General features: G+C 45.0%; 40 protein-coding genes and 1 riboswitch (1 of these 41 running past the window's edge). Of the genes, 19 read left to right on the top strand and 21 right to left on the bottom strand.

Going from position 1 to position 53827, the window contains the following annotated elements; all coding sequences use genetic code 11:
* From G496_RS0116635 to G496_RS0116625, 3 genes are all read left to right on the top strand, one after another.
* A partial coding sequence (locus tag G496_RS0116635; RefSeq protein WP_027180262.1) for a hypothetical protein occupies positions 1 to 2022 on the top strand: 2022 nt, incomplete at its 5' end.
* Between the two features lie 353 nt (positions 2023 to 2375).
* Positions 2376 to 2555, top strand: a complete 180-nt coding sequence (locus G496_RS0116630) for a hypothetical protein (RefSeq protein ID WP_027180261.1) — start codon at positions 2376 to 2378, stop codon at positions 2553 to 2555.
* Positions 2556 to 3287: a ubiquinone/menaquinone biosynthesis methyltransferase gene (locus G496_RS0116625; protein WP_027180260.1), complete on the top strand. Its 732-nt coding sequence runs from the start codon at positions 2556 to 2558 to the stop codon at positions 3285 to 3287.
* A gap of 5 nt (positions 3288 to 3292) precedes the next feature.
* Here the strand turns inward: G496_RS0116625 and G496_RS0116620 are convergent, their stop codons facing one another.
* Complete coding sequence (locus tag G496_RS0116620) at positions 3293 to 3502, bottom strand: DUF2065 domain-containing protein (protein ID WP_027180259.1); 210 nt, start codon at positions 3500 to 3502, stop codon at positions 3293 to 3295.
* A gap of 83 nt (positions 3503 to 3585) precedes the next feature.
* Between G496_RS0116620 and G496_RS0116615 the strand changes: the two genes are divergently transcribed.
* The 6 genes from G496_RS0116615 to G496_RS0116590 all read left to right on the top strand — a co-directional run bounded on the left by G496_RS0116615 (position 3586) and on the right by G496_RS0116590 (position 14958).
* The gene (locus tag G496_RS0116615; RefSeq protein WP_027180258.1) at positions 3586 to 4896 is read left to right on the top strand and encodes a nucleotide sugar dehydrogenase; all 1311 of its coding nucleotides are present in this window, start codon (positions 3586 to 3588) and stop codon (positions 4894 to 4896) included.
* 8 nt (positions 4897 to 4904) lie between these two features.
* A complete protein-coding gene (gene mqnB, locus G496_RS0116610) occupies positions 4905 to 5594 on the top strand; it encodes a futalosine hydrolase (RefSeq protein ID WP_027180257.1) in 690 nt (229 codons plus the stop codon).
* Positions 5595 to 5649: 55 nt separating this feature from the next.
* A complete protein-coding gene (locus G496_RS0116605) occupies positions 5650 to 6618 on the top strand; it encodes a polyprenyl synthetase family protein (protein ID WP_027180256.1) in 969 nt (322 codons plus the stop codon).
* Between the two features lie 28 nt (positions 6619 to 6646).
* Positions 6647 to 9133, top strand: coding sequence for a sensor domain-containing diguanylate cyclase (locus tag G496_RS0116600; RefSeq protein WP_027180255.1), 2487 nt, complete (start codon positions 6647 to 6649; stop codon positions 9131 to 9133).
* 208 nt (positions 9134 to 9341) lie between these two features.
* Positions 9342 to 12326 carry an AIR synthase-related protein gene (locus tag G496_RS0116595; RefSeq protein WP_027180254.1) on the top strand — a complete coding sequence of 995 codons (2985 nt, stop codon included), beginning with the start codon at positions 9342 to 9344 and terminating at the stop codon, positions 12324 to 12326.
* Between the two features lie 211 nt (positions 12327 to 12537).
* The gene (locus G496_RS0116590) at positions 12538 to 14958 is read left to right on the top strand and encodes a glycosyltransferase (protein ID WP_027180253.1); all 2421 of its coding nucleotides are present in this window, start codon (positions 12538 to 12540) and stop codon (positions 14956 to 14958) included.
* 137 nt (positions 14959 to 15095) lie between these two features.
* On the opposite strand, the gene groL is transcribed toward G496_RS0116590, so the two are convergent.
* The 10 genes from groL to G496_RS20165 all read right to left on the bottom strand — a co-directional run bounded on the left by groL (position 15096) and on the right by G496_RS20165 (position 27410).
* A complete protein-coding gene (gene groL / locus G496_RS0116585; RefSeq protein WP_027180252.1) occupies positions 15096 to 16682 on the bottom strand; it encodes a chaperonin GroEL in 1587 nt (528 codons plus the stop codon).
* Between the two features lie 52 nt (positions 16683 to 16734).
* Positions 16735 to 17010, bottom strand: a complete 276-nt coding sequence (locus tag G496_RS0116580; RefSeq protein ID WP_027180251.1) for a co-chaperone GroES — start codon at positions 17008 to 17010, stop codon at positions 16735 to 16737.
* Positions 17011 to 17193: 183 nt separating this feature from the next.
* On the bottom strand, positions 17194 to 18639 hold the full coding sequence (locus G496_RS0116575; RefSeq protein ID WP_027180250.1) for a sigma-54-dependent transcriptional regulator: 1446 nt from the start codon (positions 18637 to 18639) through the stop codon (positions 17194 to 17196).
* A gap of 11 nt (positions 18640 to 18650) precedes the next feature.
* Complete coding sequence (locus G496_RS0116570; protein ID WP_051295132.1) at positions 18651 to 20099, bottom strand: sensor histidine kinase; 1449 nt, start codon at positions 20097 to 20099, stop codon at positions 18651 to 18653.
* A 34-nt stretch (positions 20100 to 20133) separates the two neighbouring features.
* Positions 20134 to 22719, bottom strand: a complete 2586-nt coding sequence (locus G496_RS20170) for a PEP/pyruvate-binding domain-containing protein (RefSeq protein WP_051295118.1) — start codon at positions 22717 to 22719, stop codon at positions 20134 to 20136.
* Positions 22720 to 22816: 97 nt separating this feature from the next.
* Positions 22817 to 23521, bottom strand: coding sequence for a hypothetical protein (locus tag G496_RS0116560; RefSeq protein ID WP_027180248.1), 705 nt, complete (start codon positions 23519 to 23521; stop codon positions 22817 to 22819).
* A gap of 2 nt (positions 23522 to 23523) precedes the next feature.
* A complete protein-coding gene (locus G496_RS0116555; RefSeq protein ID WP_027180247.1) occupies positions 23524 to 24792 on the bottom strand; it encodes a sulfite exporter TauE/SafE family protein in 1269 nt (422 codons plus the stop codon).
* Between the two features lie 45 nt (positions 24793 to 24837).
* Complete coding sequence (locus tag G496_RS0116550) at positions 24838 to 25233, bottom strand: response regulator (protein ID WP_034633705.1); 396 nt, start codon at positions 25231 to 25233, stop codon at positions 24838 to 24840.
* A gap of 19 nt (positions 25234 to 25252) precedes the next feature.
* Positions 25253 to 25693: a response regulator gene (locus tag G496_RS0116545; RefSeq protein WP_027180245.1), complete on the bottom strand. Its 441-nt coding sequence runs from the start codon at positions 25691 to 25693 to the stop codon at positions 25253 to 25255.
* 25 nt (positions 25694 to 25718) lie between these two features.
* A complete protein-coding gene (locus G496_RS20165; protein ID WP_034633702.1) occupies positions 25719 to 27410 on the bottom strand; it encodes a sensor histidine kinase in 1692 nt (563 codons plus the stop codon).
* Between the two features lie 317 nt (positions 27411 to 27727).
* Between G496_RS20165 and G496_RS0116535 the strand changes: the two genes are divergently transcribed.
* Both G496_RS0116535 and G496_RS0116530 read left to right on the top strand, forming a co-directional pair.
* Positions 27728 to 28000 carry an HU family DNA-binding protein gene (locus tag G496_RS0116535; RefSeq protein WP_027180244.1) on the top strand — a complete coding sequence of 91 codons (273 nt, stop codon included), beginning with the start codon at positions 27728 to 27730 and terminating at the stop codon, positions 27998 to 28000.
* 121 nt (positions 28001 to 28121) lie between these two features.
* On the top strand, positions 28122 to 29492 hold the full coding sequence (locus G496_RS0116530; RefSeq protein WP_027180243.1) for an MATE family efflux transporter: 1371 nt from the start codon (positions 28122 to 28124) through the stop codon (positions 29490 to 29492).
* A 45-nt stretch (positions 29493 to 29537) separates the two neighbouring features.
* On the opposite strand, the gene cbiM is transcribed toward G496_RS0116530, so the two are convergent.
* The gene (cbiM, locus tag G496_RS0116525) at positions 29538 to 30146 is read right to left on the bottom strand and encodes a cobalt transporter CbiM (RefSeq protein ID WP_027180242.1); all 609 of its coding nucleotides are present in this window, start codon (positions 30144 to 30146) and stop codon (positions 29538 to 29540) included.
* A 694-nt stretch (positions 30147 to 30840) separates the two neighbouring features.
* Between cbiM and G496_RS20995 the strand changes: the two genes are divergently transcribed.
* The 5 genes from G496_RS20995 to G496_RS0116495 all read left to right on the top strand — a co-directional run bounded on the left by G496_RS20995 (position 30841) and on the right by G496_RS0116495 (position 37284).
* The gene (locus G496_RS20995) at positions 30841 to 31017 is read left to right on the top strand and encodes a FeoB-associated Cys-rich membrane protein (protein WP_084407601.1); all 177 of its coding nucleotides are present in this window, start codon (positions 30841 to 30843) and stop codon (positions 31015 to 31017) included.
* Positions 31018 to 31658: 641 nt separating this feature from the next.
* A complete protein-coding gene (locus G496_RS0116510) occupies positions 31659 to 33512 on the top strand; it encodes a biotin/lipoyl-containing protein (RefSeq protein WP_084407600.1) in 1854 nt (617 codons plus the stop codon).
* Between the two features lie 34 nt (positions 33513 to 33546).
* A complete protein-coding gene (locus G496_RS0116505) occupies positions 33547 to 33819 on the top strand; it encodes an OadG family protein (RefSeq protein WP_027180240.1) in 273 nt (90 codons plus the stop codon).
* Between the two features lie 89 nt (positions 33820 to 33908).
* A complete protein-coding gene (locus G496_RS0116500; RefSeq protein ID WP_245577947.1) occupies positions 33909 to 34988 on the top strand; it encodes a sodium ion-translocating decarboxylase subunit beta in 1080 nt (359 codons plus the stop codon).
* Positions 34989 to 35547: 559 nt separating this feature from the next.
* Positions 35548 to 37284, top strand: coding sequence for a phosphoenolpyruvate carboxykinase (ATP) (locus G496_RS0116495; protein ID WP_027180238.1), 1737 nt, complete (start codon positions 35548 to 35550; stop codon positions 37282 to 37284).
* A 148-nt stretch (positions 37285 to 37432) separates the two neighbouring features.
* Here G496_RS0116495 and G496_RS20160 read toward each other — a convergent pair whose 3' ends face one another.
* The gene (locus tag G496_RS20160; RefSeq protein ID WP_051295117.1) at positions 37433 to 39322 is read right to left on the bottom strand and encodes a methyl-accepting chemotaxis protein; all 1890 of its coding nucleotides are present in this window, start codon (positions 39320 to 39322) and stop codon (positions 37433 to 37435) included.
* A 497-nt stretch (positions 39323 to 39819) separates the two neighbouring features.
* Positions 39820 to 40194: a PilZ domain-containing protein gene (locus G496_RS20155; RefSeq protein ID WP_034633698.1), complete on the bottom strand. Its 375-nt coding sequence runs from the start codon at positions 40192 to 40194 to the stop codon at positions 39820 to 39822.
* Between the two features lie 807 nt (positions 40195 to 41001).
* Between G496_RS20155 and G496_RS0116470 the strand changes: the two genes are divergently transcribed.
* From G496_RS0116470 to G496_RS0116460, 3 genes are all read left to right on the top strand, one after another.
* Positions 41002 to 41577, top strand: a complete 576-nt coding sequence (locus G496_RS0116470) for a DUF4136 domain-containing protein (protein WP_027180237.1) — start codon at positions 41002 to 41004, stop codon at positions 41575 to 41577.
* 236 nt (positions 41578 to 41813) lie between these two features.
* A riboswitch (cobalamin riboswitch) is annotated at positions 41814 to 42031 on the top strand.
* A 76-nt stretch (positions 42032 to 42107) separates the two neighbouring features.
* On the top strand, positions 42108 to 44384 hold the full coding sequence (gene metE / locus G496_RS0116465; RefSeq protein ID WP_027180236.1) for a 5-methyltetrahydropteroyltriglutamate--homocysteine S-methyltransferase: 2277 nt from the start codon (positions 42108 to 42110) through the stop codon (positions 44382 to 44384).
* Between the two features lie 67 nt (positions 44385 to 44451).
* Positions 44452 to 45327, top strand: a complete 876-nt coding sequence (locus tag G496_RS0116460) for a methylenetetrahydrofolate reductase (RefSeq protein WP_027180235.1) — start codon at positions 44452 to 44454, stop codon at positions 45325 to 45327.
* Positions 45328 to 45423: 96 nt separating this feature from the next.
* Here the strand turns inward: G496_RS0116460 and G496_RS0116455 are convergent, their stop codons facing one another.
* From G496_RS0116455 to G496_RS0116420, 7 genes are all read right to left on the bottom strand, one after another.
* The gene (locus G496_RS0116455) at positions 45424 to 46098 is read right to left on the bottom strand and encodes a hypothetical protein (RefSeq protein ID WP_051295116.1); all 675 of its coding nucleotides are present in this window, start codon (positions 46096 to 46098) and stop codon (positions 45424 to 45426) included.
* Positions 46099 to 46340: 242 nt separating this feature from the next.
* On the bottom strand, positions 46341 to 47261 hold the full coding sequence (locus G496_RS0116450; RefSeq protein WP_051295115.1) for a formate dehydrogenase accessory protein FdhE: 921 nt from the start codon (positions 47259 to 47261) through the stop codon (positions 46341 to 46343).
* A 69-nt stretch (positions 47262 to 47330) separates the two neighbouring features.
* Positions 47331 to 48065, bottom strand: a complete 735-nt coding sequence (locus G496_RS0116445) for a 4Fe-4S dicluster domain-containing protein (protein ID WP_027180232.1) — start codon at positions 48063 to 48065, stop codon at positions 47331 to 47333.
* Between the two features lie 28 nt (positions 48066 to 48093).
* Positions 48094 to 51132 (bottom strand): formate dehydrogenase-N subunit alpha, encoded by a 3039-nt coding sequence (fdnG, locus tag G496_RS0116440; RefSeq protein WP_156900684.1) that lies wholly within the window; start codon positions 51130 to 51132, stop codon positions 48094 to 48096.
* A gap of 239 nt (positions 51133 to 51371) precedes the next feature.
* On the bottom strand, positions 51372 to 51788 hold the full coding sequence (locus tag G496_RS0116430) for a winged helix-turn-helix domain-containing protein (protein ID WP_027180229.1): 417 nt from the start codon (positions 51786 to 51788) through the stop codon (positions 51372 to 51374).
* A gap of 10 nt (positions 51789 to 51798) precedes the next feature.
* Positions 51799 to 53481, bottom strand: a complete 1683-nt coding sequence (locus tag G496_RS0116425) for an FmdE family protein (RefSeq protein WP_245577946.1) — start codon at positions 53479 to 53481, stop codon at positions 51799 to 51801.
* A gap of 290 nt (positions 53482 to 53771) precedes the next feature.
* A protein-coding gene (locus G496_RS0116420) for a glycine betaine ABC transporter substrate-binding protein (RefSeq protein WP_027180227.1) crosses the window boundary here: on the bottom strand, positions 53772 to 53827 show its final stretch. It continues 796 nt past the right edge of the window; the window shows 56 of its 852 coding nt (coding positions 797–852); the start codon falls outside the window, past its right edge; it ends in the stop codon at positions 53772 to 53774.

Raw genomic sequence — 53827 nt, 5'->3', positions numbered from 1 at the left:
GTAGCCGAAGCTGGTGACGATGTAGACCTCGTTCTCGATGACGTAGCCGAAGCCGGTGACGATGTTGATCTGGTTCTTGATGACGTAGCTGAAGCTGCTGACGATGCAGATTCCGATTCTGTCATTGAAGAGACCAAAGATGATGCTGTAAATACTGACCCTGTTGTCAACAATGCTACTGAATCTGCTCCCGGAGATTTGGAACTTGCTGATACAGCCGAAGAGTCAGGCGATTTATCTCAAGACAGCGAAGATGATTTTTCTATACCGGGACTTGATGACCTTGATCTGGATGAGCTTGAAGAAAGCGGATCATCCGCAGATGAGGTTGATCTTGATGGTCTTATAGATGGACTTGGCGGTAACTCTTCTGTTGATGAGGATTCTGACCTTGATTCCGTTTTTGAAGACAGTGAAGAAGTTATGGACCTTGATGAACTGCTTACTGATTCAGATGACGAATTTTCTGAATTGGATGATCTACTCGGTGATGCCGGAGAAGAACTTGATCTGGGCGAGGTGCAGGAAGAAGTCTTGTCAGAAGAGGACCTTGAAGGTCTTATTTCTGATGTTAGTGAGGGAGGTCTCGATCTCTCAGAAGATATTTCGCTTGATGAAATTGAAGAAGATTTCCCTGAAGAAAAAGCCATTCCTGAAGATGTCGATCCAGTAAAAGATTCTGAGATGGTAGAAGATTTTGAGCCGGATGTTGAGATTGATTCCGATGATGTTGATCCTGATGAAATTGCAGACGCCCAGCCGGAAACAATTGATGTTGCCGCAATGGATGCGGAATCCGAAATTGCCGAACCGGAAGAGGACGTAACCGATTCTGAGGAAGAAACTGCTGCTGAGGCTGCTCCTGAAATAGATCTGGCTGACATTGAAGATCTTGATCTTGCCCGAACTGATTCTGAATTAGAACTTCGTGACAAAGAAGTAGCTGCCATTGAAGTTGAGCCGGAAGATGATCATAGTGGCCTCGATCTTGATGATGGCGATCTCGCCCTTGATGATCAGGATATCGATCTGGGAGCACTGCTGGAAGATGCTGAAATAGACCTTTCAGACCTTGATCTTGATGAAGTTGACGAGGAAGAGGCTCTGGCCGATGTTGTCAGCGTTGTTGACGATTCCGCAGCGGTAGAGGAACTTTCATCACGTCTTGATGAATTTGAATCAAGATTTGAGGAAGTTTCAGCTTTGAACGAGGCTAATCAGGCTTTGAGTGAACGAATCGTAGAGCTTGAAGAACGTCTGGGATACTACGAAAGTCTCTCTGCCAAGCTTGAGGAACGTTTGAACGGCTATGATGATCTTGCTGCCCGACTTGAAGCTCTTGAAGCGAAAACTTCAGAAGAGCCTGACTTCAGCAGTCAGGTTGAGACCTGTGTAAATACCGCCCTTGATAGCAGTGGTGAAATATTACAGAATCTCAGTTCTTCATTGCTGGAAGCTGCGGAAAGCAGAATCAAGGAAGGCTTTGAGTCCGAAGATGCAAAAATTTCAAAAGCTCTTGAAGAGAATGATTCCAGAATTTCTGAGTCTCTGGAGTCCGGCCTGACAGAACTTAAATCGGGTCTGACAGAACTGAAATCAGGCCTTGGAGCTGAAATCTCAAGTCTTGTCGAGTCTGGAATATCCGAACTGGGAGCTTCGCTGGAAAGCAGGCTTTCTGAAAAACTGGAATCTTCCAAAACTGAGTTAAGCGAAGAAATTGAATCCAGAATCAGCAGTCTTCCTGATCCGGAAGAAAAAATAGCTTCTGTTCTGGAGCGTGAACTTGACCCGGATGCACCTGCTTTTTACAGAATAAAGAGTCGTTTGACTGAAGATATTGAAGAATTCCTTGTTCCCAGATTTGTTGAAAAAATTGATGAAATCAAGGAAGAACTGGAGAATGAATTCAAGCTTCTGCTTGACGAGACTCTTGAAGAAAGGCTTGAAAAGGCCGTTCCTGCCGAAGCAGCCAGAATTATTCGTGAGGAGATTGCTGTTCTTGCAAGTGAGCTTGAAGAGTAATTTCAGAATAAAATTTAAAAAAGAATTAAAGGGACCGTGTTTATCGCGGTCTCTTTTTTTATTTAATTATTTTGTTGTTTCCTTTTGAAATGTTTTGTTAATTTGTTACAGATTATTTTTTATTTATATTTTTTATTTCGAACAATGCGATTGGAGAGGTATATTTTTTATTTTCAGGCGGGATAGGGGCTATAAGCGGGTCGACTAACCAGTTGCTCTCGTGATAAAGACCTCTCAAAATAGAGAAGGGCTTAAAAGGTTTTTTTCTTTTTTACCCGCCCGGAGCCCACCTGCGGAGGTCGTGGCCATTTCCCGCCGGGCGGGTTTTTTAGATTCTAAAATGGGAGTTAAAAATGGAAAAATTACAGAAGCAGGCACTTCAAGTTGCCAAAGAAATAATTGTAAAATTTATTGAAGTCGGTCGTATTTCCCCATCCAATTTTTCTGAAAATTTTGATACTATATATAATGATGTCTTAAAGACCATTTCAAGCGGGGAAGAAAATTCATGCGAGAAAGGAGCTTCCAAATAGATGTCGGAAGTCAGACAAACCGAACACGGCAGAAAAGTTGCTGCAATGTTCGGCCGCATTGCTGGATGGTATGATTTTCTGAACCATTTTTTAAGTCTCGGACAGGACTGCTACTGGAGATATCGTCTGGCAAGACTGGTCAAACCATTAAAGAACGGTTTGATTCTTGACCTTGCTGCCGGAACTCTTGATGTTTCGGTAGAACTTTTACGTCAGTATCCGGACTGCCGTGTGCTGGCTATGGATTTTACTTATCAGATGCTTCATTGCGGAAAGCGTAAAAAGCTTGACGGCAAACATGAACCAGTTAGAGGAAAACATATTGCCGCTGTTCAGGCGGATGGTAAAATTATCCCGCTGCCTGACAATTGTCTTGATGGAGCCACAATTTCTTTTGGTATAAGAAATATTCTTCCCCGTGCGGAAGTGTATAAGGAAATATTGCGCACCCTCAAGCCTGGAGCACGTTTCTGCATCCTTGAATTCGGCTCCGGCAAAAAGAGAATCTGGAAAGGTGTATACAATTTTTACCTGAACAAAGTTCTTCCTTTTATCGGGAGAATTATTTCCGGAGACAGCGGGGCATATACATATCTTGCTGATACCATTAAGGCTTTTCCTGACGAAAGGTCACTTGGAGAGGAACTTCGCAAAGCCGGTTTCAGCAGAGTGATGTTTATTCCTTTATTATCCGGTATAGTTTATATTCACGTAGCTGAAAAAGCCGAATAAAAGCTTTAAAGTTCAGCAATAGATTTTCCAAGCGAGATCAGGAGCAGCCCTAGAATCATCGCAATTAGGCCTAGTATGCGAAGCTGTTTTGGCCCTTTCTGCACAAGATTGAGCAGGATCATGGGCATGCGTTCTGAAAAAATAAAATAAGGTATGCCTTCAATCATGAAGGCAAGTCCGAGAGCCGATATAAGGTAGGACCAGTTAATACTCATAAGCAATATTTATCTGTGAGCGACGGCGTTGTCCACCCCGCCTGCTTTGAGATTTTGAAAAAATACAAACCAGGAAGAATTAAATGATTACGTATGAAAGTATAGAAAATAAAGAAACTCCAATAGCCATAGTAGGTCTTGGCTATGTTGGACTGCCACTTGCTGTGGCATTTGGACGTAAGTTTAAGGTTATCGGTTTTGATATCTCTGAAAAGAGAGTCAAGGAACTTGAAGAAGGTTACGACCGTACTGCTGAAGTTCTTGATGCTGATTTCAACCAGTATCTTGAATTCACCAGCGACCCTGCAAGGCTTAAAGAGGCCGGGGTAATCATTGTTGCGGTTCCTACTCCCATTGATAAAAGCCGTAATCCCGATCTTACCCCTGTTGTGGGCGCATCAAAGACTGTTGGACAGAATATGTCCAAGGGAACTGTGGTTGCATACGAATCAACAGTTTATCCCGGACTTACCGAAGATTTGTGCGTTCCCATTCTTGAAAAGGAATCAGGTTTGAAATTCGGATCTGAATTCAGCGTGGGATATTCTCCGGAACGCATCAATCCCGGTGACAGGGAACATACCCTCCAGACAATCGTAAAGGTTGTTTCCGGTAATGATGAAGCCTGCGCCGACCTTCTTGAAAAACTGTACGGCAGCGTTATTACTGCCGGAACACACCGCGCATCTTCAATAAAAGTGGCTGAAGCCGCTAAAGTTATTGAAAATACCCAGCGTGACCTGAATATAGCTCTTATGAATGAGCTTGCCCTTATATTTGACAGACTGGGAATTGATACTCTTGACGTTCTTGAAGCTTCCGGAACCAAATGGAACTTTCTGCCTTTCAGGCCGGGTCTGGTCGGTGGACACTGCATTGGTGTTGATCCCTATTACCTGACTACCAAAGCTGAAGAGATCGGTTACCACCCTCAGGTCATTCTTGCCGGTAGAAAAATCAATGATTCTATGGGTAAATTTATCGCTGATACTACTGTAAAACAGATGATAAACGGTGAAAGTGTGGTCAAGAATTCCCGTGTGGCTATTCTCGGTCTTACATTTAAAGAGAATGTTCCTGATCTCAGAAACACCAAAGTTGTTGACGTTGTTGAAGAATTGCGTTCCTTTGGAGTGAATGTTCTTGTGCATGATCCTTTAGCTGATCCTGAAGAAGCAAAGGAAGAATACGGACTCGAATTAGTTTCGATGGAAGAGTTGCATGATCTTGAAGCAGTAATCCTTGCTGTTTCCCATGATCAGTACAAATCTTTCGGACCGGAAGAAATCAAGGCTCTTTTCAAGAATCCGGATAAAGCAGTTGTTATTGATGTCAAAGGTTTCTTTGACCCCAAAGAACTCACTGATGCCGGTATTTCTTACTGGAGACTGTAAAAGTATATATGAAGCCTGTCCTGTTCATCACCGCCACGGTAAAAGAAATGAAGGCCGCTATCGGCGGACTTGGTGCTTTACCGCGGCTTGAGCAGGGCAGGGTTGCAGCGCATCATGTCAAAGGGCGTGAGTGTCTGTTGTTGGTTACAGGAATCGGTGTTGTGAATGCTGCACTGGCCCTTGGTTCGGCTCTGGCGGGAGCTGAATTTTGCGGGGCAGTTGTTGCCGGCGTTGCCGGAACATTCCTTCCCGATGTGTATCCGGTGGGTTCGGCCTGTTTTGTTAAGACTGAAATATGGCCCGAATACGGGCTGAAAAGAGCTGGCGGCATCGATCCTGGAGGGATCGGCTTTTGTTTAGGAAGAGCGGCTGGTGAAGATATTTGGGATAGGGTCGGGCTTGAAACAGATTTTACAAAGCTGGGCCTGAAAAATCCTGAAAATATTGACACTGCGGTGAGCCTGACAGTCAGCGGAGTTACCGGGAGTGCCGAAGGCGCAGACGTTTTACTGAAAAAGTATGACGCCGGTATTGAAAATATGGAGGGGTTTGCAGTCGCCTATGGATGTGCTTTGAAAGGCCTTCCCGTGTGTGAGGTGCGGACGATCTCGAACCTTGTGGGGTCACGCAGAGCCGAAGACTGGAATCTTGGTGCTGCTTTTGGCAAGCTTGGAAGTGTCTGCTCAAGTCTTTTTTGAGATGCGGGCTTATCGAAGCGTTTATCAACTACCGTAAATTGGAATCCTGGATTCAATGACAGAGCTATTACAATATTTTCAGCAGGAATTACCGAATATCAACTGTTTTCTTAAAAGCGAAACAGACAGGATGGAAGGTCTTGTCAGGGATGTTGCGCAACACGTCCTTCTCGCTCCGGGCAAGCGTATCCGCCCTGTGCTGACGCTGCTCAGTGCAAGGTCACTCGGTTATGCTTCAGAGGATATTTATCCTTTGGCCTGTTCACTCGAACTGCTGCACGCTGCCACGCTGATACATGACGATATTCTTGACGATGCAGATTTGAGAAGAGGCAGAAAAGCCGCACACCTTGTTTTCGGAGTTACTGAGACGGTCCTTGCCGGGGACGTTCTGCTGGCTCTGGCGAATCTTATCGGTTCCAGATATGGAAAATCACGTATCAGTATGATTCTTGCCGATGGCATTATGGCTACAGCTCAGGGAGAAATTCGTGAAATAGCACATATTTCAGAGCCTGTGGCAAGCCGTGATACCTACATGGAAATAATAATAGGCAAGACTGCCCGCCTTATTGAAACTTCCTGCCGTCTTGGTGCTGCTATTGCCTGTGATGATTCGGAAATTGAAGATGCCCTTGGAAATTTCGGCCTCAATATGGGCATAGCTTTTCAGCTTGTTGACGATGCTCTTGATTATGAATCTCCTTCTGACGATACCGGAAAACCGGAAGGCGGAGACCTTAAAGAAGGTAAAATTACTTTACCTTTGATTCTTTTGCTTGAAATGTTAGAAAGGGAAGAAGCGGAGGAGCTTCTTGCCGGATTAAAGGCCATGACCCTTAGTGAAGACCGCCGAAGTGAAATTGTCGGTCGAATCAGGGAAAAAGGTCTTGGACAACAGACAAGGCAGTTTGCCGCCGACTATGTTGAAAAAGCGAAACAGAGCCTCGCGCCGTTGCCCGACTCTCCTGAAAAACTCATTCTCGGGCATGCCGCGGATTATGTATTAACCCGTAGCAAATAGACTGTGAGTCATAAAGGAGCTGAAAGCCATGAGCCTTGAAGATATTCTTGAATCTCCTCATAAGATCATGAAGCTCAGTTTTCCTCCTGTAATGTTGAATCTTATGGAGGAGGCAGCAAAACCTGAACCGGATTTTGCGGTGCTCGGCAAAATTATCAGCATGGACCCGGCTCTTTCTACAACCATACTGAATCTGGTTAATTCTCCATTTTATGGCCTTTCTCAGGAAATTTCGGATTTGAAGAGGGCTGCCATTGTTCTTGGAACAAGGGAGCTCCTCAATCTTGCTGTTACCGTAACTTTTCAGAAACATATCTGTTCTAACCTTACTATTGATGGATATGATATCTATGAAGACTGGCTCATCACCGTATGGGGAGCCATCGCTGCAAATCTTATAGCTTCCAGAATATGCCCCGACCATGCCGACAGAGTCTATCTGTGCTGCCTGCTCAAGGATATCGGACTGTTCTTTTTAGGTTGCAATGCGCCCGAAGAGCTGCCCGGTCTTGATCGAATGAAAAATCTTACTTTTCTTTATTCCGGACAGATCGAGGAGGAAGAAAAAGTCTGGGGCATGAATCATGGCGATTTGAGCCAGACCCTTCTTAATCACTGGAAAGTGAAAGCTCTGGATTGTCCTGCCATTAAAAAACATCATGATATCTTAAATCTCGATTCCCACGATCCTCAGACCAAAGCTGTAATACTTGCCACCAGATGGGCTGAAATGGAAATTGGAGGGGCCGCGGCTCCTTTCAACGTGCTTCAATTTGAAAGCCTGCTCCAAAATTCCCTCAACATGTGCGAAGAAGATCTGGAGGGATTCAGGGATGTCTGCAGGACTAAATTCAAGTCCATGCTTGCTACTCTCGGGATGAGTGAGAACAAAAGCGAAACTCCTTACTATGAGCACAGCATAAAAAATTTACAGGCTAGTTATTTTCTAAGTCTGGAACTCCTCACAGCTGAAGGCGGACTGGATACAATCTCCAGAATAATTTCACGGCACTTAAAGCTTAACTGGGATATTTCAAACTGGGAACTGGCTTTAAAATCACCACACAGTAAAGAGTTCAGCCTTTATAGATCAGAAGGGGATGCCGGGGTAAGCCGTTTAGGTTCCGGCCTCAGGGAAGAGGAAATCAAATGGCAGTCCGATACTTTTCGCAGAGAAATATTCAGCCACCGCATCAAGCTTGGTGAGCTTCGCCTTGAAAGAAGTGAAATTTCGGAAAATGACATTGAAGATTTAAATCTTTATCTGCGTTTTGTCGGTCAGAGCTACGAACATTATAGCGCAAAGCAGTTTTTACTGGAAGATAGAGCACAGACTCTGGAAAGCCTGCCACTGGCAATAGCTACCCTTGATAATAAGGGCCGCTTGAAGGATATGAACGATCAGATGTCCAGAATGCTCGGCGGGGCAGGAGCCAGCGGGGAAAGTGATTTTAAAAAACTGGTTGAAATGGGTATAAATTCCAGCCTTGGCAGCAGGTGGGATGTCTTTCTCAATTCTGAAAATAAAAAAGCATTCAGCAAAATTCAATGTGGAAGACTCCGCACCGGCGGAGCTCCTAAAGACTCATGCCTGTATCTTTCGGCCCATAAAAATATGAAGAACAGTGATTCCGGAGTGACCGTCATAATGGAGGACATCCGGGAAGTATCTGAAGCTCAGGTCCAGTCGCTCAAGGAACGGGATTTTCTTGAGGGGCTTCTGGATTCCATGAAGGATATAGTTTTCACTGTCGACAAACGCGGTAACATCGGCTACGCCTCATCTCGTTTTTCAAAGATTTTTCTTGGCCGTAATCTTTTTGATATCGCCAGCCCATCTGAGACTTTTACCGGGAGATGGGGCCCTGAAGTCCTTTCGCACGGTAAAAATATTATTGAAGTCACCCTGAGCAGAACTGAATCTTCAGGGCTTCCATTTGAGCTTGTTATAAGCAGTCTTGGTGAAGAAGGCGGTGACAGATTTCTTATTGTAGCTCGTGACCTTACACCTATAAGAAGGCTGGAGGACAAGCTTAAAAAACAGGCTGTCTTTGACGGGCTTACAGAACTCTTCAATCACAGTCAGTTCAATTCACTTCTGCACCGTGAAATTGCGCGCAGTGATAGAACCGGAAGAGCCTTCGGACTCATGTTCTTTGATCTTGACGGATTTAAAAATGTCAATGACACTGAGGGCCACCTTGCAGGGGATAAAATACTTCGTTCAGTAGGAAGAATCCTCAAAGAGGAATTGCGGGCCGGAATGGATTTTCCCTGCCGATACGGCGGTGATGAGTTTGCGGCTATAGTTACTGAAGTGAGGGCTGAAGGCCTTCAGAAAATAGCGGAACGTATCCGCCTGAGGGCTGAGAAAGAGTTTTCCGGCAGGGTTACCGTCAGTGGTGGACTTGCTGTGCTAAGGCCCGGAGAAAAAGCTTCTGATGTTCTCAAAAGAGCTGATACCGCGGCTTATAAGGCCAAGGGAAAAGGCGGAAATAAATTTGAATGGTCCTGAGGCGTTTTATTTTATGAAAACCGGTACAGTATATTTTGTATTTCTGTCCGGTAGAAAAAATTAAATATAAAGATTCTGTCAAAGCCTTCCTGATTGTTCGGGACGGCTTTGTCTTTTAGTTTTGTTTATGGCAGTTCCGGTCTTCGGGCTGTTCCAATGTGAGAAACTCTGGCGCGTTGTCTGTGCCGTATTGAAAAAGGAGAGAGCCATGCTCTGGCGGATCGAGGTCGGTCTTAAATCCCATGTAAAAGATGTACACGGAAAAAGGGTGTCCCGCAAAATCCGTGAAGAACTAGGTCTGGAGGCGGGCGAAGTCCGCACCATAAAAGTCTACACGGTTGAAGGTCTGGAACAGAATGATGTTGATAAGGTTCTGGAACTCGGAGCACTGCATGATCCGGTTTTACATGATCCTTCACTTAAACCGCTGGCTTCCGGTGGAAAGTGGTATCTTGAGGTCGGTTTCAGACCCGGTGTAACAGATAACGAAGGCCGTACCGCTCAGGAAACTCTGGCTACAGTTCTCGGCCTTTCCGGTAAAGAAAGAGAAAAAATCAAAGTCTATACTTCCACACAGTTTATTTTTGATGAAGATCTGGAATTATCTCAGGTTGAATTCATTGCCGGTGGACTCCTGGCTAATAAACTGATTCAGCGCTACGAAATCAAATCAGCTGAAGACTGGAACGCCGCTCCCGGTTTTGAGGCTAAAGCCGCAAGAGTTACCGGACAGGCCAGTGATGAAGTCGCTATAATTCCTCTTTCCACCATGAGTGATGCCGAGCTGGTTGATTTCAGCAGGTCGAATACTCTAGCTCTAAATCTTGAAGAAATGCAGCGTATTCGTGATTATTTCGCCGCCCCGGAGAGAATGGAGCATCGTAAAAGCCTCGGTCTTGGAATTGATCCGACCGATGCCGAACTTGAAGCTCTGGCACAGACCTGGTCTGAACACTGCAAGCACAAAATTTTCAGTTCCAAAATTGATTACGAAAACAAGGAAACCGGAGTTCGTACAACTCTGGACAGCCTTTATAAAACCTGTATTCAAAAAACTACACAGCAGCTTCGGGATGAGAAAGGCGATGACGATTACTGCCTTTCCGTATTTAAAGATAATGCCGGAGTCATTAAGTTCAGCGACAAGATTAATGTCTGTGTAAAAATGGAAACACATAACAGCCCCTCGGCCCTTGACCCTTACGGTGGAGCCCTGACCGGTATCGTCGGTGTTAACCGTGACCCGATGGGAACCGGTATGGGTGCAAATCTGCTCTGCAATACTGATGTTTTCTGTTTTGCTTCTCCTTTTCATGAGGGTGAGCTTCCTCCACGTCTTCTGCACCCCCGCAGGGTTTTTGAAGGTGTCCGTGAGGGCGTTGAGCACGGCGGTAACAAATCCGGCATACCCACTGTAAACGGTTCAATGGTTTTCGATGAAAGATATCTCGGAAAACCACTGGTATACTGCGGAACAGTCGGTACCATGCCTGTTACTGTTGCCGGCAAGCCTAGTCATGAGAAAAAAGCTCTCCCTGGTGATATCATTGTCATGGCCGGTGGACGTATCGGCAAAGACGGTATTCATGGAGCAACATTCTCTTCTGAAGAACTGCACGAAGGTTCACCTGCTACAGCAGTTCAGATTGGTGACCCGATCACCCAGCGCAAAATGTATGACTGCCTGATGCGCGCCCGTGATCTCGGCCTTTATAACGCTATCACTGATAACGGTGCCGGCGGCCTTTCTTCTTCTGTCGGTGAAATGGCTGAAGACTGCAACGGCTGTGACCTTGACCTTGCCAAAGCTCCTCTTAAATATGACGGTCTGCGTCCGTGGGAAATTCTTGTTTCAGAAGCACAGGAGCGCATGACTCTTGCTGTTCCTCCTGAAAAGCTGGACCAGTTCATGGCCCTTGCTGAAGAGATGGATGTTGAAGCAACTGCTCTCGGTACTTATGTGGACAGCGGCTATTACAATATACGTTATGGTGATAAGCCGGTTGCCTCTATCGGCATGGATTTCCTGCATGACGGTGTTCCCCAGATGGAACTCAAGGCTGTCTGGGAACGTCCGGTAATCGAATTCAGCGGCGAGCCTGAAGTTGAAGATCACTCAGCTCTGCTTCTCGATATGCTTGGCAGACTGAATATATGCAGCAAGGAATATCTGGTTCGTCAGTACGATCATGAAGTGCAGGGCAAAAGCGTTGTAAAACCAATGGTCGGAGAACGTCAGGACGGTCCTTCGGATGCAGGTGTTTTAAGGCCTGATCTTGAATCAGAAAAAGGACTGGTTGTTTCTCACGGTATCTGCCCCAAATTCAGTGATCTTGATACTTACTGGATGATGGCTAACGCCATTGACGAAGCTGTAAGAAATGCTGTCGCTGTCGGTGCTGATATTGACTACATGGCCGGTGTTGATAACTTCTGCTGGTGTGATCCGGTTCAATCGGAAAGCACTCCTGACGGTCATTACAAACTGGCCCAGCTGGTTCGTGCCAATCTGGCTCTTTCACATTTCTGCCGCAGCTACGGGGTTCCCTGTATCTCAGGTAAAGACTCCATGAAGAACGACTACAAGGGTGGAGGAGTAAAAATCTCTATTCCCCCGACCGTTCTTTTCTCTGTGATAGGTGTTATTCCTGATGTTTCCATCTGCGTGACTTCCGACTTCAAGAAACCCGGAGATCTGGTTTATCTTCTTGGAAGAACCCGCAACGAACTTGGTGGAACCGAGATTGCCTCACAGCTTGGATTTTCGCATAATCTTGTACCCAGAGTTGAAGCTCTTGAAGCTGTTACCCGTTATCGCACTCTGCATCAGGCTATGCGCAAGGGTTACATCAGTGCCTGCCATGACCTTTCTGACGGTGGTCTCGCGGTTGCTCTTGCGGAAATGTCCATCGGTGGTCGTGTCGGTGCGGAGATAGATATCTGCTCCGTTCCCCGTGAATACGGTCTGAGTACTCTCTCAACCCTTTACAGTGAGACTCCTAGCCGTATGCTGGTAACTGTCGACCCGGCTAATGCCATTGCTTTTGAAGAAATGTTTGCAGGTCAGACTTTTGCTAGAATCGGAATGACAACCGGCCTTGATTCCTTTGGTATTACTGAAGGAATGGATGCTGTTGTCCGCAATAAAATTGCGGTCATGGCAAAAGCTTTTAAAGATACTCTTGACTGGTAGGCAGAAGTTTTTTTCCGTCTGACATTCAATCATAAATAAAAAATTGCCGGAGTTTTCGTCGTTGTGACGAAGACTCCGGCTTTTTTTTGTATTTCTCTAAAAAAACTTTAAACCGTAACCCTATTGTAGACCTGTTACATTGGACTGACCATATACAGAGGGCATCCAAACTACACTGAGCGCACCCCGGAGGTGCGAGGAGGAAGTCCGCATGAATGGTTCAGATGTAAGGGTGGACCTGCATGTCCATTCTAAATATTCGACACGACCGTCACAATGGGTTTTGCAGAAGCTCGGCTGCCCTGAGAGCTTCACCGAACCTTTAAGCATCTACAGACGGGCTCTTGCCAGAAAAATGGATGTAGTTACCATTACAGACCATAACACCATAGACGGCAGTCTTGAAATCGCTCATCTGGGCAATACGTTCGTGAGCGAGGAAGTCACCACCTATTTCCCTGAAGATGGATGCAAGCTGCACGTTCTTACCTATAACATCACCGAGGCTCAGCACCGGGAATTTCAAAAATTAAGAGAAAATGTATTTGATCTGGTTCCATATCTCAGAGAACAGAAGATCACCCATGTTCTTGCGCATCCTCTCTTTGCTGTGAATGAACGTCTGACCCCTGAGCATTTTGAGCAGTGCCTTCTGCTGTTCAACATACTTGAACTCAACGGAACAAGAGACGAGTCTCAGAACAATGCTTTGCGCTCTATTGTAGAAAGCCTCAATCCTGAAGTAATGGACAGGCTTGCTGATAAACACTCCATTAAGCCGTATGGCAGCACGCCGTGGGTGAAGTCTCTTACCGGCGGTTCGGATGATCATTCCGGTATCAACATCGCTCGGGTTTTTACCTGGATTTCCAAAGTGCATGACGTGGACGATCTGCTGGCAGCTCTGGAGCAGGATAGAACAATGGTGCAGGGCAGGCCCGCAACTCCGAGAACAATGGCCCATAATTTATATGGCATCGCCTATCAGTTTTATAAAAGCCATTTCAATCTTAAAACATTTCGAAGAAGCGCGGAATGCTTCGACTTTATAGATAATGCTCTTGATCCCGGAGATAAAAAAGAGCCCGGAATAATTGAAAGGCTTCAAAGCTATCTTTACCGCCATAGAAGCAGAAAATATTTCCAGAAGTCAGACAGCGTTCAGGCCGCGCTGCTATGTGAGGCCAATAAAATAGTTCAACAGGATGCCCGGTTTGATAAAGTCAGCAAGGGGGCTGTAAGAAGCCCTGAAGTGCTTGAAGATGAATGGTTCAGGTTTGTGGGAATGGCTACGGATAAAGTCCTTTCCGGACTTGGTGACAGGATTCTGCATAGTGCTGTCGGGGCCAATATATTTGATGTTTTTCATACCATAGGAGCTGCCGGTTCTCTTTATGCGTTGCTTGCTCCATATTTCCTTTCATACGGTCTTTTTGCCCGGGAAAGAGAACTGGCTGCTGATTGCCTGAAAGCTTTCGGACAAAAGGTGGAAGGTGAAAATGAAGTTCGCATTGCTCATTTTACCGATACTTTTGAAGAAGTTAACGGTGTTGCTCTGACTTTGCAGAGACAACTGGAGGTTGCCGGCAAGTATGATAAAAAGCTGACGGTAATTACCTGCGGTGCCGCCGGAATTTCAGATCAGATTGCCAGTTTCAAACCAGCGGGTGTTTTTGATTTTCCTGAATATCCGGAACTCAATATGACCTATCCGCCTTTTTTAAAAATTTTATCACATTGCATTGAAAAGGATTACAGCCTGTATCACCTTGCTACCCCCGGACCTGTCGGTCTTGCCGGGCTGGCCATAGCAAAACTGCTTAAAAAGCCTGTACATGGAACCTATCATACGGCTTTTCCCCAGTATGTGAGGGCTTTTACCGATGATACCGGACTTGAAGATTTAGCCTGGAAATTCATGATCTGGTTTTATAATCAGATGGAAATTGTTTTTGTTCCATCAGAAGCGACCGGCGATGAGCTTGTTGTCCGGGGTGTAGAGTCGAGTAAGATAACCACTTATCCCCGTGGTGTTGATACCAGCCGTTTTACTCCTGAAAAGAGAAATGGTTTTTATAAAGGAAAATTCAAGGTTAGAGAATCAGTAAAACTTATTTATGTGGGCAGGGTTTCGAGAGAAAAAAATCTTGATGTCCTAACCGAAGCTTTTTCGACCCTCGCTCCCATCAGGCCGGAAGTTCATCTGATTGTAGTCGGCGATGGCCCTTATCGGGAAGTCATGGAACAAAAGCTTTCAGGGATGGCAGTAACTTTTACCGGATATCTTGATGGGGATGATCTGGCTCAGGCTTATGCCAGTGCCGATATCTTTGTTTTTCCTTCGTCCACCGATACATTCGGAAATGTTGTTCTGGAGGCTCAGGCTTCGGGACTGCCGGTTATTGTCACTGACATTGGCGGGCCTAAAGAGAATCTTATACCGGACAAAACAGGGCTTATTGTAGAGGCCTGCAATTCTGATGCGCTGGCAAGAGCCATACTCAGGCTTACAGATCATCCTGAACTGCTTGGATATATGAGAGCTAGTGCCAGAGATTACACCGAAAAAAGATCTTTTGATGCGGAGTTTTTAAAAACATGGGATCTTTATGAGGAAAGCGTCCGGGTTTAACCGGGAGTTTAAAAAAAGGATATTGAGCGGTTGCATGATTATGCGGCCGCTTTTTGATTTGCCGCTTGAATTATAAAAAAAGGCCCGCAGACATGAAGTCCGCGGGCCGAAAGGTATATATAAACAAGAAGAAAGAATTAATCTTCTTCTTTGACTGCTTCGCTGATAGCGCATTCGGTTGTCAGCAGGAGGCCTGCTACGGATGCTGCATTCTGGAGAGCAATACGGGTAACCTTTTTAGGATCGATTACACCGGCTTTGATCAGGTCTTCGTATACGCCTTTGCCAGCGTTGAAGCCGAAACCGTCTTTACCTTCAAGAACTTTCTCAACTACAACAGATCCTTCGAATCCGGAGTTGGCTGCGATCATACGCAGAGGTTCCTGAGCGGCACGACGAATGATGTTGATACCTGCGAGTTCATCATCGTTACCTGCTTTGAGGTCGTCCAGAACTTTTACGCAACGAACAAGAGCGGTTCCGCCTCCGGGGACGATACCTTCTTCAACAGCTGCGCGGGTAGCATTAAGAGCATCTTCAACGCGAGCTTTCTTTTCTTTCATTTCAACTTCGGTTGCGGCACCGACTTTTACAACAGCAACTCCGCCAACGAGTTTGGCAAGACGTTCCTGAAGTTTTTCGCGGTCGTAATCGGAAGTGCTTTCAGCAGCCTGTGCTTCAATCATTTTTACACGGGCCATGATGTCTTCGGAAGCACCTGCGCCGTCAACGATAACAGTATTTTCTTTGTCAACGGTAATGCGTTTTGCGGTACCGAGGGCATCTACTGTTGCGTTGTCCAGTGTCAGGCCGACTTCTTCAGAAATAACCTGTCCACCGGTAAGAACTGCGATATCTTTGAGCATTTCTTTGCGGCGGTCACCAAAACCGGGAGCCTTGATTGCGCAAACCTGAAGGCTGCCGCGCAGTCTGTTGACTACCAGAGTTGCAAGAGCTTCGCCTTCAACATCTTCTGCTATAATGAGCAGAGGACGAGACATTTTAACTACCTGCTCAAGAATGGGCAGGAGCTCTTTCATGTTGGAAACTTTCTTTTCGCAGAGCAGGATCATGGGGTCTTCGAATTCGCAGACCATCCTGTCATTATCAGTGGCAAAATAGGGGGAGAGGTAGCCGCGATCAAACTGCATACCTTCAACTACATCAAGCTCGGTCATCATGCTTTTGGCTTCTTCAACAGTGATGACGCCTTCTTTACCTACTTTATCCATGGCTTCGGCAAGAATTTCACCGATGGTTTCATCACTGTTGGCGGAGATAGTTCCTACCTGAGCGATTTCAGCCTTGTCACGGGTGGGTTTGGCAATTTTGCCGAGTTCTTCGGTAATAGCAGCTACTGCTGAATCAATACCGCGCTTGATGGACATGGGATTGCGGCCTGCTGCGACGAGCTTTACACCTTCGCTGAAAACGGACTGTGCAAGAACGGTTGCGGTAGTAGTACCGTCACCGGCGATGTCGTTGGTTTTGGAAGCAACTTCCTTAACCATCTGTGCGCCCATGTTCTCGAATTTATCTTCAAGGTCGATTTCCTTGGCAACGGTTACACCGTCTTTAGTGATGGTGGGAGCTCCCCATGATTTTTCTATAACAACGTTACGACCGCGGGGTCCGAGGGTAACCTTAACTGCTTCAGCAAGAGTATCAACACCCTTTTTGATTTTTTCACGGGCATCTACATCAAACTCGATAGCTTTTGCCATGTTGTGAATTCCTCCTATTTAAGGAAATATTTTAAATTAGATTAAATTTGTATTAGGCTTCGATAACAGCCAGAATTTCTTCTTCGCGCATGATGATGAAGTCTTCACCGTCGACGCTCAGTTCGTTTCCTGCGTATTTGGCGAAAAGAACAGCGTCACCTTCTTTAACGGTCATGGGATTGTTGTCTTTTCCGGGACCGGTAGCGATAACCTGTCCTTTCATGGGTTTTTCCTGAGCTGCATCGGGAATGATGATGCCGCTTGCGGTTTTCTGTTCGCTTTCCATACGCTTAATGAGTACGCGATCCTGCAAAGGTTTGAGAGTCATGTTTCCTCCTCAACGGTATTTTTGAACTTCTTTTTTTTACAAACTGAGATCCGGAATACGGATAATCCGAACGAAAAAAAGGTCTCTTTAGCAGTAAAAAGACCAATTCAGCTACCTTTTCTCAAAGGTGGCCTAAAAGTAAGACAGAGCAGCAGCTTGTCAACACCGCGACTGCAATTTTTTTCAATTTTTTTCAGATGAATTATCTGAGCTGACTTTAGCACTGACTCTAAGCCCGAGCCGTTCCATTCTGGACAGCAGTGTGGGGCGTGACATCCCAAGCAGTCTGGATGCCTTGCTGCGGTTTCCATCACACATTGAAAGAGCTTCGGTTATCACCATGGATGAAAAACGGTCCATGAGATTGGCATAAGCATTTTCATCACCGCTTGAGAGCGTTCTGCGTATTATTTCAACCCCGTGGTTTTCATGGCTGTCAGCAGCTTCTGTATTACAGCTGCGGTCGCCCTTTATTGCCGATTGAATATCCTCGGCTGAAATAGGGGCTCCACGGTTGAAGATAAGGGCTTTCTGGATGCAGTTGGCCAGTTCGCGCACATTGCCGGGCCAGCTGTGTTCCTGAAGAGCCAGAAGACCGGAGCGGCTGATACCGGGATTACTCATACCCGGTACAGTTGAAAGTCGGCGTAGAAAATATTCAGTCAGCTGCGGAAGATCAGTAAGTCTTTCCCTGAGCGGCGGCAGTGGCAGTGTCACCACTTTCAACCTGTAATAGAGGTCTTCACGGAACAGTCCATCGTTTATGGCCTGTTCCAGATTTCTGTTTGTTGCGGCTATTATCCGCACGTCTATGGGAATTGTTTCCCGTCCGCCTATCCTTTCAATACTTTTTTCCTGAAGCAGTCTTAAAATTTTAGCCTGAATTGAAAGGGGCATATCACCTATTTCATCAAGAAAAACAGTCCCGCCGTCAGCCTGTTCAATCCGGCCTATTTTTCTGGTGTTGGCTCCGGTAAAAGCTCCCCGCTCGTACCCGAAAAGTTCACTTTCAAGCAGTGTTTCAGGAATGGCCACACAGTTGATGACAACAAATGGTTTGTCAGAGCGCATACTGTGCTGAAAAACGGCGCGTGCCACCAGCTCCTTCCCTGTGCCTGATTCTCCGCGGACCAGCACCAGCGCATCTGTCGGTGCGACCCTGCCAATGGATTTATACAGGTTCTGCATTGCCCTGCTGCCGCCGATAATTGCATCCACGTCAAGGTCTTCGCTGTCTGCATCAAGGCGGACCTTTTTTCTGGAAAATCTTGAAGCTTCGAGCGCTTTGCCTATAAGTTCCAGCATTTCAGGTATTTCAAAAGGCTTGAGAAGATAGTCAAAAGCACCCATTGATGTGGCTGTAATCGCTGTCTCAGTTGTTCCGTAAGCGGTCATGATTATGGACTGAACACTTGGATCAAGCTCTTTCATCCGGGAAAAAGTTTCGAGGCCGTCCATTCCGGGAAGGCGGACATCCTGAATCACAAGGTCCGGGTTGAAGGAAGTATAGATTTCGATCCCGGCCTCTCCAGATGCCGCACTCTGGACATTATGCCCCTCGCCCTGAAGTATTTTGGCAAAAGATATGCGCAGTGCCGCGTCATCATCAACAATAAGAATTTTAGCCACATCGACTCCGCTTATTTGAAGGGCAGGGTGATTATGAAAGCAGCCCCGCCTTCTGTTGATTTGCCCAGCCTGATACTGCCCCCGTGTTCTTCGATTATGCGTTTTGAAATTGAAAGTCCCAGTCCGGAACCTTCCTTTTTGGTGGAGAAGAACGGTTCAAAAATATGCGGGGCTTTGTCCTCAGGAACTCCGGCACCGTTGTCTTCCAGTTTGATAATCTGCACTTCGCCACCCTGCGGTAAAATTTTTTCTTCTTCCGTTACGGTCAGCCGGCCACCTTCCGGCATGGCCTCGCAGCAGTTCACCACAATATTCACCAGCATTTCTTTTAATCTTTCACCGTCAACAAGGTTGGGTTTAAGCGGTTCCCTGCGGTTGAGCACAACTTCTATTCCATAGGCGTTAAGCCGCTGACTCATAAGGGCAATGCTGTTGTCTATGACGTTTGAGACGCTGTTGCGCTCAGGTTTGATCCGCGGAGGGCGGGAGAATTCGAGGAAATTATTGAGCAGACTGTCTATATGCCTTATCTCTTCGGATATAACATCCAGATCATCTTTTTGCGATTCATCGAGTTCAAGGGTTTTCCCCAGTGTGTATAAACGCATTTTTACAGCGGTAAGAGGATTTCGAACGCTGTGGGCCATACCGGCTGCGAGTTTGCCGACAGTCGCCAGCTTCTGGGCCTGAGCAAGACTTTCCCGGCTCTGTTCAAGTTCATCTTCCTGTTCAGCTACAGCACTTACAAGACTGTGAACCCTGCTGCTGAGAGTTCTTACTTCATCCATCAATCCGCCGGAAGACTCATTTATGGTTTCTCCTTCGGCAAGCCTTCGCAGAGGATCGAAAACCCTGCGGACCAGCATCAAGGCCAGTGAAAGTCCGAAGATGAGTCCTGCCCCGAGAGATGAAAAAACTACCGCGTTCAGCTGGGTAGTGCGTTTTTCATTGTTTTCCATTGAATTGCGGATGCGCTTTTGCATGTTGAGCTTGAACTGTTCGCAGAGCATATAAACTTTCTTATATTCCTCGCGCGCCTGTTCGTGCAGATCCCGGCCTTTTTGTCTCAGTCCGCTTTTGTATAAGGCAATCACCTGATTGCGTAATGATGAGTAGTGAAAATAAGAGTTGCGTATTTTTTCCAGAAGTACGGCGTTTTCGCCTATATTCAGAGGAGTCACCCGTATCAGCCAGTCCATGAATTCTTTTTCGCGTCTGCTTAGTGATTCCAGCCAGTCTTCGCTGCCATCCATGAAATAGTAGCTGACGAATCCTTTTTGACCGGTCAGGGAATTTTCAAGCTCCACAGCGGCCTGCAAAGAAGTTACTTCACCTTGAACCATAGTTCTGAAGTCTTTGTTCAGGGTGTAGGTGTACCATGCCGAAACGCCTCCAAGCAGAGCTGTTGCGGCAATCATGGCCCCAAGGGTTGCATATATACGAAATCTAAGACCAAACATGGTAAGTTTCCGGAGAATGGTTTTGGGAATGCGTTTAATCACCTGATTCACCTTTTCCTTCAAGGAAAAAGCTACCGAATCCGGGTTCATCCTGACCTCTGGAAACTATTTCGTCAATATCCCTTATGAATTGTTCCCGGTAGTTTGAAACACATTCCTGGTCGCACATGACCATGTCCATCTGGCGGGTATGAATTATGATATACCCCAGTGCCCGCAGTGCTCTGAGCATGTATGCCTTTTCCTGCCCGGTAAGTCGGGAAAAGCAGTTTTCGCCTCTCAGTCTTGTTCTGAATCCATAATATGAGAGCACGGATTTGATGAATTCAACTCTGCGTCTTTTGCGTTCATAATCAGCCGCGCCGCCCCGAAACTTGAAACTGATGTAGTTCTCAGCGGGATTGTCGCCTACAAGGGCTTCGGCAACAGAGAAGTGAAAGCCGAATCTGGTGTGCAGCAGACAGAAATTTTTTGAAATCATGAAATAATTTTTAAAGCTGTGCGGTGAAACCACTGCCGGGTCAAGATGGGGATTGGCCGAGGCTTCAACTAAAATAGACATGAACCCTCTGGCATTTACCGGGGGCGGACCAGCCCAAGGCACAGCCATCATTCCATCCCATAGAGCGGTCATGGGCTCGCAGCGTATCTGGGCCAGACCTACATACTTGCCTTTTATTTCTGATGCGAATCCGTCATCAAGATTAACTACCCACCACTTAAGCGGGCGGTCTGCAACAATCTGTTTAGCTGCCCTCAAGGCTGATTGTTCAGATGAACCGGAACTGAACATGTGCCGCACGGAAACTTCATGTATATATCTGGTCAGGTCGTGCAGTGTCCGGCATCCTGCTGCTGAAAACTCCCTGCTTTCAGGGTCGGTCAGGTTGAGCGGGGTGATCAGCTTTGAAGCTTTTTTAAACTTGTCACTTAAAGGAGAATGCTGTTGCCGCAGAACATTGTTTTTTGTGTTTTCGAGTAATTTTTCTTCAATTCCCGGATATACGGCTCTGCTTTCGGCATCCATGGTCACAATGTCTCCTGCTGCCAGAAAGCCGGTAGCATTTTCCATGCCCATGATTGCAGGGATTCCGTACTCTCTGGCAACATTAGCAAGATGCCCCGTTATGCCGCCTTTTTCCGATATCAGCCCGGAGACCCGCCTGAGCAGCGGGGCGTATCTTGGAAAAGCTCTTGTAACTACGAGGATACAGCCTTCCGGTATATTGAGCGTTGTCGCTTTACTTCTGAGGATATGAACAGGGCCGCCTGCTGCTCCGGGACTTGCGGTTACTCCTCCTGTAATCACAGGTTCCGTATCAATTTTAATTTCCGTATTTCTGTTTCTGCGTACAGCGTGTCTAAGCGGTCTGGATTGCAGAATAATCAGTTGATCCTGATGATTGAAGGTCCATTCTATATCCTGAGGATAGTCAAAAAAATTTTCAATATTCAAAGCGGTTGAGGCGATCCTTTTTGCCTGATCAGCATTGATGCTCGCCCCGTTATGCGGATCAGCAGTCTCTTCTTTTAAAATTTCGCAACTTCCGCGTGAGATGATGAAGCGGTCATTTTTTTCAGTGCCGTCAACAACATTTTTAGCCAGCCCGAAGACTGAATCGATCACAATATTATTGTTTTCATGATCAGCCGGATCTCTGGTGTAGACAACTCCGCCGGAAACAGAATCAACCATTTCCAGAAAGCAGACGCACATGCCGTTTTCATCGTCCGGTATTCCTCTGCTCAGAGCATATTGAAGAGCCCTTGCGGAATACTTACCAGCCAGAACTTTACGGTATGCCTCCAGAATACTGTCAGGAGAAATATCAAGCAGCGATCTAAACTGGCCTGCAAAGGAAGCCTGCATGGAGTCTTCACCCACGGCACTGCTGCGCACGGCAAATTTTATATCAGGGTTTGAATCCGCCATAATCTTTATCTTTTCGCTTATGGCAGTTTCCAGCTCCGGTGGAATTTCGGAATTAAGTATTAAAGATTCTATTTCCGGCTGAACCTCATTCATCCTGTCTGCAATATTTTCGTGCAGGTATTGCAAAAGACTTTCTATCCGGGACGTGATTCCGTTGTATCTCAGTATCAGATCAAAAGCAGAGGATGTCGCTGTGAAGCCTGATGGAATTTTAACATCAAGACCTCTTATCAGTTTGGAGAGGTTGGCGGCTTTGCCTCCTGTTGCCAGCGGATTGGAAGATCTTACGTCTCTAAGATCAAGCACTAGAGGGGCTTCCTGTTCATGCCTGCCTTCATCCAGTATCTCACGCAGTCTGGATTCTATTTCTCTGAATCTGATTTCCAGTTCAGGATATTTACCGGGGGCTAGAATATCCAGTTGCCTGACCATCTGTAGAACACTGACGGAAGCTTGCGTGCATCTGGTTTTTAGAAAATCGTTGCTGACCGCTCTTTTCCCGTTCTGGCTTTCGTCAAGCTCAGCCATAACCTCAAGGGCTTTGTTGTTAGCTGAAAGCAGTATTTTGAAAGCCTGATAACGCAGTTTGAATTCTGCCTGCAATTTGTCGAGGTCCTCACGGGAGCCGGTGGATTTTTCAATCCCGGGCAGAAAGGATAAGATTTTTGCTATCAGGCCGCCGGACATATGTTTTCCTTTATGAAGCCCTGCGGAGCATTGCTCCGCAGGACTGTAGTGAGGGGTGATAAGGTGTAATTCTTCTAAATTGTTTTAGCTTAGTTAATCAGGCTTCGCTCTTTGAGCCTCTGGTCATTTTAAGACCGAAAGCCTGAAACATACTGAGGATGGCCATACCCCACCAGAGGGTATAAATGACATAGAATACCAGTGAAAAAGCCAGTAATTCTACTTCTTCGTTAGCCTTTTCCGAATCAATTCCGAAAAAGTTATATCCTACTTCAATAGCTTTTTTATTAACTTCAGCAAATTGGGCGGCAATCTTGAACTTCTTCTGAGCCTTGAGCGAATTTTCCATAGCTCGGGCAGAAAGCCACCAGCCGTACATTACGGTCTTACCGGGTATGCCATATTTCTGTTCAACCTGCTTATCCTTGTTGAAGAACATGGCATCGGAATCTTCCAGAGCCGCAAAGAGAATGTCACCTATATTGGCTGTAAACGTCAGCCCGCCTTCAATTGGTGATATCTGACCATATCCCGATAAAACTTTGGTCATAAGCGCTGCTTTGTCAGGGTCAGTGACCTTTAATTTCATGGTCAGGGTCACATCCTTATATTTGAGGCTCTTTTCTTCCAGTCCTTTGATGTAATAGGTTGAACCTTTAGCCATGGAGTTGAACAGCTTGTCAGAATACTCCAGGGCGTTGTGTCCTCTGTATATCGGCATGAACATGCAGAACAGCACCGCAGCAAATACAATGATCATGAATAAACCGATCACAAAATGCTTTTTGTCTCTTACTATCATGGTTAGGCCTCCGATCTGAAGGTTTTGATATTGCTGGTAAACTTGGCGATAACCCAGACTGCGAATATTCCGATGACTATAAAGAAGAGCCAGTTGCCTATCTGGGTCAGTATTCCGGCAAGACCCGGATCAATGTTGAGTATTTCCATCTCCATAAGCTTTCCGGGGAGAGCGAAGATACGGTTTACAAATCCAGCCAGAATTGCAGTGGCATAAAAGCCGCGAATATAGATTCCTTTAACAACCTTGGTGGTCAGTGCTCCGACCTGAATGCCGAAGAGAGAACCGATCAGCATGCCCATTGCCAGAGTATAGAAAATGAAACCGTAGATAGCATACTGTGAGATTGAAGCGTAACCGGCGGTGAAGATAATCTGAAGGATATCAGTACCGACAGTTGTGAATGAGGATACGCCGAGAATGTAGACGAACATGGGGAATGTGAGGAATCCTCCGCCAACACCCATAATCGCAGCTGCGAAGCCTACCACGCCTCCGCACATTGCTACGAAAAGGCCGGATATTTTCTTTCCGCCGGGAACCAGATCTTCGTCAAAACCGATCATCGGGGGAATATTAGCCCTCTGCAGTTTTGCAGGAAGCCCGCCGCTCTGTCCGGGAGCTCCACCGTGGGCATCACCGCCGGCATCGTTTTTACGCAGACGCAGAAAGTCAATAAGGGCGTATGTGCCGAGGAATCCCAGAAGGACTACATAAACAACGCTGATGAATGTATCAGAGAGAACAGGGTTGGCTTCGTATAAGGCCCTGTTTATGACACCACCGCCGGTTACGCCTAGACCGGAGCCGATCAGAAAGGCGATTGCCAGCCCTACTGATACGTTTCCGAGTTTTTTGTGAATTACTGTTCCCATTATGGCTTTTGCAAAAATATGGAAAAGGTCTGTACCTACAGCCAGAATACCTTTAATTCCTGCACTCATAAGGGCCGGGGTAATAATAAATCCGCCTCCGGCACCGATACAGCCGGTTACAAGTCCGGCGCAGAGACCGATAAGAATTGATACCGCAAAGATAACCGGTGTGTAGAAAGCCGGACTGTATGCTTTTTTCCCACCGAGTATTGCCGGAAGTTCCGGATCAGATGCCGCTATAGCCACGGAAAATAGGATTATCGGTAAAATACAAATTCCGAGAATAATAAGCCTTTTCCGAGAAGACAGAATGTTGTGTGAAACTTCCATGTCCCATTTGGCATGGGCAACGGATGCCGCAACCAGCATTCTATATGCCTTTCTAAATATCGTCATACTGTCTCTCCCTCTGTTTTCTGAAACTGATTCAGAGTTACCGGGTTACTGCCCGGAATTTTTGTTTTTCTGCCTAAGTAGTTTTCTGGTATTCGCATCAATTATTTTAAGCACCAGCTCATCAAGACTCACTGGTTTCAGCAGGTAGTCGAATGCTCCGTTTTCCATTCCGCCTACGGCATCTTCAAGATCACAATGTCCGGTGAGCATGATAACTTCCACTTCAGGGAAATTATTCCGGATGATCTTTAAAGCGGTGAGTCCGTCGGTCACAGGCATCTTTACATCGAGAACAACTACGTCCACTTTGTCGTTCTCAAGGATAGGCATGGCCTCTTCCGCACTGTGTGCTCTGAGAATCCGCATATCCCTTCGCGAGAGTCTTCTGCATAAAACGTCTACAAACGCTATCTCGTCATCAACCAATAAAACGTTGATCATGGTGCTTTCCCCCAGCCTGTCAGACCTTCGTCCGGGTTATGTCCCGGAGTCTGGCCTGAGTTATTCTTTCCATCTGGTCATCATGCCGGGCCTTGGCCTGACTGATTTTTTCCATCAGGATTTCAATTTCACATGGTTTCATCAGGTAATCGAAGGCCCCGAGTTTCATTCCATCTATGGCGCTTTCAACAGTTGCATGCCCGGTGAGCATGACTACTTCCAGCACAGGGTATTCAGACTTGATTGCTTTGAGTGTTTCCAGGCCGTCCAGACCGGGCATTTTCACGTCAAGCACAACCACATCCATTTCCGGAACTTCACGCAGAACCTCCAGTGCTTCGACACCTGAATGGGCCTCATGAATTTTAAGACCCCTTTTGGAAAGTCTCCGGGCTATGGCCTCGACGAAATGTATTTCATCATCAACCAGCAGCACATTTGCGTTTTGCAGTATGGTCATGGCTTTCCTCCTTTTATGAATGCCTTCATCTGCTTTGCAGGGAATCCTGAGTAAGAGGGATGTTCACCTGAAATGTGGTTCCATATCCCAGAGTGCTGGAAACCCTTATTTCTCCACCATATTTTTTTATGATCCCGTAGCAGATGGAGAGCCCCAGCCCGGTTCCCCTGCCGACCTGCTTTGTGGTGAAGAAAGGATCAAAAATTTTATTTTTGATATCTTCGGGGATTCCTTCTCCGGTGTCGGAAACCTCGATTGAAAGATTTTCTTTGATTTTTTCGGTGGTAATAGAGAGTGTGCCGCCATTTTTTTCCATGGCATCAAGGGCATTATTGATGAGATTAAGCAGCACCTGCTGAGTTTCCGAAGGGGAAACAGTCACTTTGGGTAGAGTTGAGGAAAGTCTGGTCAGTATCTCAATGTTGCTGAGGCGCGAGCGCTGTTTAATGACAGATATAACCTGCGTTATAAGGTCATTGATGTCCGTAACCTTCAGGGCGTCATCAGTTTTTCTGGCAAAGCTCAGAATCTTATGGGTTATTTCACGGCAGCGGCGGCCCTGAGTCTTTATCTGTGATAATGCCTGACGCATTTCATCAAGGTCTTTGATATCGGTATCGTAATCTTCAAGGATATCTTCTATCCATCCGGCCTCTTCAATCATAATGGCGACCGGATTATTGATTTCATGTGCTATGCCCGCAGCAAGTTCACCAACTGAAGCGAGTTTTCCCGCTTCTATAACCTGAGAGTTCATGATCTCTTTTTCGTGATCGGCCTTTTTGATGTGTTTGATGGTTCTGCGCGAAAGAAGCAGAGCCATGACTACGATTGCCAGACATCCAAGGGCCATGAGCGTGAAGAGCATGAAGTCGGTACGGTAGAGCTCGCGGAACGCTTCGCCTTCCTGCTGCATATAGACAAGGAGCCACTGGGAATCTTTGAGGGGGGCGATTGTATAGATGTAGCCTTCGTTGGTAAGAGTGCTGACACCGGAATGTGAGATGCCCGTATTGAAAAATACTGAAGCTGCACCGGACAATCTGATTTTTGTGTTCTTGTTCAGAGCTTCATCACTGGTCTGAAGATTTCCAGCGTTGTTTATGATGAAAGCCGCGCCGGTACGTCCACTCCGAATGTTTGCTACAACCTTGTTAAAGGCTTTAAAATCAATGGTTGAGCGGATGATGTACGGCTTGCCGTGAATGGCGACCCGAACGGAAATTATAAAGTGCGGCTGCTCCCTGAGACCTAGAAAAACGTCACTTATATAAAATTTGCTCTTCATGGCCTTGACAAACCACTCTCTATCCTTGTAATTCGCCCGCTCTAGCCTAAAAGGTCCTGAGTAGGCTGTCTGGATTCCGGAACTGTCGATGACGCCGAGGTCTACGAAAATTTTACCGTATCCCTCACGGAGAATATTGAGTTGCGCGGCTATATAAGAATCGTCGGTCAGGAGGTCCCGGTCTGCACTGGAAGCAAGTGAGCGGATATTTGCCAGACGTTCATTCAGAAAAGTGTCGATAGTCTGGCCGTGGCGGGCGACCATTTCCTGCAGATAGGCAACAGTCTTTTTTTTGTAGGAAGCATTAAACTGGTAAGCCATCATGCCGAATGCCAGCAGTGAAGGAACAATCGACACAATTATGATTGTTAATATTATGTTACGGTATAGGGCCTTGTAATAAGGTTCGCTTCCTTTTGGACCTTTCATCGCTTTTACTCCCTGGGGCTTCAAGTTTCCTCACAGGAGTAAAGGCAAACGATATGCCAAAAGAAATAAAAATATAATTTGTTGTAATTATTAATTATTTGCTTTTAGAAATATCCTCATTAAGACTTTTGGGTGTTGAGTTGTTTTACACTCTGTAAAAAAAGTGTATAGGCAGATTAATCATTGTGAAGTCGATTGCCCCTGCGGTTATATGTGCGGTATAGCTTTTTACTGACAATTGATGTACTGCAACTTGGGGTCGGACTGAATTCCTGCTGGGGGAGCAGGGTTAAATTTTATGTTTCAAGGAGTGAAATATGAGTAAAACTGTTCTTGTTAAGAAAATCCGGGAAAAGCTTGATATGAGCGCTAAAGATGCCGGTGCTGCACTTGATGCTGTGTTGGATTCAATTGAAGAAGGTCTTAAGAATGGTGAAACCATCACTCTTACAGGCTTTGGAACATTCAAGACTGTAGAACGTTCCGCCCGCACAGGTCGTAATCCTCAGACCGGTCAGACCATTCAGATTCCTGCTTCACGCGGAGTTAAATTCTCTCCCGGAAAGTTCCTCAAGGACGCTGTAAAATAGCTCTTTTTCTTAAAGCTAAAGGGCCGCTTCCTTTAAAGGAAGCGGCCCTTTTTTTGTTGTTAATTAAATTTATTCTGATTAGGCACTTGAATAATGCCGATTTCGTTATCAGGAGACCCCGATGTTCAGTAAATGGAGCGCACCCTTTGGATATAAAGACGTTCTCAAGATAAGCCTTCCGCTGGCCGCAAGCATGGCTTCTACAACCATTATGCAGTTCACAGACAGAATTTTTCTGGGAAATTATTCTGTTGAAGCCATTGCAGCGGTCCTTCCGGCCGGTATTTTATCCTTTTTATTTATATCTTTTTTTATGGGGGTCTCAAGCTATGTCAACGTCTTCATAGCCCAGTACACCGGTTCTGGAAGATATAGTAAGGTCGGCTCAAGTCTCTGGCAGGGAATTTATTTCTCACTTATTGCCTGGTTCATTATGTTTCTATTAGCATTTGCCGCCGATCCACTGTTTGCCATGGCTGATCATCCTAAGGAAATTCAGGATCTTGAAAAGGTTTACTATACCATACTTATGTTTGGTGCGGGGTTGCCTGTTTTTGATTCCACTCTCTCCGGTTTTTACTCCGGAAGAGGTTTGACCAGAACAGTTATGGTGGTGAATTTTATTGGCGCATTGGTTAATATCCCGCTCGATTACGTTCTTATCAACGGATTGTGGGGTTTTCCCGAAATGGGCATAAAAGGTGCGGCAATAGCAACTGTGACTGCGTCCGCAGTAATCGTCGGCCTTTACCTGAAGCTGATTTTTTCTGATGAAAATGAAAAAATGTATAGTGTCAGATCAGCGTGGAAACCTGATCTGGAGCTTTTTCGGCGTTTTGTCAGATACGGTCTGACCAACGGTGTTCAGTTCTTCGTGGATATTTTTGCAGTTACATATTTTGTATATGTATTGGGAAGACTAGGTAAAATTGTTCTCGCTGCAAGCAATATTGTTTTATCCATAGACGGCCTTTCATTTTTCCCAGCTTATGGAATTTCTATTGGAGTCAGTTCTCTGGTGGGACAGGCTCTTGGGCAGAACAGACCTGAAATGGCCAGAAGGGCGACTATATGTGCATTCCACATTACTCTGGTGTGGATGCTGCTGATGGGAATTATATATGTTTGTTTCCCGGATACGCTCATCGGTTTCTTTCGTCCCAATGATGTTTCTGATTCAGAATTTGGTGCCGTCCTTGAGCATGGCAGAATATATATGGTTTTTATGGCCTGCTATGTATTGATGGATGGTATCGTGCTCACTTTTGCCGGAGCCTTGAAAGGAGCCGGAGATGTTTTTTATGTCCTTAAAGCCGTTACCGTTGGTGGATTGCTGGCTTTAGTTCTGCCCTGCCATCTTGGTGCTAACTATTTGGATTTTAACTCCACAGAATTGTGGGCGGTTTTTACAGCTTATATTTTTGTTCTGGGAATCTTCTTTGTGCTTCGGTTCAGAGGAGGGAAGTGGGAAAGTATGAGAGTTATAGATTAAAAAAAAGTCCCCGTGCTGATACAGCTCGGGGACTTTTTTTTAGAATCAGGATACGCTTTCGGGAACAAGCATTTCCGGGCGGACTTTATGGATGAATCCGTATGCGAACATGCAGATCAATCCTTCGGCCAGCATGATCGGGATGTGGGCATAGATAATAGCCTGTGCCGCTTCGATAAAGCTGTCATCAGAAAAAGATAAGGCCGCAGCCGTCATTATTGAAGAGCCTGCAATGGAGAGTGCTCCACACAGAAATGTTCCTATGCTCATGTACTTTCCGCCCCTGCTGACAAGACCTTTAAAGAGAAAATAGAAAATTACCGCAGGTAGAGCCATATCGGCTGTGTTGACCCCTATGGAGGTCAGACCGCCGTACTGAAAAAGGACAGCCTGAAGCAGAAGTCCTGTCAGTATAGCCGGGAATGCAGCCCAGCCAAGCATAAGCCCCAGCAGTCCGCTCATTATGAGATGCGCGCTTGATGGTCCAATGGGGATATGAATAAGTGAAGCCACAAAGAAAACTGATGAAAGCAGGGCTACTGTCACCAGTTTCTCGGAATCGATTTTTTTTAGTCCCATCCATGTTCCTGCAGCAGTAATTGCGAAGCCTACTGAGATAACAGGCAGAGAAAGGACTCCTTCAGAAATATGCATACCAGTGTTAACCTCCGGTGAAGCCACTCCATTTAGTTGTTACTATAGATAAAATGAGAACAAATTTTGATTACAGTATTTAATTAAAGGTTAATAAGTGAATACGTTTTAGAAAACTATAACACAGGACTAAGGGTGTCAACTTGCAAGGGGAGATTGCCTTCTGGTGATTATATTTATTCTGTAATTATAGATTCTTAGAGCGTATTAAATATTTACTGTCAGAATTACAGCTTGAATTTACCTTATATTATATATGTAGGGTTAACCGATTATTTGTTCTAAGTATTTTATGCGACCTTGGTGGCGCTTTATGTAAATTAATAATTCTTAATAATTAAAAATGTTTAAATTTCAGATTATTACCATGTATGGCACATGCATTGCTTCTTTGAATGAAGGAGGAAAAATATGCATGCTTCAGAAAAGATATGTAAATTTTTGAAAAGAGCCTTTGATCTGTTGGTCTTCGGTGGATTCACGGCATTTCTAATCTTTTCAGGCTATCAACTGAGTATGTTTATTAAACAATATTCTCCTCAGCTCCAGAAGATATACAGCCTCGCCTCAAAACTGCTTTGATTCTTCAGCTCCGTAACTGCTTATTTGAAATTTTCCACTTATGCTTGTTGACAAGGGAAAGTTCAGGAAGTAGTTTTAAGGAAATTGAAATTCAATATCAAAAAGGTGGGTCATGGAAAACATAATAGTTCTCGCAATAATTATAGTGGCGGCATTTTTTTTACTCAGAAAATGGTTTGGTCCGGGAAAAAGTTCCTGCGGGTGCGGATGCTCGGGATGCTCAGAAAATTCCAGCGACAAATGCAACTCTGCCATTTTGGAAGATTACCATTCAAATCATCCTAAATAAAATTACTTAATCTACTGATTTTTAAAAAACGAATTGCTTTAAGCAGAGCTGGGTCGAATAGACCCAGCTCTGCTTTTTTTAGTATAAAAGAATAAAAGAAGTATTTAATTTGAAATTAAAGATAAAAATTCGTTTTTGTGAAATTTTAAATAAAATAAAAAACAAAATTGTGATTTAGAGTGTGTTTTTTAACTCTACAAGAAATTAAAAGGTCTTTTTGAGGTCTTCAAAAATATGCAGAACTGAGGCTGTTTTATCTTAGTCTCAGTTTTGAGACTTGAAAAAAAAACTATCAGAAAAGTATTAAAATAATGAATATTTATTTTATAAAAATTATAAATAGTTGATTTTTGTATTATAAAATTTTCGAATTTAGTTTTGATATAATTAAGACTCTTGTTTGAAAAGGTTCAAATTGACTCACAGTTTAGATTAAATTTTTTTTTGAACACTCTTTCTTGCTGAAATTGTGATCGAATTGTGTTAGCTAATGGTTACTTTCAGGTAGTCAGAAGGTTACATGTTTGTTTCTTCTGACATTTTGGTTCTCTTAACTCACCGGTTTTTCCTTACAAAATAAGAACAGGTCTCAGTAAAGAGTGTCTCCTGTTGGCAGCTACCGGGCTGTCCGCAGGTTTTTTATGGACATTCGCAAGACCAAGGGAGGGGAAGTGGCCAAGAAAAAGATCAGGTTCATGTGCACTGCTTTCCGTGACGGATTTCAATCCGTTTATGGCGCCCGTGTAAAAACAGACGATTTTCTCCCTGCTGTAGCTGCAGCGAGAGAAGCAGGAGTCGACTGGTTTGAAGCAGGTGGCGGAGCGCGGTTCCAGGCCCTCTACTTTTACGCTAATGAAGATGCCTTCGACATGATGGACAGGTTCCGTGAAACAGCAGGACCTGATGCCGATCTCCAGACCCTCGCCAGAGGTGTCAACGTCGTTGGCCTTGAGTCCCAATCAAGCGACGTTATCAAAGCGCATGCTGATTTGTTCGCCAAACATGGCATGACAACAATCCGCAACTTTGATGCGTTAAACGATGTCAACAACCTGATTTACAGCGGGCAGTGTATTAAAGATGCCGGCTTGAAGCATCAGGTGGTTGTTACCATGATGGAATTGCCTCCGGGCTGTTCCGGTGCTCATGACGCTGCTTTCTACGAAGACACTCTGCGCAAAATTCTTGATGCCGATATTCCTTTTGATTCGGTCTGTTTCAAGGATGCCTCAGGTACTTCAACCCCTGCAAAGGTCCACGAAACCATCAAAAGGGCTCGCAAAATGCTCCCTGAAGATGTCATGCTCAACTTTCATACCCATGAAACAGCAGGCATAGGCGGACTTTGTTACATGGCGGCTATTGAAGCCGGCGCCGATGCTATCGACCTTTCCATGGCTCCCACCTCCGGCGGAACATGCCAGACTGATGTTGTGACAATGTGGCACATTCTTCGCGGCACTGATTACACCCTTGATGTTGATATTGATAAAATCATCAAGGCTGAGGATGTTTTCCGTGACTGTATGAAAGAGTATTTCCTGCCGCCTGAAGCCACCAAGGTTGATCCTGTTATTCCATTCAGCCCTATGCCCGGCGGAGCTCTCACCGCAAACACCCAGATGCTCAGAGACAATGGCCTGATGGACCGCTATCCTGAAATTATCCGGGCGATGAGTGAAGTTGTTCGCAAAGGTGGATTCGGAACATCGGTAACACCTGTTTCTCAGTTCTATTTCCAGCAGGCTTTCAACAACGTGATGTTCGGACCATGGAAAAAGTTTGCTGAAGGATACGGCAAAATGGTTCTCGGTTATTTTGGTAAAACTCCGGTCGCCCCTGATCCGGAAGTTGTCCAAATGGCTTCTGAACAGCTGAACCTTGAGCCTACTTTGAAAACTCCTCTTGAAATCAACGATGCCGATCCCAGCAAGGGTCTTGAGCAGGCTCGTAAACGTCTTGAGGATGAAGGCCTTCCTGTTAATGATGAAAATGTATTTATTGTCGCCACATGCAAAGATAAGGGTATCACCTATCTTAAGGGCGAAGCTCGCGAAAACATCCGTTATAAAAAGGATGTAGAAGCAAAGCAGGCTGCACAGATTGCCGGAACTCCACAGGGAGGAACCGGATCAGGTACTGTAAATGTTGAAGTTAATGGCAAGAACTACACTGTAAAAGTTGACGGCGGCAAAGCCGAACTTAACGGTAAGGTCTTCAACATAGGTGCCGCAGGCGATGCTCCGGCTTCAGCTGCTCCAGCTCCTGCCGCAGGAGTAACAGAGCCTGTAGCCGCTCCTATGCCGGGTCTCATCATCAGAATTGATGTAGCTCCTGGAGACGTAGTGGAAGAAGGACAGACTGTTCTGATTATGGAAGCTATGAAAATGGAAATGGAAGTTAAGGCTCACAAGCCCGGAACTATTTCCGAAATTCTGGTTTCAGCAGGGGAGCAGGTCCAGCAGGCTCAGACTCTCATCAATATGTCCGTTTAGCTGACGACACTACAAGCTCACAGGAGAGTTTCTCATGCATCAAGTGATGTTCAGCTTTGACAATGTGATCAATAACGGTGGAATAAGTCTGGCTCTATCTGGAATGGCGATTGTTTTTGTGGCTCTGGCTCTTGTCAGCTGCTATATTGCTCTGATCCCGAAGATTGCCGGATTCTGTAACAAGATAGTTCCGCCCACAGTTCACCGTGAAGCTCCTAAACCTGCCTCCAGGGCGGTTCAGGATAATCAGACAGAGGCCGAAATTGTAGCCGCAGCCGTGGCTTATCTGCAAAAAAATAAGAGCTAAGGCAGTGTCGGTGTTCAAACCGGTATGCGCCCAATAAGTACGCCATGGATATATTAATCAGTTTCTTGCATTCAACGGGATTCGCATCGATGACCTGGGGCAATTTCATTATGATTGTCATCGGCATCGTGTTCATATCCCTAGCGATCATAAAGGACTATGAGCCGCTGCTGCTTCTTCCGATCGGTTTTGGTGCCATTGTTGGTAACATACCTTCGGTAGCGGGCATGCCTTTGAGCGTCTATGATGACGGCAGTGTGCTTTCATACATTTATTATGGAGTAACAAAAGGAATTTTTCCACCGCTTATCTTCCTTGGAATTGGAGCTATGACCGACTTTACGTGCATGCTCTCAAATCCGAAGCTTATCCTTTTGGGTGCGGCTGCACAGATAGGTATATTCCTTACACTTGTCGGAGCCTTGTATTTCGGCTTTTCACCGGCAGAAGCCGGGTCAATCGGTATTATCGGTGGTGCAGACGGACCGACAACAATCTTTTTGTCGTCCAAGCTGGCGCCGCATCTTCTAGGGGCAACCGCTATCGCGGCTTATTCCTATATGGCTCTGGTACCGGTTATCCAGCCGCCTATTATGAGGCTCTTAACAACTAAAAACGAACGCCTTATCAGAATGGCTCCTCCTCGTGATGTAACCGCCCGTGAAAAGATTCTTTTCCCGATCGGTGGTTTTCTCATCACTACGCTTATGGCTCCGGGAGCTCTTTCTCTGGTAGGTATGCTTTTCTTCGGAAACCTGCTTAAAGAAAGCGGAGTTACAGAACGACTCGCGGAAACCGCCAGAACCGCTCTGATTGACTCTGTTACAATTCTGCTGGGTTTTTCTGTCGGAGCATCCACTCAGGCGCAGACATTCCTGACTCATGACAGTTTATTTATTTTTGCACTCGGTGCCGCTTCATTCTGTATTGCTACAGCCGGCGGTGTTATCTTCGCAAAAGTGATGAATCTGTTCTTGAAAGTAAAAATCAACCCGCTGATCGGAGCTGCCGGAGTTTCCGCTGTTCCTGATTCTGCCCGTGTTGTACAAAACGTTGCACGAAGTGAAGATCCGCACAACTTCCTGCTTATGCATGCCATGGCACCCAATGTTGCCGGTGTCCTTGGTTCTGCTGTTGCTGCAGGTATCCTGTGGTCTGTTCTCGGCTAGCAGCGAACAGTCTAAGTTATTTAAAAAGGCCCGTCTTTGACGGGCCTTTTTTTGTATTTGCTTTCAAGGTCTCAAGATAGTTAAGCCTTAATCTGCATTTGGAATATTAAAACAGGCTTAAAGTTAATTTTGAGCTGCTACTTTTCAGACTGAGTGAGTCTGATTTAGTTTGGTTTTGAATCCTGACGTGTTGGAATATGAAAAAGAAGATAAGCTATAGAAGTATCTTACTGGAATGCTTAAATCTCTATCCGTTTAATTTTAATTAAAATATGCCTTATAAAAGCCAACTTATTTAAAGTTATTTTTATTTTAGTTTCATTTTTGAAAATAAATTTGTAAGTTTTTGAAAATAAAGACTGTTTTTAAAATTGTTATTGTAATGATTCTCCCAATTGTGATATTTTTAGAAGATAAAGCTGGATGTGCAATATTCTGTTAAAATCGTTTGTGAAAAAACACGCAAAATATATATGCTTAACTCTGGCCTTTTTGACTGAATGCGGGTAATGCCCGTCTTAAACACTTTTTTTTGATGATTTTATTTGGAGGATCAATCGTGGCAAGCCAGTCTACTTATGAATTTTATAAGGATGATCTTTCCAGCATACCGCCGTTGCGCGCTATGGCTGAAACTCTCCTTTGTGATAGAAAAATCAGAACTGTGACCGCAGCTGAGGCTTATGAAATGGCTCTCAAGCAGTGGGATGTAATGGAAACGGATCAGCCTGTTTATCCGGCAGCAGCCAAACGTCTTGGACTTAAAGAAGGCGCAAAAGTTATCAATAACTGTCAGGGTAAAATCGTTGGAAGAACTGCTCAGGCCCGTCGTTTTTATAATAAGCTGAATGGTCCTGATCAGCGCAAGGTTCTCGGTGACCTGCGTGAAGCTGTTTCAGATATGCAGAAACGTCCCTTGATTAAGGCAGAAGCTGTTGTCGGACTTGATCAGGATCTGATGATCAAAGCCACCATAATCGGCGGTGAAGATGATGCTGCAAATATTTTCAACTGGCTTGTTAATTTCACACCCTTTGATGAAGTCAAAGAAAAATATGAACAAAGCGCCAAACTTCCTATTCAGGATATCATAATCATAGGTGATAACCTCTGGCGTAATGAAGATCCTTTCTATCATAATCAGGGCTTTCCGCAGCTTGCTCTCGTAGATGAAGACGCTAACGTAATTTATAATTTCGGAATGCGTTACTTCGGTGAGCGTAAAAAGGGTACCCTCACACTGGCTTGGACCTCAGGAATCAGGGTCGGTATGGCTGCTTGTCATGGCGGAATCAAGGAAATTGATTTCAGCGGCTGCAAAGACGAAGACGTCAAGTCCATCGGCAAACGCTCAATTGCCTTCTTCGGCCTTTCCGGAACAGGAAAATCATCCCACACCAATTCGCATGACAATGGCGGAACTCTTCCTGAAGGCTTCAACAAGAGTGTTCTGCATGATGACGCTTTTCAGATTGATATAGAGAACAGAGTCTGCCGTGCGTGGGAGCCTACTCTTTTTGATAAAACCGACTCAAGACCAATCGGACATCAGGATTGGGAATATGTCGTTTCCGTAATGAACCACGGTGCCATCAATGTCGATGGTAAAATTCTTCCCCTCGGTCAGGATCTCCGCAACCCGAATGGAAGGGCGCTTATAGACCGCGATCTGCTGGGTAAATACGTTAACCGTTGTTCATTCCCGGAAACAATGTGCTGGCTCATGAAGGATACCTGCCTGCCACCGGTTATCAGATTTACAGATACATATCTGGCCGTTGCTATGGGTGCCGCTCTTATGACCAAGCGTAATCTTGCCGAAAACGTTTCCGAAGAAGAACTTAAAAAACTGGTATTTATACCTTATGCCAATCCCTTCCGCGTATATGATCTCTGGAAGGATGTTGAAGCATTTATAAATGTTTTTGATCATGGAGCTACAGGATACAGCTTCAACTCCATCGGTTTCTGGAAATCTTCAGATGCTGATCTCAGAGCAATTCCGCTTCAGACTTCACTTACTCTCCAGTCACTCATCCTTATGGATAAGCTTGAATGGGAAGACTGGGATCTGCTGCCGGGATCACAGATTCCAAAGCGTAACTGCATGGAAAAAATTCTTCCCGGATACTACGATGATTACAATCCGGCACATGTAAATAACGAAAGTGAATATGTGCAGACTCTCAAGGATAGATTTGCTCAGCGCAGGCAGTTCCTTGAAGGTACACCCGATCTCAACTGCAAATCCGATCTGCTTTCAAAGCTGACCAATGCTTTGCAGATAAAAAGTTAACCTGCTTTAAGAATGTTATGAATTTAAGATGCCGGAGCAGAGTTTATCTGTTCCGGCATTTTTTTAAGAGACTGGCAAAGCTCAATAAAACAAAAGCCCTGACCGGATTGAATTCGGTCAGGGCTTTTGTTTTTTATTCGAATTATATTTAGAATTTCTGTAATCCGTCTTCATTGAAGTCAAGGGTGTCGGAACCTGTTCCCTGAGGCAGTCTAGGGGTCTTACGGCGTGACCTTGAAGCTGAACTTCGGCTGTTTTCAATATGGAAAAAGCTTATGGTATCTGAAAGAACCTGTGAATGACTGGCCAATTCCTGAGAGGATGCACTGACTTCTTCTGATGTTGAGGCACTGTGCTGAACCGTCTGATCAAATTGTTGCAGAGCTGAATTCACCTGCTGTGCTCCGGAATTCTGCTCAGCACTGGCGGCTGAAATCTCCTGCACAAGTTCAGATGTCTGCCTGATATCAGGTACGATTCGGTCGAGCATTTCTCCGGCATTTTCAGCAATAGAAACACTGGAGCTTGAAAGTTCGCTTATCTCTGATGCCGCGTTACCGCTTCTTTCCGCCAGCTTACGAACCTCAGCAGCTACAACAGCGAACCCTTTTCCATGTTCTCCTGCTCTTGCTGCTTCAATTGCGGCATTAAGAGCCAGCAGGTTGGTTTGTCTGGCTATTTCTTCAATTATTGAAATTCGGTCGGCGATATCCCGCATTGCAGAAACTGTTTCTTTAACGGCTTTACCACTTTCCAAAGCTTCATTTGCTGTTTTAAGGGCTATTCTTTCGGTAGCACCGGCATTGTCAGTGTTGCGGGAAATACTGGCCACGACCTGCTCCATTGAAGCTGCAATCTCTTCCATTGAAGAAGCCTGTTCAGTCGCTCCCTGAGACATCATCTGAGCAGTGGAACTCAGTTCATCACTACCTGATTTAACTGACTCTGATATCTCCTGTACTGTTGAAACCACAGATTCAACTTTAGCTACCATCTCATTAGTGGACTCTGATAGTTCAGCCAGCTCATCGTTACCGACAACTCTTGCTTTTGCAGTGAGATTGCCTTTGCTGATTTCTTTCATGACCTTAAGAATTCTATTCAGAGGGGCGATGATAACTTTCGTTGTTGTCAGCATTATGGCAATGACAAGCACTGCTATTGCGCCAAGTCCAAGCCATAGGCTTTTCCAGGCCATCGCTGTGCTTGCGGCATAAATATCAGATTGGTTTACTGTGGAAGCTATTGTCCATCCTGTTTTGGGGTTTCTAACCCAGATCATTGTTTTTTTTATGCCATTGTATGCGTAATCCGAGATGCCGGATGAATTCGTCTTTAAGGGTTTTGCGAATTCCAGATCGAACATGTTGAGTTTCAAAAGATCAGCTGTATTCGGATGAGCTATAGTCAGGCCTGATTTATCAAGCATGAACAGATACCCATGCTGGCCTATTTTAATCCCTTTAAGAAATTTTTCGTTGAAATCCATTACCTTGAAAGAAATTCCGAGAATTCCGTAAAGAGTGCCATGTTCTTTGATGGGGAAGGTCAGCAGAGCAATCGGTTCACCTGTTATGGGCGATTTGGCAACATTGGAAAGCACGATCTGACCGTTTCTGCTTTTCCGAATATTTTCTATGTAAGCAGACGATTTAGTGAGATCAAGACCTACTGAATCACCTCCTGAACCGTCAGCTTCAACAATTCCATCCGGAGAGATAATTGTCATTCTATTATAAGAAGGTGATTTCTTCATGTATGTCATGAGAAGGTTGCTGGCTTCTTTGAAAGATTTATTTTTAACAGCTGATATTATGAGTTCATTTTCTGTTAAAATTAATCCTTCCCTGCTGATATTCTCATACCAGAAACTAAGCTCGGAATCTGTTTTATCAAGAGTTGAACGCATCGAGCCTTTAAGAACATTTTCAAGGTTTTCAGCTCCGGTTGAGTAAGAAATCCAGGTTAGAACAGCTATGGCAAGGATCACAAATGGTATTATTATACCTATGAATTTAGTCCTGAGGTTTAGTTTCATGATTTAATACCTGTTAAATTTGATTTGTAGGAGTTAATGTGACGGAATGATTAAATTATCGTTAGGTATTGAGTTAGGAAAGTTGTAAGAAATAATTTGTGGCAATATAGCATTCATAATAATGCAATTCAAGCTCCAAATATTAATGTAATAGTCTCTATGCTGATATACTGCTAGCAGTTCTCTGCTACTTAGCGATATACCATAGTAAAGTTATTTAAATTTTCTTTAGAACGTTTACTTTAATATATGTGTTTTGGAAATGGATTATATGATAAGTGAGTGTTTACAATCGATCGGAGCTTTAAGGATATGCAAGGTCTTGATATGTGTATGACGTGGTTGGTCTATATCAAAAGAAAATTTATAATCTAAGCAGATGATGCCGGTATATGCTTTTGGTCGCCGGTTTGAAGTACAAATTATTATCTTAGGATAAGCTTAAGTAGTGAGCATAAAATAGGTCACAGCTACAAAATAATGATAGTGCCGGAATGTTAATGAAGCAGGCGGTATGAACCACCTATGAGCATTTCGCGTATGCCGTCTAAATTTATATCCAGTTCAGGGGTAAAGCGAAGTCCGAATTTATTGTTGCACTTCCAGACAACAGATGCCTTCTGGCTGCTTAAGAATCCTATATTATCGTTGAAGATGCATCCACGGATAAATAAATTATCACCAAGGTCAATCCGATTAATGCTCGTTTCTTCGGAGACTTCTATGCCCATTCCAGTCGTGGAAATATCCCTGATGGTTACATCTACATCTTCTTTGCCGGTCATGACAGCGATATCGCACATTCTCAGAACTTCAACGACTGTCTTCAGCTCAATTCTTTCTTTTTTTCTTCTTTCAATATTATTTTTCATGATCCCTTCCCTCCAAGAGGAAGCCATTACACTTTCATAATAAAAAGGTGAATTGTTTTCTTTAGAAAGGTGATAATTAATAAGGTTACTTATGTAGATATGTTTAAATGACTCGTTTTATATGCTATAAAATTTAAAAAAATAAGTAAGATAAGAGGATTATCACATTTATTTGCTGTATCGTGTTAAAAAATACAGTGTAAGATTGTATGCTTTTTTAATAAGTTAAAAATAAATTTATTTAGAAAACAAATAACAAAATTTATGTTTAGTAAATTTGCAAGAGCTGATTCAATTATTAATTAAGTCGCTGAAAAGCTGATTTGAGCATCATCAAAGTCCATTATTGTGTTTTTATTAAATAAAAACGGCTGCCTACAGTTTCAAATTTTGAAAACCGCAGACAGCCGTTTCTGGCTATCTAAATTAATATTTTAATTTAGCAGGAGAAGTTTAATCGTGGCGATATCAGTTGAAGTTTTTTTAGTCAGGTAGGCTGGAAAAATCATTACAGGTAAACTTTTGTCTGTGGTGGTGCCATCTCCCAGTTCTCCGTGACTGTTTGTTCCCTACGCCCATAGAGTTCCGTCTGCTTTTAAAGCCAGAACGTGCATAGCCCCGGCGGAAGTGCAGGCATAGACACCTGTTCCGACTCTTTCCAAAACATTTTTGTCCTGCTTATCTCTTTCTTAAGGTGATAAGGGGGATTCAGGTCATTTATTTCTTTATTGACTTAGATAAAACGGGTAGTAACAAGTAAATTAATTAGTTAATATCAGGCGAAGCACTGTTCTTAAGGAGTTTGTGGTGAGAAAATTTTTATTATTGGTTGTTATGGCCGGGCTTGTCCTGTCGGGATGTGTATATGTGGATATGGAAGTCCGTAACCAGCCAGTTTCAACTCAGGGCATCCAGACAATGAAACGCTTTAATATGGCAGACTCCGGTCAGGATAGTGGAGAGCTTGGTAAAAAACTTTATGCGCAGGCTAAGAGTGAACTGGAACAGAAAGGCTACATTTACGATGAAAAGTCCCCGGAATTTTCTGTGATGGTCAGATATGGTTCAAAATCTTTCACAGCCCGCGGGGTCAGCTATGATCGTGTCGGCTGGGGCTACAATTATATTGATAAAGAATATGTAGATGACAGTCTTAAGCGCGAAGGTAACTCAGAAACCAATATTAATCAGGTTAAAATATATATGATCAGCCCGGGCTCTGAGAACAATCCTGTTTTTCTATGGCGCAGTTCAGCATCCAGTTCCGACAGGGAAGGGGTGGCTGTTGTCGGTCCATGCCTGTTGAAAGGAGCTCTTTCACATTTTCCGGGCCAACCGGGAAAATTTTCTGAAAAGGTCAATTTAAGAAGCTGCAATAAATAATTTGAAAAAGTCCCCTTGGAAGAATCCAAGGGGACTTTTATATTCTGGTGAGTGAGCCGTCCTGAAATATGTTTACACCCAAAGGACCAATTTTAGGGCTGGACAGTTTTCAGTGTTAAAGCTGAAGTTGAAAAGGCTGCCTTTTATAATCCATGCGTAAGTATGGACTTGGGGTTAACTCACTCATAGAATTTTGGTTCTGAATAAGCTTTAGTTTTGCTTGACTATATAACAATATCTTTATATATCTACTTAGACATTGAAGGCGAAGTTCAGGAAACGGAAGACGGTGAGAGTCCGTCGCAGGCGCGCTGCCGTAATCGGACATTATTAATACATTCCATTTAATATGAGTGTATTGTGCAGAAGACACTGGGTATACTGGGAAGTTTTCTGCAAGGTGCGTCAACCGCAGTCCGTAAGCCGGAAGACGTCCCGAGCTTATTGTTTATGATCCCCGCGTCCGGGAAAAGTAAATCTGTCTTCAAACCAGCTTTGGAATAGCTGAAATCTTAAACATGGAGATAAGTATGCTGACGCACACTCTTGGTTTTCCACGGATGGGGGGTAACCGTGAGCTTAAAAAAGCTCTTGAAAGTTACTGGAAAGAACAGACAAGCAAAGAATCACTTTTGAAAACTGCCGCAGATCTTAGAAAACAGAATTGGACTGTTCAGCATGAAGCAGGGATAGATCTGCTGCCTGTAGGCGACTTTTCATTATATGATCATATCCTTGATAATTCTTTCAGGTTCGGGGTTGTTCCTGAAAGATATGTTGAAGCAGGATATTCAAGCGGACTGTCACTCTACTTTGCCATGGCCCGCGGCGAGGCCGGTGAAGGTGGAGTGCAGGCTATGGAGATGACAAAGTGGTTTGACACCAACTACCACTATATAGTGCCGGAATTTACCAGAGGGCAGAAATTTTATGTGGCTGATAATTCCATAGTGGATCAGGTACGGGAAGCAAAAGCAGCAGGATTTACTCCCAAAGCAGTTCTGCCCGGACCGTTGACATTTTTGAGCCTCGGTAAGTCCGTAAAGGTTGAATTTAATAAGTTTGATCTGCTTCCGGGTCTGGTTGAAGCCTATATTGAACTATTAAAGGATTTGTCCAAAGAATGCTCTTGGATTCAGCTGGATGAACCTGTTCTGGCTACTGATCTGGACGAAGAACTTAAAGACGGTTTCAAGAATGCCTATGCTGCATTTCGTGCGGCCGTTCCAGATGTTAAGTTGATGATAGCCAATTATTTTGGAACCTACGGAGAGAATCTTGAACTGGCCACCTCATTGCCGGTGGATGCTCTTCATGCCGATCTTGTTCGTGGTTGTGATGAGTTTGAGCGGCTTCTGGAACTGGTTTCCCCTGATATGGCTGTTTCACTTGGTGTTGTTGATGGTCGCAATGTCTGGAAAACAAATCTTGATAATGCTGTGAATAATGTGCGCAGAGCTGTTGACACCCTTGGAAGTGAGCGTGTGCTGGCCGGTTCCTCGTGCTCATTGCTTCATTCTCCTGTTGACCTCGATTATGAAAATAAAATTGATCCGGAAATAAAATCATGGCTTGCCTTTGCCAGACAGAAATGTGTGGAGATAGGCCTGATTGCAAAAGCTGTAAATGGTGAAGATATTTCTTCAGAACTCCTTGCAAGCCGCAAGGCTCAGGAGTCCCGCCGCAAAAGCCCGCGGGTTCATAACCCGGCAGTTACCGAACGTATTCAGTCTTTGAACTCTGATGATTATAAACGACAAGCACCTTATAGTCAGAGGGCCAAATCCCAGAGAAACAACCTTGGGCTTCCTCTGCTACCAACGACCACCATCGGGTCATTCCCCCAGACTCATGAACTGCGGGCTTTGCGGCGAAAATATAAAGACGGACAGATTGATGTTGATGTCTACGAAGGCAAACTTAAGGAAATAATCAAGGACTGCATTAACCGTCAGGAAAAAATAGGTCTTGATCTGCTGGTTCACGGTGAACCTGAACGCAATGATATGGTTGAGTACTTCGGGGAGCAGCTTGACGGGTACTGCTTTACCGAGAACGGCTGGGTTCAGAGTTACGGGTCTCGCTGTGTAAAACCTCCGGTAATTTTTGGCGACATTTCACGCCCTGAACCCATGACGGTTAAATGGATTCAATATGCCAGATCCGTAAGCAGCCGGGAGGTCAAGGGAATGCTGACCGGACCGGTAACCATGCTCTGCTGGAGTTTTGTGCGTGACGATCAGCCGCGCAGTGAAACATGCCGGCAGCTTGCTCTGGCGATACGGGATGAAGTTGCTGATCTGGAAGCCGCTGGAGTGAAAGCTATTCAGATAGATGAACCAGCCCTTGGCGAGGGGCTGCCCTTGAGAATTTCGGAGCAGGACAATTATCTTAAATGGGCTGTAGCCTGTTTCAGACTCGCCTCAACCGTTGTCCGCAATGAAACTCAGATTCACACCCACATGTGCTATTGCGATTTTGGTAAAATAATCAGTTCCATTGCCGACCTTGATGCGGATGTTATCAGCATGGAGGCAAGCCGAAGTGATATGGAGCTGCTGCACACTTTCAGCATATATAATTATCCCAACGAAGTAGGTCCGGGAATTTACGACATCCACAGTCCCAGAATTCCCTCTGCCGATGAAATGGCAGAACTCCTTTCCCGGGCAATGATGGTTATCCCGCGCGAACGGTTGTGGGTTAATCCGGATTGCGGTTTAAAAACCCGCGAATGGCCTGAAGCAGAAGCCTCGCTGGAAAATATGGTTAAAGCCGCTGAGATTACCAGAAAAAAGATAAATTAACTTATAATATAAAATCCGGCAGGGAGAAAATTTCCCTGCCGGAAGCTTAAATCGGAGAACTGAGACAATGAAAGTTGCGAATAAGGTGGCAGAGGGGAAACAGTTTTTTTCATTTGAATTTTTTCCTCCAAAGGATAAATCCACATGGCCGGGTTTTATGGATACAGCAGGCAAGCTTGCAGACCTTGGTCCTCTTTTTGCCTCAGTAACTTATGGAGCAGGTGGAACCAGCCATGAAAATTCCCTTGAAATCTGTTCACGTATAAATTCGTTTGGAATTGGAGTTGTTGCCCATCTGACCTGTGCAGGAGCTCAGGAAGATTCAATTGATCATTTTGTAGGTTCGCTTCTTGATAAGGGTGTTGAAGATTTTCTGGCTCTTGGCGGTGACGGCAGAAAAGATGATCCAACAGCTTCAAGCAGGTTTTCCCATGCCTCAGATCTTGTTGATTATATAAGTGGTAAATTTCCGGAGGCAGGAATTGCTGTGGCCGGGTATCCCGGAGCACATCCTGATTCTCCGAGTATTGAGGAAGACCTTATTCAACATAGCCGTAAAGTTGCCTGCGGGGCAGACTTTACCATTACCCAGCTGTTTTTTGATTATAGATGTTACTTTGATTATGTTGAGCGTTTGAATGATCTTGGCATGAATGCGCCGGTACTACCCGGAATTCTTCCTATTCAGAGCCTTGGATCACTAAAGCATATTATGTCGTTATGCGGAGCGGCGATTCCCGGTGACATATATTGCGGTGCTGAAAAAGCTTTCGAGAATGGCGGTGACGCTGCTGTTAAAGAGTTCGGACTGGATTTTGCGCGTAAACAGATTAAAAATCTTCTTGATGGCGGAGCTCCCGGAGTCCACATATATACTTTAAATAAAGCTGAAATGTGTGAAAAACTGATAACCGGTCTTAAGCAGGACGGATTTTTTGCCTAGCAGCTTGAATTTATTTTAAAAGATGCAAAAAAGCTCCTCCGTAAATCGGAGGAGCTTTTTTAATATCATTTAAGCCGCATCAACTGCGCGGTAAGATTATAATACTGATGAAAAAGTTTTTATCAGACCACTGATGGCTTCGAGACGTTCAGGTCCTTTTTCAATGATGTAGGGCAGGATTTTACCTGAATAGTCTTTGAGTTTGGATATGACCGTACCGCTGACACCTTCAGCAGAAGGTGAGCTGGTGAACTCTGTAATCGAGCTGTACAGTGATTTAGCCTTGCTCACCGAGCCCTTACCGGAACTATAGGCACTTTTGAGATCTGTCAGGACAGACATTGCTTTTTTTCTGCCTTCAGGCTCAGTAACAACTTTTGTCAGACCGGATGCAAGATCAATTTTGTCCAGTTCAGAATCCATGAGCTGTGAAAAGCTTGTAAGTTTTGCAACTTTACTAAAACCTGATTCCGAATTGAAGCCGTTAAGTTCTGACATCAGCCCGCTCTGTTTTTCCGGCTTTATGAGGCTCATTGTTGTTACCTGAGCATCAACGGTTTTTTCTGTCATTGTGGAAAAACCGGAGTAGACGCTTTGTGCGTCATTAAGCAGATCAGAAGCCTGTGCGGCTCCTTTGGCAGCTTTTGTAGTGCTGTCCACAGCTGAGGACAGGTCATTAAGGTTGAAAGCTGAAGCTCCTGTTGCAGAAAAAATTACAAGTGAAAAAAGAAATAGCGGAATAATTGTTTTGATGTATTTTCTTATGATCATTTTTTAAACCTCCAATTTGTTATCTTGTCATTATAATGCAATATTTTTTGCAAACGGTCTGTTATTAATGCCTTGGATTCAGCAATGGATAGCACGGTCTTTGTTGTGATGACCACTTTTTTATCGGTCTGGATATAAAACATGCTGATTTTAGCAGATGTGCAATTAATAAGTCGTAAAAAGTCCCCCGGACAATATCTGTCAGAGGGACCGGATTTTTAAAGATTGAGTAAGCCGTTTGATCAGATAGAATTCCAGCCGGTGATGGCAAGGGGAGTGTATCCCTTTTGCTGGGCGATGATATCAAGATGTATATAGGCTTTGGCCGCGATTCTCAGGTCAGGTTCTTTAATGTATTCCCGTGAATCTATATTTATCAGGTATCGTCGGCATTTCTCGCAGACATCAATCCTTTCCGTCATTCTATCGCTGCTTTGAAAGTATTTGAGTTCTTCGTGTTTCTGATTTTCACAGTATACGCATGTTCCGCGCTTGAATCTCCACTCGTGTCCGCAACTGGCGCAATGCAGCCAGCGTTGCCCGCCATGTGATTTTAAATAAGGGTCGTCGGTCCCTGATTTTCTGAAAAGAGCTATATCAGGAAATGACCCGCAGATTGGGCAATACCCTTTTGTCCAGCGCAGATTGTTAATCAGCGGAGCTGCTTTGTCGTGAATAATTTTTAGAAAAACATCCAGTACGGAAACACCAGCAAGATGCAGAGCCTTGGTGGAAAGCATTTCTTCTTCGCTCAGATCATCAATCCTTTCAGGATTACCTTCCCATAAAGCCTGTGCAGTCTGATTGGCAAAGTCTGTTTTTTCAAGGGCTTTCAGCACGGATTGAAATTCAGGTTCAAGGTGCGGCAATGCTGATTTCAGTGCTTCGACCATTCTTATAGAAACGTTTGAAAATTCATTTCCAAAGTCGGGTAATGGTAAATCTGCCAGTAAAGGGCGACCCTGCTCAAAAATTAAAGGATTCGGTACCGGTAGATCTATTTTATCCCAGTCGGAGAGTCGCTTTATTTCGCTTAGCGATGCTTCCGCAACCGGAATATAAGCATCCAGTATGGTCTCCGTTGCCGGGATTGATGATTTAAGAATTTTAATCCCGTCCGAAAAGGGGGATTTGCCTGTTTCCAAAGTAAGATTCTCGGCCATCTGGAATGCTCCTTGAATTTTACAAACAGGCGGCCCTTCCTGAAGAAGGACCGCCGGATAGTATTTTTATCAACCAATCATTTTTTTTACCGGGCGGGCCAGCTCGGCAAAGAAGGTTTTGCGATTGAGTTTGTTGCCGATTCCAGAAGCATCAGCCGTAGCGAAAGTATGATACATTTCAGGCTTGAAGGCCACCAGATAGATGACGTTTGTGTCATCCTTGCAGATCAGTTCCGCATCCGGGAAATCCTTTTTAACTCTCTCAAGAGATTTTTCAGCCAGTTCTATCATGTCTTCGCGTTCACCGAAGTTCATTGTTCCGGTGGGGCATGTCTTCACACACATAGGCAGGAGGTTGCTCCTGACCCTGTCAATGCACATAGTGCATTTTGACAACAGTCCTGTTCCGGTGTCGCGGCGCGGAATGTTGTAGGGGCAGGCATCCCGGATTTCCTCAAACTCATCCTTTTTGAGCAGTTTGCTCAGATCGGTATAGAGAACAGCTCCGGTTTCCTCGTCTTTTACTATTGCCCCGGTCACATACATGTCCGCTATTTCCTTGCACGGTGCGTCAATGCAGTGGCGGCACTGGTCAGGAAAGAACAGCCATTCAACTTTATTGTTGATCATGTGCTCGTTGAAGCGGATCAATTTATATGTGAACGGGTTCAGGTCAGGCGGATTCTGATGCGAACCACGCTGTTTTGTTTTTGTGGCCGGAAGGTCGTTCCATTCCTTGCAGGCGATCTGGCAGCCACGGCATGCAGTACACCTTGAAGTGTCCACAAAGAAGGTTTTACTCATTTTTTAACTCCTTTGGTTTTATGCCTGACTATTCCAGTTCCGTGGCTTTGGTTATTTTCCTGATATTTACAAGGCTGGCCTTGAATTCAGGAATCGTTGTATTGGGATCTCCTACAGCCGGGGTCAGTCTGTTGGTGGAGTCTCCACAACCCTTTGTTGTCCAGCCGAAGCAGAAAGGCATACCTATTTCGTGAACAGTATCGCCTTTGATTTCAAAAGGAGTCATGCGGATAGTGACCATAGCCACAGCTTCCACTTTGCCTCTGATACTTTCGACTTCAACAAAATCGCCGTTTTTAATCCCTTTTTCCTTAGCCAGTTCGTGACTTATCTCAACATACAGCTGAGGTTCAGCCTCCAGCAGATGCGGGGTGTTTCTAGTATCTCCGCCGCCGCACCAGTGTTCAGTCAGTGAATAAGTGGTCAGCACGATCGGGAACTTCCTGCTTCCGGGTTTGGCCAGTTTATCCATGTCGGAGAAAGCTCTCTTGTAGCATGGACTGCTGAGCTGCCTTGAGAAAGGATGGGAAGTGATCGGTGTTTCCACTGGTTCGTAATGTTCGGGGAACGGGCCGTCAGCTCTTCCGGGACCGTAGGTCTGAGCATGTCCTTCGGTCTGCATGATGAACGGATAGCGTCCTTTGCCTGTGGCATTGGGCGGCCATCCACCATCCGGAATATCTCCAACCCATTTTTTGCCATCCCATTTGATGACGGCTTTATCCGGAGCCCAAGGATTACCGTTGGCATCCACTGAAGCACGGTTATAGAGAATGCGCCTGTTGACCGGCCAGCACCATGCAAAGTTGGGGAAGATATTGATCTTCGCCTGCATCGGAGTCTGGCTCAAATCCCGGCGTTTTGATTTGTTTCCTTCGTCTTCAGTGTAACCGCCGGCGTATAGCCAGTTGAGACTGGTCGTGGAACCGTCTTCGGTAAGGGCCGTGAAAGAAGGAACCTGCTGCCCCTTCTTATACTCTCTGCCTTTGATAACGGTATCCTTGGTAAACTGACCGTTGATTTTTTTGGCTATATCTTCCGGCACATAATAGCTGGGCCAGTCCAGACTGAGCAGCTGTTCCGGAAAAACACCGTTTTCATGTTCATAAAGTCTGCGGACATGGTTGATAAGCTCAACGTACATTTCGCCCATACTTTTGGATTGTCCCATCGGTTCACAGGCTTTGTAATGCCAGAGCTGCCAGCGTCCGCTGCTTGTTATGCTGCCTTCTTTTTCCGCGCGCTGGGCGGAAGGTAAAAGGAAGACCTCTGTTTTCATCGCCAGCGGATCAACTCCCGGTCTGTGCCAGTTTTCGGAAGTCTCGGTATGGTGAATTTCTCCAACCACCATCCAGTCCAGATTATCCAGAGCTTTTCTGGCCTTGTTGGAGTTAGGCACACTCTGGGCCGGGTTTGTTCCGAATACGAATCCGCCGCGTATTTTGTTTTTGTACATACGGTCGAAGATATAGATGTAGGAGTAATCCTCTCCGTCATCCACTTTCGGCATCAGTCGATAACCGAATTCATTGTCTGCTGTGGCGTTTTCTCCACGCCATCCTTTGAGCAGACTGACCATGTATTTAGGTTTATGCTGCCACCAGTTTGCACTCATGGGATCATTGCTGACCGGGGTGGTCATCTTTTTATAATCATCAAGGGTTTTCATGCTTGCACTGGGCATTGGCAGATAACCCGGAATGATATGCCAGAGAATGCAGTGGTCGGTGGAACCCTGAACGTTCGGCTCTCCGCGTAATGCGTTGATTCCGCCTCCTGCCACGCCGATATTGCCCAGCAGAAGCTGAACTATGGCGCTGGAACGGATATTCTGAACTCCGACAGTATGTTGGGTCCAGCCGAGGGCGTAGAGTATGGTTCCGGCCTTGTCTTTTTTGCCGGTAGCCGCATAGTATTTGTAGACTTTGAGCAGTGTTTCTTTCGGAACACCTGTGGTTTTCTCTACTTTAGACAGAGAATAGCGGGAGTAGTGCTTCTTCATAAGCTGGAAAACACAGCGGCTGTCCTTTAGTGACGGATCACGTTTGGGAACCCCTTTGTCGTCCTTTTCAAAAGCCCATTTACTCTTGTCGTATTTTCTTGTTTTTTCGTTATAGCCTGAGAATAAACCGTTTCTGAAGGAAAAGTCTTTTCCAACGATGAAGGCGGCATTGGTATAGTCGGCTACATATTCTTTAAAGTAGAGATCGTTTTCAAGAATGTAGTTGATGAGTCCGCCCATGAAGGCGATGTCAGTACCTGATCTAAGGGGTACATGGAAATCGCTTCGGGCTGAAGTACGGGAGAATTTAGGATCAATGTGCATGACTTTCGCACCCTTGTCCTTTGCCCGCAGAACCCATTTGAATGAGATAGGATGGTGCTCAGCCGCATTACTGCCGATAATCATAATACAATCGGCATTGGCTATGTCACACCAATGGTTGGTCATCGCGCCGCGTCCGAACGACTCTGCCAGAGCCGCAACTGTTGCGCTGTGTCAGATACGTGCCTGATGATCGAAATGCACCAGGCCTAAACCGCGCACGCCCTGATGGACTACTGCGCATTCTTCGTTGTCCATCTGGGATGTTCCCAAATGGAAAATAGATTCAACTCTGTTAACTTCCTGTCCCTTGGAGTTGGTGCGGATAAAATCACGGTCACGGGTTTCTTTGACTCTTCTGGCGATGCGGTCAAGAGTCCATTCCCAGCTTTTTTCTTCCCATTTATCGCTGTAAGGAGCACGGTAAAGTGGTTTGTCGATGCGATGGTGGTTATTGTGCATGGAGAGCATGGCTGCTCCCTTTGCGCATAATGCACCTTCGCTTGCCGGGTATTCAGGATCACCTTCAGTGCTTACTATTTTACCGTTCTTGACATGAGCGATAAAATTGCAGCTTACTGAACAGAACGGACAGATGGAAATTACTTCCTTTGCCCCTTCGATCTTCAGCCCTGCTGCAAACGCTTTGGCCGGGGAAAGGTCAATTCCCATCTGACCAAGGGTGAATCCGGCCACCCCCACGCTTGCGAGCTTCATGAAACCGCGTCTTGTGCAGTTCATGGACTACCTCCTTAAATGTTTATCAGCTGCTGCAGAAACCGAAACTGCCACAGCTTAAAATTATTCCATTCTAAGTTTAAAGCTATATTGAATTTTATTTCAACTCATTGAATGTGTTTAGATAAACATATTGAGTGCTGTCATTCAGGCATACTGAATTATCTATATTCTCCGAGAATAGAACATTTCCGGTATGGTGTCCTGTTTTTTATAAAAGAATGTTTCGGCATGATTTGTATTTAGCGGTCATGGTAACTCTTAGTATTCCATGGAAAAATATCTTCGGCATTGTCTTTAGCGGCCTTCTCAACAGATTCGAACCAGGTATGGAACATATTCATCAGTTCCCTTCCTTCTGCTGTCAGTTTCTGACCACTGCGTCTGTTGCCGACCCTTTCAATCAGCTTGGTATTCATAATTTCTTCTGATGTTTTAATTTTTCCCCATGCAGCCCGGTAAGACATTCCCAGAGCTTCAGCCGCTTTTTTCAGCGATCCGGTCTTTTCAACTTTATCAAGCAAAAGTAGTCTTCCATAACCGAAAAAGACACCTTCATCCGATTCAAGCCAGAGGTGCAGTCTAATGGTCGGAGCTTCCCGCTCGATTTCTTCGCCGGGTATTAATTCCTGAGGGGTGCGCTGCAATGCCGTATTCATGAAATACCTCCTATTTTCCAAACGGACATTTGGGGTAAGTACAAACTTTGCATTCCATACAGAATCCTCCGTCAGCCATACGGGCCAGATCAAGGCGGCTGGTTTCAATTCCGGCCAGAACTCTGGGGAGGAGTAAATCCAGACTGGTTGTTCTAAAATATAATGCGCAAGCCGGAACACCCAGAATTTTTACCTCACCGGTGTGGGCGAGCAGAGTCATTGCTCCGGGCAGTATCGGTGCTCCGTACTCCATGTCGGTAACACCGGAATCCTGAAGTCCCTGTCTAGTTACATCATCAGGATCAACTGAAAGACCGGCTGTGGTTATGATTAGTTCACTGCCTGCATTTTTAAGCTCATTTATTGCTGAGCTTATGCTGTCCCGGTCATCAGGAGCAAAAATGGTTTTAATAACTTCGCTGCCGAATTTTTTTATCTTTCCTCTTATTACCGGATCAAATTTGTCTTCTATCAGTCCTGTGAAAATTTCAGTTCCGGTTATCAGCAGTCCCACTTTTTTCTTTAAAAGGGGCTTGATGCTGTAAAGGGGAGTGTTGCCGAGAACCGCAGTAGCTCTATCGAACAGTTTTTTTGACAGATATAGGGGAATGGCCCTTGTCCCGGCAACTTTAACGCCTTTTTTTACAAGACAACCATTTCTTCGGGAGGAAACCATAACGTCATCAACCAGATTAAAACGGATAAGTCTGTCCACATCCGCTACAAAAAGTCCGTCTCTATCGGCAACAAGGTTAACTTTGCCTTCACAGACATTGTCGGAGAAAGTAAGCCCTTCGCCGCACATGAGTTCCGCAAATTTAAGGGCTGCGTCATTCTCATGCACCCAGTTTTCGCCGGGTGATTCTCCCTGTTCCACATAAATTCTGTTTTTACCCATCTGTTGCAGGCGACAGATATCTCCGATCTTGAAATTCTGTCCTTTCACAAATTCAGCGGCCTTATGGACTCCCGGTGCAATTCTGGTCATATCGTGCAGTGCTGATTTACCTTCAATTTGTTCAACGGGAATAATTTTAAGATCGGGGCGGAGAAATTCGGAACTGTTAGCGGAGGATTCTATTTCTGTGTATGGACCTTCTCCCTGACATGAGCGGCAGACTGCACCGAAATCTGTAGGGTAAGCCTCACCGCAGATCGGACAGATTGCGATTGATCCTTTTTCGCGCCGTTTAAGTAGGTCCGGTTTTACCTGTCGGGGTTCAACCTTGCAGATTGATGCTCCGGCCATTTTTATTTCATGATGCAGCCGTTCGGTATTTTGTTCTTTTTTAGGCTTGAGTTTGAAAAACCATGATTTTATTTCAGGCCAGTCTTCAAGAGCGGTTGGATCAATACTTACCCTGATCCCGGAACCAGAGTATTTATCATATAAAGTAACAGCGTAGATGCCGAGGTTGAAAACTTTCAGCCATCCGTTTCCTGTGCTGCATAAACTAAGCATCTGGACGGCGTCAGGGAGGCACCACGATGTCTCGGAGATTGCATCAAAAATGGTACCTTCAGGGAGATATTTAATTGCTTCAGAGACCATGAATCCGCCAAGTATCAGGCCGGGGGCCGGACTCCCGTGAAAGTTCCTTGCCGCTTCAAAAAACTCGGAATAGGTATAAGGCCCTATCAGCAAGGAGTTGTTCCGGGAATTTTCTTCTGAAACAATATGTTGGCTACGCATCTTTCCTACCCTGTTTATTTTGATGTGTGCCTTTAAAATTGCTTTTAGTGGTTGATCGGTCAAAGAATGTCTTTCTATGTCTAATTTGACACAAATAAAGGTAAAGTATTGATATTTAATAATATAGTCTGGAATATAGCTATCGTTACTATTTAAAATATCTATACTACAGCTGATCTGAACGTTTTATATTACTATAAGTTTCATAGTAAAGATAACTGGTTGGGCATAAAAAAACCGGACTGTTAACAGCCCGGTTTTAGATTCTTTATCGTCTTTAAATTGATCAGCTATTTTAACCAGCTGTCAACCTGTGCTTTGTTTTCTTTTATGAAGCGTAAAGCAT

The organism is Maridesulfovibrio bastinii DSM 16055 (assembly GCF_000429985.1).
Classification (GTDB): Bacteria; Desulfobacterota; Desulfovibrionia; order Desulfovibrionales; family Desulfovibrionaceae; genus Maridesulfovibrio; species Maridesulfovibrio bastinii.
Note: the sequence above shows the minus strand (reverse complement) of the source record. Positions and strands in the feature narration are given on the sequence as shown.

Coding starts and splice junctions, on each gene's coding strand:
- G496_RS0116630 (WP_027180261.1), top strand. CDS start 2,376: ATGGAAAAATTACAGAAGCAGGCACTTCAAGTTGCCAAAGAAATAATT.
- G496_RS0116625 (WP_027180260.1), top strand. CDS start 2,556: ATGTCGGAAGTCAGACAAACCGAACACGGCAGAAAAGTTGCTGCAATG.
- G496_RS0116620 (WP_027180259.1), bottom strand. CDS start 3,502: ATGAGTATTAACTGGTCCTACCTTATATCGGCTCTCGGACTTGCCTTC.
- G496_RS0116615 (WP_027180258.1), top strand. CDS start 3,586: ATGATTACGTATGAAAGTATAGAAAATAAAGAAACTCCAATAGCCATA.
- mqnB (WP_027180257.1), top strand. CDS start 4,905: ATGAAGCCTGTCCTGTTCATCACCGCCACGGTAAAAGAAATGAAGGCC.
- G496_RS0116605 (WP_027180256.1), top strand. CDS start 5,650: ATGACAGAGCTATTACAATATTTTCAGCAGGAATTACCGAATATCAAC.
- G496_RS0116600 (WP_027180255.1), top strand. CDS start 6,647: ATGAGCCTTGAAGATATTCTTGAATCTCCTCATAAGATCATGAAGCTC.
- G496_RS0116595 (WP_027180254.1), top strand. CDS start 9,342: ATGCTCTGGCGGATCGAGGTCGGTCTTAAATCCCATGTAAAAGATGTA.
- G496_RS0116590 (WP_027180253.1), top strand. CDS start 12,538: ATGAATGGTTCAGATGTAAGGGTGGACCTGCATGTCCATTCTAAATAT.
- groL (WP_027180252.1), bottom strand. CDS start 16,682: ATGGCAAAAGCTATCGAGTTTGATGTAGATGCCCGTGAAAAAATCAAA.
- G496_RS0116580 (WP_027180251.1), bottom strand. CDS start 17,010: ATGACTCTCAAACCTTTGCAGGATCGCGTACTCATTAAGCGTATGGAA.
- G496_RS0116570 (WP_051295132.1), bottom strand. CDS start 20,099: ATGTTTGGTCTTAGATTTCGTATATATGCAACCCTTGGGGCCATGATT.
- G496_RS20170 (WP_051295118.1), bottom strand. CDS start 22,719: ATGTCCGGCGGCCTGATAGCAAAAATCTTATCCTTTCTGCCCGGGATT.
- G496_RS0116560 (WP_027180248.1), bottom strand. CDS start 23,521: ATGATAGTAAGAGACAAAAAGCATTTTGTGATCGGTTTATTCATGATC.
- G496_RS0116555 (WP_027180247.1), bottom strand. CDS start 24,792: ATGACGATATTTAGAAAGGCATATAGAATGCTGGTTGCGGCATCCGTT.
- G496_RS0116550 (WP_034633705.1), bottom strand. CDS start 25,233: ATGATCAACGTTTTATTGGTTGATGACGAGATAGCGTTTGTAGACGTT.
- G496_RS0116545 (WP_027180245.1), bottom strand. CDS start 25,693: ATGACCATACTGCAAAACGCAAATGTGCTGCTGGTTGATGATGAAATA.
- G496_RS20165 (WP_034633702.1), bottom strand. CDS start 27,410: ATGAAAGGTCCAAAAGGAAGCGAACCTTATTACAAGGCCCTATACCGT.
- G496_RS0116535 (WP_027180244.1), top strand. CDS start 27,728: ATGAGTAAAACTGTTCTTGTTAAGAAAATCCGGGAAAAGCTTGATATG.
- G496_RS0116530 (WP_027180243.1), top strand. CDS start 28,122: ATGTTCAGTAAATGGAGCGCACCCTTTGGATATAAAGACGTTCTCAAG.
- cbiM (WP_027180242.1), bottom strand. CDS start 30,146: ATGCATATTTCTGAAGGAGTCCTTTCTCTGCCTGTTATCTCAGTAGGC.
- G496_RS20995 (WP_084407601.1), top strand. CDS start 30,841: ATGGAAAACATAATAGTTCTCGCAATAATTATAGTGGCGGCATTTTTT.
- G496_RS0116510 (WP_084407600.1), top strand. CDS start 31,659: ATGGACATTCGCAAGACCAAGGGAGGGGAAGTGGCCAAGAAAAAGATC.
- G496_RS0116505 (WP_027180240.1), top strand. CDS start 33,547: ATGCATCAAGTGATGTTCAGCTTTGACAATGTGATCAATAACGGTGGA.
- G496_RS0116500 (WP_245577947.1), top strand. CDS start 33,909: ATGACCTGGGGCAATTTCATTATGATTGTCATCGGCATCGTGTTCATA.
- G496_RS20160 (WP_051295117.1), bottom strand. CDS start 39,322: ATGAAACTAAACCTCAGGACTAAATTCATAGGTATAATAATACCATTT.
- G496_RS20155 (WP_034633698.1), bottom strand. CDS start 40,194: ATGAAAAATAATATTGAAAGAAGAAAAAAAGAAAGAATTGAGCTGAAG.
- metE (WP_027180236.1), top strand. CDS start 42,108: ATGCTGACGCACACTCTTGGTTTTCCACGGATGGGGGGTAACCGTGAG.
- G496_RS0116460 (WP_027180235.1), top strand. CDS start 44,452: ATGAAAGTTGCGAATAAGGTGGCAGAGGGGAAACAGTTTTTTTCATTT.
- G496_RS0116455 (WP_051295116.1), bottom strand. CDS start 46,098: ATGATCATAAGAAAATACATCAAAACAATTATTCCGCTATTTCTTTTT.
- G496_RS0116450 (WP_051295115.1), bottom strand. CDS start 47,261: ATGGCCGAGAATCTTACTTTGGAAACAGGCAAATCCCCCTTTTCGGAC.
- G496_RS0116445 (WP_027180232.1), bottom strand. CDS start 48,065: ATGAGTAAAACCTTCTTTGTGGACACTTCAAGGTGTACTGCATGCCGT.
- G496_RS0116430 (WP_027180229.1), bottom strand. CDS start 51,788: ATGAATACGGCATTGCAGCGCACCCCTCAGGAATTAATACCCGGCGAA.
- G496_RS0116425 (WP_245577946.1), bottom strand. CDS start 53,481: ATGCGTAGCCAACATATTGTTTCAGAAGAAAATTCCCGGAACAACTCC.